The organism is Streptomyces sp. DT2A-34, assembly GCF_030499515.1.
In the GTDB taxonomy this organism is placed as follows: domain Bacteria; phylum Actinomycetota; class Actinomycetes; order Streptomycetales; family Streptomycetaceae; genus Streptomyces.
The window spans coordinates 1651566-1709236 of record NZ_JASTWJ010000001.1 but is presented as its reverse complement, the minus strand read 5'-3'; the positions used below and the strand labels follow the sequence as shown (position 1 = coordinate 1709236).

Below are 57671 nucleotides of genomic sequence, written 5' to 3'. Positions count from 1 at the left end.
TAGCGCCGCCGCAGCAGATCGCCGAGGCGCCGCCAGGCCCGGGGCAGGAAGACGTCGTCCGCGCGCGCCGTCGCCACGGCCTGCCGGGCGAGGGCCACGGGGCGGTCGAGCGCGTCCGGCTGCCTGCCGTGACCGGCGGCCAGGGTCACGGCCAGACTGCCGAGGAGCGAGCTGTACGAATGGTGTGCGGGGGACGTGACGGCCACCGCCCGCTCGGCGGTCGCGATCGCTTCCTCGACGTCCGCGCGGGTTCCCGTCTGCTCGAATCGGTGGAGGAGTACGCGGCTGAGCACGGACAGGAAGTCGCCGAAACGCTCGTGGCTACGGGGGACCGTCCTCGTGGCCTCTCGCTGCCATTTCACGGCCTCGTCGAGGACCGCCGGATCGAAGGTGTTGTTGTACCGCTCCCGCAACGCTTCGGCGAGGTCCGCCATGGCCACGGCGCGGTCGGTGTCGGGGGAGGCGGCCGGCGGCACGTCGATCGCCCGGGTCAGCAGGCGGACCGCACGGTCCAGGTCCGCCTGCTCGAAGGTGCGGTGGTACCTGAGCAGATAGCTCTGGCCGAGGCCCTGCAGGGCGACCACGTCCTCCGCTGTGGCGGACACGGCCTGTGTCCCCAGCCGGATCGCCTCCTGGAGGTCCTCGGCCGAATCCAGCCGTTCGTAGCGGATTCGGTAGGCGTTGGCGTGCTCGGCGAGCAGGCGCCCTCGGGTGGGGGCGGTCGGGGCTGTCGCGTCCAGGGCCTGACGCCGGAGGAGGATCGCGCTCTCCAGATCCGCGAGTTCGCCCGTGCGTTCGTGCCTCCAGAACAGCGCCCAGGCAAGCTTTGCCCGCGCCTTCGCGCGCTGTGCCTCGGGCGCGGTGGCCAGCAGGGAGCGCAGCAGCTGGATGGGAGAGTCGAGGTCCGCCGGGTCGCCCAGCCGGTCGTAGCGGGCGCCGAGCCGGTGGGTGAGACCCGCCGCGAAGTCGAGCCGGTCGGGGTCGTCGGGCCAGGCGGTCTCCACCGCCTCCCGAGCGTGGCCGACCGCCTCCTGGAGGTCGGCGAGATCGTAGGTGCGCTCGTACCGGCGATGCAGGGCGAACGCCAGATGATGGAGGCGACGCGCGCGGGCGTGGCTGTCGACCGGCGTCGCTCGCACCGCCTCGCGTCCCACCGACACGGCCCGCTCCAGATCGGCCGGCTGTCCGGTGCGCTCGTGGCGCGTGGTCAGCAAGGTCGACAACAGCATGAGGCGCCGGGACAGTTCGGGATTGTCCCCGGCCGTGGCCTTGACCGACGCCTCCCGCAGCCTGATCGCCTCGTCGAGGTCGGCGGTTCGGCCGCCGAGCCGGAACCGGTAGAACAGCGCCGTGGAGAGCTGGGACATGGGCAGCCCGGGTACGTCGGGCCCGCCCAGGGCCAGCCCGAGCGCCACCCGGTAGTGGCTCACGGCCTGGTCCAGGGCCGCGGCGTCCGGGTGCGCGGTGCCCATGGTCCGCTCGTACTCCTCGATCAGCGCGCGGGCCTTCCCATGGGCCTCGTATGCGCGTCGGCCGGCCTCGTCGACCGCCTCCCGGAACGTCTCGGGCACGCCGCCGGGCAGCAGCCGAGCCCGTAACAGCAGCAGCCGCAGCGCCTCGCCGTAGTCCGCGTATCCGTTGTCACCCGGCCGGGCCCGATGCCGCGTCATGTGGAACGTGACCAGGGCGTCCAGGGCCTCGATGGCGACGGCGCCGTCGTCCCGCACCATGAGCGCCCGCAGCCGGGCGGCTTCGGGCAGGGCCGTCTCTTCGAACAGCGCGGACGGGTCGCCCTCGTCCTGGTGTCGCGCCACCCGGTCCAACAGCGCGGTGATGAGGGGACGGAGCATCGTGTCACTCTAGTGGCGCAACTCACCGATACGGCAGGGCAGTACGGCAGAGGGGAACGACCGGACCATGGCGGCACCGGAACACCGAACCGGCGAACGCTGGGAACCCACCTCGGAGTTCGGCTGGACCAGCAAGGCCTACGACCTGCTGGAGCAGGATCTGCTGCGGGCCGAGGTCGCCCTCGTCGACGGCGTGGTGACCACCCGGGTGTGGGGATGCTGCCCGCGCTGCGCCGGGCGGATCGACGACCGGCAAGTTCCCACCGTCGTAGGCGACTTCACCAGCCCCAGGGGGATGGCGGACGCGGACGCGGCCGAGGTCCTGCCGCCCGTGGTGGTCGTCGACGTCACCTGCGGTTGCGGTGCGGCACACGTCGACTCCCCGGAAGGCACCACCGGTTGCGGGGTCAGCTTCCGTGTGGAGCTCGTGGCCGACAGCGCCTCGGGGCCGGGAACGCCGTGACCGGGTACCGGCCGCGGCGGCCGACCAGCGCCCCCTCGGCCTTCGACATCGCCGAGCGGGACGCCTTCGGCGAGATGTCGGCCGCCTCCCTGGACGCCGTCCGCGCCGGCGCCGAGACCTGGCGCAACGGCCTGACCGCCTTCATCACCCTGGTCACCACCGGCGTGGTGATCAAGGGACGGGACACCACCAGCGTCCTGACCACCGGATGGAAGACGGCGCTCACCCTGCTCATCGGCGGCGGTCTGCTCGCCGCGCTCACGGGGCTCTGGCAGGCCCTCGCGGCGCAGGCCGGCACCCGCCCCCGGGCGACCACTCTCAGCGCGGTGCACGACCGGTACGGATCGGTCGCGGCCTACAAGGTCGCCTTGGCCGTCGCCGCGGCACGACGGCTCAGGCGGGCCCAGTATCTCGTCGCGCTCGCGCTGACCCTGCTGCTCGCGGGCATCGTCGTCACCTGGTGGGCGCCGGCCGAGGCGGGCAAGGACAAGCCGGTCTACCTGAAGGTGACCCACCCCGGCGGACCCAGCTGCGGAACACTGCGCTCCGCCGACGGAGGCAAGCTCCGGCTGCAGAGCCCGGGGCGGCACGACCCCGTCGTGGTGCCGCTGAGCGACGTGGCCAACATGACCGTGGTCAGCAGCTGCCCATGAGCTCCGGATCCGGCCGAGGAGGGCCCTCGGAAAATCAGTGGCGGGGCCCGGCCGGCCGGTACTAAAGTCACGGGCGTTCCCGCGGCGGCCGATGGTCACCGCTGCCGAGTGTGTGAAGTGCCGAGTGTGTGAAGTGAGGAGGTGTCGACCGATGGCTGTCTTTGCGATGAGCGCTACCCGCATTCAGGAATCCATCAAGTCCACCTCCGTGGCCACCGGCTGACACACCCATTTCCTTCCGCGCCCGTGCGCGCGACGGCCGGGGCCGCCCTTGTGAAGGGTCACCCTTGACTTCCAGCTCCGCCGCTTCATCCGTTTCCTCCGCTCTCGCTCCCTACGGCTGGGACGAGGCATGGGCGGACGAGTTCGCCCCCTACGAGCCCGAGGGGCTCCTTCCCGGACGTGTGATCCGGGTCGACCGCGGGCAGTGCGACGTCGTCACCGCCGAGGGCGTCGTACGGGCCGACACGGCGTTCGTCACCCCGCACGATCCGATGCGGGTCGTGTGCACGGGCGACTGGGCCGTCGTCGAACCCGCCGGGAACCCGCGCTATGTACGGACGTATCTGCCACGCCGTACGGCCTTCGTGCGCTCCACCTCCTCCGAGCGGTCCGAGGGGCAGATCCTCGCCGCCAACATCGACCACGCGATCGTCGCCGTCTCGCTGGCCGTCGAGCTCGACCTCGGCCGTATCGAGCGCTTCCTCGCCCTGGCGTGGGAGTCGGGCGCCCAGCCGGTCGTGGTCCTCACCAAGGCCGACCTCGTGCCGGACCCGGTGACGCTCTCGCATCTCGTCCAGGACGTGGAGACGACGGCGCCGGGTGTGCCCGTGCTGACCGTCAGCGCGACGCTGGGGGAGGGGCTCGACGTCCTCGCCGCGGTCGTGGGCGGGGGCACCTCCGTGCTGCTCGGGCAGTCCGGGGCGGGCAAGTCGACGCTCGCGAACGCACTGCTCGGCGACGACGTGATGGAGGTCCAGGCCGCCCGCGACGTCGACGGCAAGGGCCGCCACACGACCACCACGCGCAACCTCCTCGCCCTGCCGGGCGGCGGCGTACTGATGGACACACCGGGGCTGCGGGGCGTCGGGCTCTGGGACGCCGAGGCCGGGGTCGGGCAGGTCTTCGCCGAGATCGAGGCGCTGGCCGAGCGGTGCCGCTTCCACGACTGCGCGCACGAGAGCGAGCCGGGGTGCGCGGTGCTCGACGCCATCGACGCCGGTGAACTGCCCGAGCGGCGGCTGGAGAGCTACCGGAAGCTGCTGCGGGAGAACCAGCGGATCGTGGCCAAGACCGACGCGCGGCTTCGGGCCGAGATCCGCAAGGACTGGAAGCGCAAGGGCGCCGAGGGGCGGGCGGCGATGGAGGCGAAGCGGGGCCGCATGCGGTAGCGCAGCGTCACGTCCGATTTCCGCCAGCCGCACCCGCACGGTCGGCGGAGACTGGAGGGCGTGATGGACGAGGACACCAGGTACGAGGCGGTCCGCAGCAGGGACGCCCGGTTCGACGGCGAGTTCTTCTTCGCCGTCGAGACCACCGGCATCTACTGCCGCCCCAGCTGCCCGGCCGTCACGCCGAAGCGGCGCAACGTGCGGTTCTTCGCGACGGCAGCCGCCGCGCAGGGCTCGGGCTTCCGGGCCTGCCGACGGTGCCGGCCGGACGCCGTGCCGGGGTCCGCCGAGTGGAACGTGCGGGCCGATGTCGTCGGCCGGGCCATGCGGCTCATCGGCGACGGCATCGTCGACCGTGAGGGCGTCGCCGGGCTCGCCGCGCGGCTGGGATACAGCGCGCGGCAGGTCCAGCGGCAGCTCACCGCCGAGCTCGGCGCCGGGCCGGTCGCGCTGGCCCGGGCCCAGCGGGCGCACACCGCACGGGTGCTCCTGCAGACCACCGAGCTGCCGATCACCGAGATCGCGTTCGCGTCCGGGTCCGCCAGCGTGCGGCAGTTCAACGACACGATCCGGGAGGTGTACGCCTCCACGCCGAGCGAGCTGCGGGCCGCCGCCGCACGGAGGGGCGGCCGTGGCGCCCGGCGTGCGGGCACGCCGTCGGCCGGGATACCGCTGCGGCTCGCGTACCGGGGGCCGTACCAGGCCGGCCTCGTCTTCGACCTGCTGGAGCGCGAGGCCGTGCCCGGCGTCGAGGACATCAGCGGACCGGTCGGGCGCCGGACGTACCGCCGCGCCCTCCGGCTGCCGTACGGCACCGCCATCGCGGCGGTGCAGGAGCGGCTGGGCGGCGGCGGGAGGCAGGCGTCCACGGCCCGCCGAGGAGTACCGGCGGTGGCGTCGGCATCGGCGCCGGAAGCCGTGCCGGGCCCACCGGCCCCCTCGGCCGCCTCCACCACCCACCCCGGCGGCCGGCTCGACGCCCGTCTCCACCTCACCGACCCGCGCGACCTGACCACGGCCGTGCAGCGGCTGCGGCGCCTGTTCGACCTCGACGCCGATCCGTACGCCGTCGACGAGCGGCTCGGCGCCGATCCCCGGCTCGCTCCGCTGGTCGCCGCCCGGCCGGGGCTACGGTCACCCGGTGCCGCCGACGCGGAGGAGCTGGCGGTGCGGGCACTCGTCGGGCCGGGGGAGGCCGAGCGGCTGGTGCGGCGGTACGGCAAGGCGCTCGACGCGCCCCGCGGCAGCCTCACCCACCTGTTCCCCGAGGCGGCCGTCCTCGCCGAGGCCGAGCCCGACGGCCCCCTCGGCGCGCTCACCGCCGCCCTCGCCGACGGTGCCGTACGGCTGGACCCGGGCGCCGACCGGGACGAGGCCCACGACGCGCTGCTCGGCCTGCCCGGCCTGGGCGCCCGTACCGTCGCCGTCATCCGCACCCGGGCCCTCGGCGACCCGGACGTCGCCCCGCCCGGCGTCGACGCCCCCGACAGCTGGCGCCCCTGGCGCTCCTATGCCTCACAACACCTGCGTGCAGCAGGGGAGTCGGAGTAATCATGACCAACCTGGCCCCGACCGCCACCCCGACCCACTGGACCGAGCTCGACAGTCCGCTCGGCCCGCTCCTCCTCACCGCCGACCCCGCGACCGGCGCCCTGACCTCCCTCTCCGTGCCCGGCCAGAAGGGCGGCCGTACCGTCCAGGAGGCCTGGCGGCGCGACCCCGCGCTCTTCCGTGCGGCCGAGGAACAGCTCGCCGCCTACTTCGCGGGTGAACTCAAGGAGTTCCAGCTGGAGCTGAGCACAGCCGGCAGCGAGTTCCGGGAGCGGGTCTGGGCCGCCCTCGACGATGTCCCCTACGGGTCCACGACGACGTACGGCGAGATCGCGGCGCGGATCGGCGCCTCCCGGGCCGCCGTACGGGCCGTCGGCGGCGCGATCGGCGCCAACCCGTTGCTGGTCGTACGCCCGTGCCACCGCGTGATCGGGGCCGACGGGTCGCTGACCGGGTACGCGGGCGGCCTCGAACGCAAGATGCGGCTGCTCACGCTGGAGGGCAGGCTCTAGGCCCTGTCGTCGAATTCCCGCCTGCCCGGCGACGCGACAGGGCCTAGCGGTCCTCCGGTTCCTGCCATGCGGGCGTCAGCCCCAGAGCACGGCCCCCACCCACGCCCCCGCGATCAGCTGGCACGTGAACAGCTCCGCCAGCACGCTCGACCCGCCCGACCGCATCGCGGTCCGCAGCGCCGCCATCGCCTCGCCGTGGCGGCCGAGGCGGAACCGTTCCTCGAGGTAGATGCCGGCCATGAAGCCGGGGATCGCGCCGATCACGGGGAGCAGGAGGAAGCCCAGGAACGACCCCGCCCCCGCGTACACCGCCATGTGACGGCCGGCCCAGCTCGGACGCAGCGGGCGCGGCGGCAGTGCCCAGCGCACCACCTGGGAGAGGAACAGCGCGACGGTGGCCCCGACGAGCACCCACCACGCGACCGGCTGGGGATCCTGCAGCGCCCACCACATGACCGCGGCCCACACCAGCCAGGACCCCGGCACCCCGGGCACCAGCACTCCGCAGAGGCCGAGCAGGAGGACCAGTCCGACCAGCACGAGGTCCGACACTCCCATCTGACCAGAGTGCCGGAGCTCACGAGAACGCGCAGATCAGCCTTGTCGCCGGGGGTGCGCCGCGGTCACCCCTGCCGCTCCCGCGCCACCCACCCCCGCTCGTACGCGTGCCACCCCAGCTGCAGCCGGGTCGTCACCCCGGTCAGCTCCATCAGCCGCTTCACCCGGCGCTGCACGGTCCTGAGGCCCAGGTCCAGCTGCTTGGCCACGCTCGCGTCGGTCAGGCCGGCCAGCAGCAGGGACAGCACCTCCAGGTCGGTGTCGTCGGGCCCGTCGGGCTGCTCCTCGGTGACGCCGGACGGGCCGAGGCGTACCGGCAGCGCCTCCCGCCACACCGACTCGAACAGGCCGGAGAGCAGCTCCAGGAGCCCGCTCGCGTGGACGACCAGGGCGGCCGGCTCCGACGTGTGCGAGGTGAGCGGTACGAGGGCCAGGGTCCGGTCGGCGATCACCAGCTTGGTCGGGACCTGGTCCACGACCCGCACCTGCTCCTCGCGGCCGAGGGCGGCGGACAGCTCGGTGACGCCGTGCGGCTGGTCGAGGACCGAGCGTTCCAGGACCACCCGGTAGCGGACGCCCCGGTCGGCGGCCTGCTCCTCCGCGTCGTTTTCCACGCCGGTGACGGCGACGGGACTGCCGGTGACCAGGGCGCACACCTCCTTGCTCGCCCCGAGCTGGAGCTGCAGGAAGCGCTGCGAGACCGCGGCGGCGCCGATCACCACCTCGACCAGGTCGTGCACGGCGGGCTCGGCGGCCCCCGCCCGGTACTCCTCGGCGAGCATCGCGGCCGCCAGCTCCGCCTTCTCCAGCTCGTGCCGCTGCTGGGTGAGCAGCGCGCCCAGCGCCACCCCGGGCGGCGCGGCGACCCAGCGACCGGGCCGCGCCGAGGACTGCGCCGCGAGTCCGTGCCGCTCCAGACGGCGCAGGGCGCGCTCCGTGTCGTACTCGCCGAGCGTCAGCCGTCGCGCGAGATCCGGTACGTCGGCGGCGCCCACCGACACCAGGGCCCGGTACGCCGACTCATGCGTCTCGTCGAGACCGATCACTCCCAGCATCGGGCCGCGCCCCTCCCCAAAAGAAACACCGGTGTCCGGCCCGTGGCGGAAAACGGCCACGGCGTAGAACCGCCTCGGCACATCATCGCCGCACCACCCGTCACTCTGCCAAGGTGTCGCCACCGCAGCATCAACCACCGCCCGCTTTGCCCCTGCTTGGGCTGCCGGAGATCGCCGCCCCGGGAGGGCATACCGCTGCCGTCCCGCGGTACACGTGGCCGGAGGACGGACTCGTACGAAGGCGGCCGCGAACCACAGCGGGACGACAGGGAAGCAGGCCACACTCGAGGCCGTCCTGGCCGACGCGAGCGGCGTTTCGGTCACCCAGATCGTGACCCGGGCCCACGACGTGCGTTGACGCGTGCGAAGGGGATCCGGGCCCGGGTCACCCGGCAGTCGCCGGGCGGTTCTCCCGTGGGGGGTGGGACCGCCCGGCGACGTGGCTCGCCTTTTGCGCGGCCTGATGTATCGCAAGACTGTTCAACACCTCACTCCCACAACGCCTTTCGTGTCGGTCCACCGGGTCGGATTTTCCGGATGCCCCGTTTTCATCCGGCCCGTGCGGTGGACAATCAGGGGCATGAGTCAGCAGGGGGGAAGGCCCACCGGTCACGAGGACGACTGGTGGGGGCAGCTGTACGGTGACGCCACACAGGACACGGGCCCGACAGCGGCGCCCGACTCACTGGACGACCGGTTCGCCTCGGCGGCGGGGGCCGTGAACCTGCGGCCGGGGGCGGGGGTGCCAGGGGCCGGAGTGCCCGGGACCGCGGGTCCGTCGACCTTCCCGGCGGGCCTGCCGAAGCCGCCGGGATTCACCGTGGAGGAGCCCGAGGAGCGCCCGACGCCTGCGAGTGACGACGAGCCCCGGACGGCGCCCCGCGCAGACCTCCCGACCTTCCCCCCGGAGCCCCTCGACTACGTCGGCAACGGCCCGCCGACCTACGCCGCCGAACCCACCGCCCTCCCCGCCGCGGACCCCGACGACCTCGACGACCTGGTCGCCGACACCGTCCTGGACGGTGCCCACTACGGCGCCTGCACCCTCCGGGCCGTCTCCCTGCGCGGAGACTCCGCCCGCTACCGGGGTGAACCGCGCCGCGACTCCCTCCTCACCGCCCGCTTCGGCACCGGCGACCACGCCCTGGTCCTGGTGGCGATGGCAACCGGCGCCCGGGCCACCCCGGGCGCCCACCGCGCCGCCGCCGAGGCCTGTCACTGGATCGGCCGGGCCGTCGGCCGCAGTCACCCGAGGCTCGCGGAGGACATCAGGGCCGCACGGCGCGGCGACCTGAAGTCCGGCCTGCACCGCCTCACCGACCGCAGCCTCGGCAAGCTCCGCGCCAGCGCCGCCGAACAGGGCATCGAACCGGAGGAGTACGCGGCGACCCTGCGCTGCCTCCTCCTCCCCGCCGACCCCGCGTGCCGTACCCGTGTCTTCTTCGGCGTCGGCGGGGGCGGACTCTTCCGGCTGCGGGACGGCGAGTGGCAGGACATAGAGCCCCGCGTCACCGACGCCACCGGCGAACCCGTCGTCGGCTTCGGCTCGTTGCCGGCGGAGACGCCCGAGGGCGACCGCCTCACCATGGACCTCGGCATCCCCACACCCCCGAGCCCCTACGACCCGGCCCCCGAGCCGCCCCGCGAACCCTTCCGCTTCCGCGCCTCGGTGGCCCGTCCGGGAGACACGCTCCTGATGTGCACCGGCGGCCTCGCCGACCCCCTGCGCGGCGAACCCGAACTCGCCGCCCACCTGACCGCCCGCTGGTCCGGCCCCGAGCCGCCCGGCCTCGCCGCCTTCCTCGCCGACACCCAGGTCCGGGTCAAGGGGTACGCCGACGACCGTACGGCCGCCGGAGTGTGGGAAACGTAGCCCTGCCCTCGGAGGTACGGCTCAGGTGTACGGCACCCACTCGCGGGCCGAGGTGTCGTAGCCGTAACTCGGCAGTCCCTTGACGCTCGTCGTACGGAACGGACGGCCGTGGTCGTCGATGCGGATGGTGCCGGTACGGCCCTGGGAGGACCAGTCCAGTTCGAGGTACCAGCCGCAGTCGCAGCTCTCCGTCCGCGCGTCGACCAGCAGCACCTCCGGGTCCTCGGCGGACACCCGGTACGGCAGCTTCATCGCCGGGATGGGGGTGCCGGTGTCGTTGCCGTCGACGGGGCGGGCGATGGGCCGGTCCTTGTCCAGGTCGACATCGAAGTAACGGGGCGTCAGCGCACCGCCACAGCCGTTGTCCATGGCGTACGAGGTCCCCTCGGCGGGTGCCGAGCGGCCGACGACGCGCACCCGGAGCGCGTCCAGGACGACGGCCGTCGACGTCCGCCCCTGCACGGCGATCTTCACCATGGTCTGCCCCCCGTGCACGGCGTTCTGGGTGGCCGCCCAGGTCCCGGCGTCCTGCGGGGCCGGAGGCGGGGGCACCTGCTCCGGGGGCTTGGCGATGACGTAGTCGTGGCCGCAGCCGCCCTGCCAGACATGGGAGTTGGCGCTCCAGGTGAGCGGGACGCCGACCGGGGGCCGCTGCCGGCCTGCTTCCTCGGAGGGCTCGGCGGCGGATTCTGTGGGCTTCGCGGAGGGTTTCTTCGACGCGTCGGCCGAGGGTGACGCGGTGGTGGGGGTGGGGCTCGTCGACTTGGTCGACTTGGGGCGCGGAGTGCCCGCGTCGGTCGTTCGGGTCGGATCGGTGCCCTGGACGGAGTCGCTCGCCCGGGGTCGGTTGTCGTCCGGCAGGGCGGAGAGGCTGCCGAGCGTGGCGAGGAGTGCCGTTGCCACGGCCGCGGAGACCAGGAGGCGTCGGCGGCGGTACCAGGGGTGGCGGGGAGGCTTGGCCGGTGCCGGCTCTTCGGGCACCGCCGGGGGAGTCGCCGTCCGTGCCCGCTGTCGTGCCGCCACCGCCAGGATCCACCGCCGGTGCAGCTCCAGCCGCTCCTCCGGCGTCGCCTCGCACAGCGCGGCGAAGCGTTCCACGGGGGCGAAGTCGAGGGGGACCGCGTCGCCGGCGCAGTAGCGATGCAGCGTGGAGGTGTTCATGTTCAGGCGGCGGGCCAGCTGACCGTAGCTGCGGTCGGTGCGTTCCTTCAGGCCTCTGAGTAACGCCGCGAACTCCTGGACGTCGTCGTCCTGTGCTTCCGACACTGTGCCCCCGCGTCCTCCCCGTCCCGGGACGGCATCCCAGGCACTCCATATACCTGCACGTCAGAAGGGCTGGGATGGTTCCACCGTCGCGGATCGGGCGTCGGCGGTTGCGCCCGTCGACTGTGACGGCTGATGCTTCTGGTGTCGCACCGACCAGGCCGACAGGGCCCGGGGGGCCGGACGGACCATCCGGCGTCGGTGACGGCCGACTTCCTGATCGTTCACGCATCTCATCTCACTCACGGGGGACACCCATGCCCAAGCGCACCCGAGCCGGCGTGCTCGCCGCACTCGCCGTGGCGGGCCTCGCCGCAGGCGCCGCACTCACCGCCGCACCGGCCGGAGCCGCGACGAAGACGCCCGCCCCCAAGTTCCTGTCGGCGTCCCAACTCCCGCCGCACCCCTCCTCCGCCTGGACCGCGGACAAGGTCGCGGACGGCGTCCCGGAGGAGATGCGGGGCTGCCTCGGCGACGCGCTGCTCGCCTACGACGCCCGCCACCGCACGTTCCGCACCGACCTGGAGACCAATGCCCAGCAGCTCAACGTCGTCGTCGGCGACAACGCCAAGGCCAAGGCCCTCGCCACGCGTCTGAACAAGGAGATCCGGTCCTGCGCCTTGCGCAGCGACGCCGACCCGGAGATCGAGGCCGAGTACAAGAGCTACGGCAGCCTGCCGGTCGAGGAGGGCGCCCGCGTCCACGGCGTGCACACCCGTGCCTCGTGGGGCGCCATGGACATCAACCTCCTCTCCGTCGGCCGGGACGGTGGCACCGTCACCGTCGTGCGGTGGGGGCAGATGGGCGACTTCACGGACGCGCCGGTGAAGGCCTTCAAGAAGACGACCACCACCGCGGTCAACAAGCTCTACTGACCACCCCACCAGCGGGGCCGCCCTCCCGGACGGGGGTCGGGCGGGCGGCCCCGCACTCACTACGGCTGAACAAGCGAATTCCGGCCAGATTCGTCGGCCGCGGGCTCCGCATGGGGCGTCGGCGTCGACGGCGCCTCGACGCCGAGCCCTCAACTGCCCCATGCCTGCGTCACATACGGCCGGATCGGCAGCGGGGAATCGGCCGCCGGGCCGCACCCCTTCGCGCCCGACGCCCGTGCGCACATCGGCTCGAAGCCGTGCAGGATTGCCCTGGTCGGCCGCCCCCGACCGGAGCGGATGAACCGCCTCGCCTCCCCTCGCCGGAAGCCCCGCCATCGGCCCGGAAGCTCGGCCGTGGCCGGTGGCCGACTCGGACCGGTCGTCGCGTACGGCGCCTCCCGGGCGTCCGGTGGGTGACGTTCCGGGTTTCATGCACCCGGCGTGCGCCGCCCCCACCGTGGCCGAACACCTGGTTGTCGACGATTCGACATGACTGGCGCCGGTCCCCATGGGAAATGGTTCCCGTGAACGTGTTCGAGCCAGGAGGGGAACCGACATCGGCACGCGGGCGGGGGTCATGAAGAGGCAGGCACGAGGGGGCGGTCCCATCACTGCAGGGGCCTCCTTGGCGGAGGCGGTGCAGGACAGGACCGCGAGCGCCGGGGAACACGCGCAGACGCCTCAGCTCAGGCGCAGACTCGGGAGGGCGGACCTGCGGGCCGTACCGGAGGCACGCAGGGCGCTGCGCGAGCTGTTACGGCACTGGGGCAGGCCCGGACGATCGGACATAGCCGAACTGCTCACCAGCGAGCTCGTCACCAACGCGCTCGTCCACACCGACCGTGAAGCGGTCCTGACGGCCACCGTAGGACCGGGCGGACTGAGAGTGGAGGTGCGGGACTTCGTGGCCCGCAGGCCCAGACCGCGCGTACCGAACGCCGACGACGGTACGAACGGCAGAGGCCTGATCCTGGTCCAGTCCCTCGCGGACGCCTGGGGTGTGCGGTCCCACGGGGTGGGGAAGGCGGTGTGGTTCGAACTCGACGCGGGCGCCGCATGACCAGGCGTGCCGCATGACGAAGCGTGCCGTACGGCAACAGGCAGGGGCGCGACCCGAACCTCGGGTCGCGCCCCTGCCCGGCGATGAGAGGCGTTCTCAGCCGAACTGCTGCTCAAGATCCTTGAGCTTGCGCTCCAGGGAGTCGAGTCGCGGCAGCGCCATTGTGTCGTCCTCCGCGGTGAGGTCGACGGTCACCGGGTCAGAACCGGTGCGGACGGGCTGCAGTGAGGGACGCGTGCGCACGGGAGGCAGCTGCTCCGGCGTGGATATGGCAGGCTCCGCGGAGACTTGGGCCGAGGCACGCTCCAGGGCCGCCGGCGGCTCCGCCTGCCGTCCGCCGCCGCGGCCGACGAAGCCGCGGTGGCCCCGGCTGATGGCCTTCAGCTGGGCACGCTCCATGCGCTGCTGCTCGCGCCGGCGCAGGCGGGCCTCTTCCTTCTGCCGCTTGTCCTCGCGGACCTCGTCGACCGCCTCGTCCAGGCTGCGCACGCCCTCCAGGAGCATCAGCGACCAGGCCTTGTAGGTCTCACGGGGAGCCCGCAGCCAGCGCACGATCCGGATCTGCGGCAGCGGCCTGGGCACCAGACCCTGCTCGCGCAGGGCGGCCCGGCGGGTCTGCTTCAGCGCCCGGTCGAACAGCACGGCCGCGGACAGGGACATGCCGGCGAAGAAGTGCGGGGCGCCGTCGTGGCCGATGCCCCTGGGTGCGTGCACCCAGTTGAACCAGGCCGCGGCGGCCGCGAACGTCCACACGAGTATCCGGGAGCCGAGCGCCGCGTCACCGTGGCTGGCCTCGCGCACCGCGAGGACGGAACAGAACATCGCGGCGCCGTCCAGACCGAACGGCACGAGGTACTGCCAGCCGTTGTGGAGGCCGAGGTTCTGTTCGCCGAAGCCGACCAGGCCGTGGAAGGAGAGAGCGGCGGCCACGGCCGCGCAGCAGAACAGCAGCACATAGGAGGCGGTGCCGTATATGGCCTCCTTGCGCCGACGGCGCTCCTCGCTGCGTTCCCACGAGTCGTCCGCGCTCGCGTCCTTCCCCGAGGTCTTCCCGCGCCGAAGCACCGCTATCGCCGCCAGCAGGCCCAGGAGCAGGACGGCGCCCGGAAGCAGCCAGTTCAGCGATATCTCGGTCAATCTCATCTGGGGTCCCTTGCATTGGGATAGGGCGTAACGCCCGCCATAGTGGCCCAATCCCAACGGCCCTCAGGGGGTTTCGGGGCAAGAGGCCGCCAAGGAAGTGCAAGGGGATGCCCCAGGGCGGCGTTCTGCTCGAACTGCCGCTTGAGGGGCGGGAGTTGAGTTCGAACAAGACTACCCGTACGGGTGGTTCCATGGAAAGTTCCTGCATCGAGTGAGGAATTTGTGAAACGCCTGTAACCGTAACGGGGGTCCTGCTCGCGGGTGATCTTACGGCACGGCGCTGTACGCGCCGGTCTGAGGGGGCCTCAACTGGCTGCGGACAGAAGCTTGGTGACGCGGTCCGCGTCGCAGGTGCGCGGGCAGGTGGGGCAGGTGTCCTCGGGGCGCAGTGTGTAGAACATGCAGCAGCTCGCCCGGTCTCGAGTGGGTAGTGACTCGCCGTCCGGTCCGGTGAGTTCGCGGAAGGCGGCCGAGCCGACGTACGGCTGTGTCGCGCCCGGCAGCAGCAGCTCCAGCTCGCGCCGTGCCCGGTCCTGCTCGCCGTCGCCGAGCAGGTGGGCGACGTACCACAGGCCCTCGACGACCTCGTCGGTCACCATGCCCCACAGCGCGCGTCCGCGTCGCCGCATGCGCGGTCCGAAGCCGGTGAGTACGGGTTCCAGGTGCTCGGCGACGGCGGTCCGCACCTCTGCGCGCAGTGCCTCCTCGTCGGGGACGACCCTGGCGCCGGGCAGGGTGGCCGCCGGGTCGCCGGGCAGGCAGGCGAAGGTCGTGGGGCGGGCGGCCAGGCGGCCTATGGCGAGGCCGGGGGTCGTGCGGTCGTACGAGACATGCGTCACGGGGAAGCGGGGGACGCGGCGGAGCAGGAACCACGGCACGGTGATCAGCAGGCAGACGGGCCAGGCGTACCGGTGCAGGCCGAAGCCGGCGACGACGTCCTGGCGTGCGGGCATTCCGTAGTCGCGTAGTACCTGTGCGTCGTCCCAGGCCAGGAACGTGTCGAGGCCGGTGCCGCCCGCTGCGAGCGAGGCGGCGGTGATCCAGCCGTCGTGGCTGGGGAGCTGCTCGTCGGGGGGTGGCTGGGTGATGTCGAGCCCCGGGAAGACCTCGGTGAGACGGGTGTAGGCGTCCGCGAGGGCTATGGGGGGCACGGACATGGGGGCCGCCGATCCGTGAGACTTTGAAGGTAAGGCTTACCTTACCCAAGATCGCTGCGGTTTGAACTGTCGCGTTCTGCGCCTATGGTGCTTGACGGGTGAGTAACAACCCGCCGTAATGACCCCAAGTACTGACACGTCCGGAGGAGGACCCGTGAAGCAGGGCGCGCAGGGCTCCGCGGCCACGGGGATTCCGCAGGTCTCGGAGGCTGGGGTGCCGCGGGTGCCGCCGCAGGGGCGGGCTGCGGGCGTGGGTGCTGGTGTGGGCGCGGGCGACGAGCGGGCGCGGGGTGCTGGAGCCTCGGCGCCGGCGGCTCGTGGTGAGCACACCCACAGTGAGCAGCCGATCCCGCGGCCGCGTCCGGTCGTTCAGCGGGCCTCGGTGCGGGGTCAGATCCTCGACGCCCTGCGCACCGCGCTCGTCGCCGGTGAGCTGATTCCCGGCGCGGTGTACTCGGCTCCCGCACTCGGCGAGCGCTTCGGTGTCTCCGCCACGCCGGTCCGCGAGGCCATGCAGCAGCTCGCGTTGGAGGGGGCCGTCGAGGTCGTTCCCAACCGGGGGTTCCGGGTGGTCGAACGGGGCGCCCGGGAGTTGGCCGAGCTGGCCGAGGTCCGTGCGCTGATCGAGGTTCCGGTGATGCTCCGGCTCGCGCGTACTGTCCCTGCCGAACGCTGGGCGGAACTACGGCCGTTGGCGGAGGCGACGGTTCGGGCGGCGTCGACCGGCTGCCGGGCCACGTACGCGGAAACCGACCGCACCTTCCATCGTGCCGTGCTCTCCCTGTGCGGCAACGAACAACTCGTCCAGATCGCCGACGACCTCCACCGGCGCGCCCAGTGGCCCCTGGTGAGCGCCGTCCTCCCGTCCGGCCGGGGTCCAGCCGACCTCATCGCGGATGCTGCGGAACACGTGGCGCTGCTGGACGCGTTGATCGCCGGGGAGCTGGATGTGGTGCGGGCGCTGGTGGGGGAGCACTTCGCGGGGTAGCGTCCGGCGGTTGGGCGTGGGTGCCTGCGGCGGCCTGTGCGGCCTTGGTGGGGGTGCGCGTGGCGCCTGCGGGTGGGGGGTGGGTCGGGGCCGTGCCGGGGGTGTCCGTCCTCGGTCCGGTGGTGGGCCTTGCGCTAGAGGTGCCGTTTCTTGACACCGGACTCTGCGGGCGGACACCCCCCGGCACGTCCCCTTGCCGCCGTACGCGGGTGCGGCGCCGCGGGGCTACGCGCGGACGGTGCGGGTACGCCTGCCTCTCGACGCCGGCCGGCATCATCCAGCCCGTCCGGCGTTTGAGGACGAGGCCCGTTCAGGGCCGAAGCGGGGGTCTGGGGCGGCAGCCCCAGCGGGGGCGAAGGGGCGGAGCCCCTGGAGATGGGACGGGTAGGGGCGGCGGGGGCGAGGTGATCGCCCCCGGCGTCATGCCGTGGCCGCTCCAGTCGCCGGTGGGGTGGGGGCCAGCTGGTGGGCAAGCCAGGTCGGGACGCCGCCCAGGAGGCGGAACAGGCGGCGGGCCTCGTCGCGCAGACGTGAGGCCTCCGGTTCGGTCTCCGCGTCGGCGAGGGACGCCAGCGCGGGCGCCGTGCCCACCAGGTAGCCCAACTCCTCGCGGATACGGAGGGATTCGGCGAAGCCGTGCCGGGCCTCCGCCAACTCGCCGTCCCGCAGGGCGAGTCCGGCCAGGTGACGCCAGGTGAAGGAGAGGAGGAGGGGGTCGGCGTGGGCCGTCGCGCCCGCGTGTGCGCGGCGGTATGCGGCGCGGGCCGCCTGGGGCGAGCGCGCCAGGTTCTCCGCGAGGAGCCCGCGGCGGAAGTCGAGCAGGGCCCTGCCCGCCACCCCCGGAGGGAGCAGCGCCGCCGCCCGCCCCAGCGCGGCCCGCGCCTCGTCGGCCCGGTCGCGCACTCCGTGCAGTGTCGACGCGTACGCAAGTTGACCGCGTTCACAAGCGGCCGCGCCCCGCTCGTCGTCACCGTGTGCGAGCGCCTCGGCCGTGCGCAGCGCGTCCTCGGCCTCCTCCCAGCCCTGCTCGGTGTAGAGACAGCGCTCCACCAGCAGCGACGCCCGCTGGAGCGCGGTCTGAGCGGTGACAGGCTGTAGCAGGGCCGCCGCGTCCGACCAGCAAGCGCGTGAGCGCAGCCGCCATACCGCGGTCTGGAGTGGATCGTCGCCGGCGGTCGTTCCGTTACCAGACATGGCGGTATACGCCACCTCGCCCTCCCCGAGCACGCCATCGAGCTGTTGAGTGGTGGCGGCATCTCAGCACGAATTCGCGCGCTCGGCCAAGAGGGTGGGTGAAGGATTTCACAAAGTCGTGGGACAGTGGCGGTACTTGGTGCCGTCCGTCGCCATTCGCGCGAGGGCTCGCGGAGGCTCAACTCATCCGCAATGCCAAGAAGAAATCCAGCTTGTCCTCCAGCCGGGACAGGTCCCGGCTCGTCAACTGCTCGATCCGCCCCACTCGGTAGCGCAGCGTGTTGACGTGCAGGTGGAGGCGGGTCGCGCAGCGGGTCCAGGAGCCGTCGCAGTCGAGGAACGCTTCCAGGGTGGGGATCAGTTCGGCGCGGTGGCGGCGGTCGTAGTCGCGCAGCGGGTCCAGGAGGCGGGCCGTGAAGGCTCGGCGGACGTCGTCCGGGACGAAGGGGAGCAGGAGGACGTGGGAGGCCAGCTCCTGGTGGCCCGCCGCGCAGACCCGGCCCGTGCGGGCCGCCGCCACCCGGCGGGCGTGCCGGGCCTCCTCCAGGGCGCCGCGCAGGCCCTCCGCCGAGTGCACCGCCGCGCTCACGCCGAGCGTGACCCGGCCGTCGCCGTCCAGGCCCGCCGACAGCGCGTCCCGGATCGAGTCGAGGAGCGAGTCCGCGTGGATGCCCGCTTCGGAGCCGTCGTGCTCCGAGGAGACCGCGGGGAGGGGGACGAGCGCGATGGCCTCGTCGCCGGTGTGGGCCACGGCGATACGGTCGGAGGGTTCGGGGCCGGTCGCGAGCGGGTCGACCAGGATCTCCTCCAGGAGGGACTGGGCGATCGGGCCGGGCTCGGTGTCGCCGCCCTCCCACTCGACCCGGGCCACCACCACCTGCCAGTGCGGGGCCGCGCCGAGACCGGGCAGCAGGACGGGGGCCGCGACGCGCAGGCGCGCGGCGATCTCGGCGGGTGCCGCGCCCGTCTGGACCAGTTCGAGGACCTCCTGGGCGAGGCGGCGGCGGACCGTGCGTGCCGCGTCGCGCCGGTCGCGTTCCACCGCGATCAGCTGGGTGACGCCCTGGAGGAGGTCCAGGCGCTCCTCGGGCCAGTCGCTCGCGTCCGCCTCCACGGCCAGCAGCCAGTCCGACAGCACCGTCTCGCGCACGTCCCGCGCCGCCCGCGGGGAGCGGCCGCTGCTGCGGATCGGGAAGAGCGAGTACGGCGTGCCGCCGATGGTCGTGCGGTGCGGGCCGCGCCGGGCTGTGCGGGCGGCCGACAGGTGCTCCGCCGCCAGCTTCGCGCACATGTCGGCGGGCAGCGCCGGGCCTCCCACCTTCGAGCCCGCGATGAGCCGCCCCGTCGGCGCCAGCACCCACGCCCGCAGGTCCAGGTCCGAGCCGAGCAGGTCGAGGACGACGTCCGGGCCGCCGCCCGCCGGGCCCGACGTCATCATCCGGCGGTGGCGGTCCACGACGGCCGCCAGGTCCCCGGCCCGCTCGCCGCTGACCTGCCGTACGACATGCTCGGTGATCGTCGCGAACGCCACCGACTCGTGCACCGCGAACAGCGGCAGGCGGTGCCGGGTGCAGGCCAGCACCAGGTCGTCGGGGATGTCGCCCAGCTCGGCCTCGCCGGCCGCCAGGGCGGCCACACCGGCCTGCACCAGGATCCGCACGAAAGGCTCGGAGTCCGCGGCGTTCCTGCGCCAGGCCAGCCCGGTGAGCACCAGCTCACCGCCCGAGAGGTAGCGGCTGGGGTCCCTGAGGTCGGTGGTCATCACACCGCGCACGGTGCGGTCCAGCTCTTCCTCGCCGCCGAGCAGCTTGAGGCCCAGCGCGTCGGTGTCCAGCAGTGCGCGCAGCCGCATTCTCGTCGCCGCCGTTCTTTGTCTCGAAATCTACGATGGATCCAGGAGGGTCGTGTGGTGAGCGGCCCGTCCGGCGGGCCGGTTCATGGTGACCGGCGTCCGCGGAGCTGTGTCCCGGCTGTGTCCCTGGTCACAAGGGCTGTGTCTCACGTTTCCACGGAAAAACCAGGAGGTTACTGATGACCTCTGTTCATACGAATCTACAAGATGCCCGCCCTGGCCAGCCAACTCCTTCATGGTTTCCGTGACTGACCCCGGTGGAGCACCGCGCTGTGTACTGACGTCAATGCGCGTTAACAGCACATGAACGAGCCGGGACTGCCGCACCTGATCTGGCTCAAACCGTACGACCCACGAGACGAAGAAGAGAGCCGGTCATGGACTTCCTTCGCCCCGCCAGCTGGGAGGAGGCGCTCGCCGCGAAGGCCGAGCACCCCACCGCTGTGCCGATTGCGGGTGGCACCGATGTGATGGTCGAGATCAACTTCGACCACCGCCGGCCCGAGTACCTCCTCGACCTGAACCGCATCGGCGACCTCTACGAGTGGGAGGTCGGCGAGGACAGCGTGCGGCTCGGTGCCTCCGTCCCGTACAGCAGGATCATGGAGAGCCTGCGCGCCGAGCTGCCGGGCCTGGCTCTCGCCTCGCACACGGTCGCCTCCCCGCAGATCCGCAACCGCGGCGGCGTCGGCGGCAACCTCGGCACCGCCTCCCCGGCCGGCGACGCCCACCCCGCCCTCCTCGCGGCAGGCGCCGAGGTCGAGGTCGAGTCGGTGCGCGGCAGCCGCCGTATCCCGATCGACGAGTTCTACACCGGCGTGAAGCGCAACGCGCTGGCCGCGGATGAGCTCATCCGGGCCGTGCACATCAAGAAGGCCGACGGGCCGCAGCAGTACTCCAAGGTGGGGACCAGGAACGCCATGGTCATCGCCGTGTGCGCCTTCGGGCTCGCGCTGCACCCCGAGACGCGGACCGTGCGTACCGGGATCGGCTCGGCCGCCCCGACACCCGTGCGGGCCAAGGCCGCCGAGGAGTTCCTGAACGCGGCGCTCGAAGAGGGCGGCTTCTGGGACAACGGCAAGATCATCACCCCGTCGGTCGCCAAGCAGTTCGCCGAGCTGTGCTCCGGCGCCTGCAACCCGATCGACGACGTCCGGGGCACCGCGAGCTACCGCCGCCACGCGGTCGGCATCATGGCCCGCCGCACGCTGACCTGGACCTGGGAGTCGTACCGCGGCACCGCCGCCCACACGGAGGGAGTCGCCTGATGCGCGTCAACTTCACTGTCAACGGACGTCCGCAGGAAGCCGACGACGTCTGGGAGGGCGAGAGCCTTCTGTACGTGCTGCGCGAGCGGCTCGGTCTGCCGGGGTCGAAGAACGCCTGTGAGCAGGGTGAGTGCGGGTCCTGCACCGTTCGGCTGGACGGTGTGCCGGTGTGTTCGTGTCTGGTCGCCGCCGGGCAGGTAGAGGGCCGTGAGGTCGTGACCGTCGAGGGGCTGGCCGATTTCGCCAAGCAGCGTGCCGAGCACGGTGGTTGTGCGACCGGGGCCTGCGGTACGGACGGGAAGGCGGGGACCTCGCTCCAGGACGCCCAGCACTGGGCCGCCAAGGGGCAGGACTCGCAGACCGGCGAGGGCACCGAACTCTCCCCGATCCAGCAGGCGTTCATCGACGCCGGCGCCGTCCAGTGCGGCTTCTGCACCCCGGGTCTGCTGGTCGCCGCCGACGAGATGCTGGAGCGCAACCCCAACCCGACCGACGCGGACATCCGCGAGGCGCTGTCGGGCAACCTGTGCCGCTGCACGGGCTACGAGAAGATCATGGACGCGGTCCGCCTCGCGGCCGCCCGGCAGGGAGAGGCGGTCTGAGCGACATGCCCACCAACGGCGCTCCCACCAAGATCACCCAGGGTTCCCAGACCAAGGGCGGCATCGGTGAGTCCACGCTCCGCCCGGACGGCACCCTCAAGGTCACCGGCGAGTTCGCGTACTCGTCCGACATGTGGCACGAGGACATGCTCTGGGGTCAGATCCTGCGCTCCACCGTCGCGCACGCCGAGATCGTGTCCATCGACACGAGCGAGGCCCTCGCCATGGCGGGCGTCTACGCCGTCATGACGTACGACGACCTGCCGACCGACGTGAAGAACTACGGCCTGGAGATCCAGGACACCCCGGTCCTCGCGCACGGCAAGGTCCGTCACCACGGTGAGCCGGTAGCGATCGTCGCCGCCGACCACCCGGAGACGGCCCGCCGTGCCGCCGCCAAGATCAAGGTCGAGTACCGCGAGCTGCCCGTCATCACCGACGAGGCCTCCGCGACCGCCCCGGACGCGATCCTCATCCACGAGAACCGCGACGACCACCACAGCGGCCACGTCCCGCACCCGAACATCGTCCACCGCCAGCCGATCATCCGCGGCGATGCGGCGGAGGCCGCCAAGAAGGCGGACGTGATCGTCAAGGGCGAGTACACCTTCGGCATGCAGGACCAGGCCTTCCTCGGCCCCGAGTCCGGCCTCGCCGTGCCGGACGAGGACGGTGGCGTCCACCTCTACATCGCCACCCAGTGGCTGCACTCCGACCTGCGCCAGATCGCGCCCGTGCTCGGCCTGCCCGAGAAGAAGGTGCGGATGACGCTGGCCGGCGTCGGCGGCGCCTTCGGCGGGCGCGAGGACCTGTCGATGCAGATCCACGCCTGCCTGCTGGCGCTGCGGACCGGAAAGCCCGTAAAGATCGTCTACAACCGGTTCGAGTCCTTCTTCGGGCACGTCCACCGTCACCCCGCCAAGCTCTACTACGAGCACGGCGCCACGAAGGACGGCAAGCTCACCCATGTGAAGTGCCGGATCGTGCTCGACGGTGGCGCGTACGCCTCCGCGTCGCCTGCGGTCGTCGGTAACGCCTCCTCGCTCAGCATCGGCCCGTACGTCGTCGACGACGTCGACATCGAGGCCCTCGCCCTCTACACCAACAACCCGCCCTGCGGCGCCATGCGCGGCTTCGGCGCGGTCCAGGCGTGCTTCGCGTACGAGGCGCAGATGGACAAGGTGGCGAAGAAGCTGGGCATGGACCCGGTGGAGTTCCGGCAGCTGAACGCGATGGAGCAGGGCACCATCATGCCGACCGGGCAGCCGGTCGACTCCCCGGCGCCGGTCGCCGAACTGCTGCGCCGCGTCAAGGCGATGCCGATGCCGCCCGAGCGCCAGTGGGAGAGCAGCGAGGGCGCGGACGTACGGCAGCTGCCCGGCGGGCTCTCCAACACCACGCACGGTGAAGGCGTCGTACGCGGTGTCGGCTACGCGGTCGGCATCAAGAACGTCGGCTTCTCCGAAGGCTTCGACGACTACTCCACCGCCAAGGTGCGCATGGAGGTCGTCGGCGGCGAGCCCGTCGCGACCGTGCACACCGCCATGGCGGAGGTCGGCCAGGGCGGCGTCACCGTCCACGCGCAGATCGCCCGCACCGAGCTGGGCGTCACCCAGGTGACGATCCACCCGGCGGACACGCAGGTGGGCAGCGCCGGTTCGACGTCGGCCTCGCGGCAGACGTACGTCACCGGCGGCGCCGTCAAGAACTCCTGCGAGCTCGTCCGCGAGAAGGTCCTGGAGATCGGGCGCCGCAAGTTCGGCTCCTACCACCCGGCTTGGGCGACGGCGGAGCTGCTGCTGGAGGGCGGCAAGGTCGTCACCGACGGCGGCGAGGTCCTCGCCGACCTGGTGGATGTGCTGGAGGGCGAGGCCGTCGAGGTCGAGGCCGAGTGGCGGCACCGCCCCACCGAGGCCTTCGACCTGCGCACCGGCCAGGGCAACGGCCACGTCCAGTACTCCTTCGCCGCGCACCGCGCCGTCGTCGAGGTCGACACCGAGCTCGGCCTGGTGAAGGTCATCGAGCTGGCCTGCGCCCAGGACGTCGGCAAGGCGCTCAACCCGCTGTCCGTCCTCGGCCAGATCCAGGGCGGCACCCTCCAGGGCATGGGCATCGCGGTGATGGAGGAGATCGTCGTCGACCCCAAGACCGCGAAGGTCAGGAACCCGTCCTTCACGGACTACCTGCTCCCGACCATCCTCGACACGCCGATCATCCCGGTCGACGTGCTCGAACTCGCCGACGAGCACGCCCCGTACGGGCTGCGTGGCATCGGCGAGGCCCCCACCCTGTCGTCGACCCCGGCCGTCCTCGCGGCGATCCGGAACGCGACCGGGCTGGAGCTCAACCGCACGCCGGTACGGCCCGAACACCTCACGGGCACGGCGTAAGTCACCAGTCTCTCCGGGCGGCACCGGGAACGTCACACTTCGCCGCGCCGCCCGGAGCAACCAGATCGTTCGTCTCGGGCCGTCCCCCGGGTCGTGCGGCCGAAGCACCTTCCCAAATCCCGCAGCCGCCACGGCGGTTGGAGATGCGGGTGTCCCTATGAACCTTGGGAGTAGGCCCACATGACCCAGCAGTCACTGGAGCCGGCGACGACAGCCGAAGACGCGGGAGAAGGCACCCGCGTCCCGGCCGGCAGGTCCTGGCTCGACCGGTACTTTCACATATCCAGGAGAGAGTCCACGATCGCGCGCGAGGTGCGCGGCGGCATCACCACCTTCATGGCGATGGCGTACATCCTCCTGCTCAACCCGCTGATCCTGTCGGGCAAGGACGCGGCGGGGGACACCCTCGCCCAGAAGGCCCTGATCACCGCGACCGCGTTCGCGGCGGCCTTCACCACGCTGCTGATGGGCTTCTTCGGCAAGGTGCCACTCGCCCTCGCCGCCGGCCTCTCCGTCTCCGGTGTTCTCGCCTCGCAGGTCGCCCCGCAGATGACCTGGCCGCAGGCCATGGGCATGTGTGTGATGTACGGCGTGGTCATCATGCTGCTGGTCGTCACCGGCCTGCGCGAGATGATCATGAACGCGATTCCGCTCGCGCTGAAGCACGCGATCACCATGGGCATCGGCCTGTTCGTCGCCCTGATCGGCTTCTACAAGGCCGGCTTCGTGCACCAGGGCGAGGCGACGCCGGTCACCCTCGGCCCGGCCGGCGAACTGGCCGGCTGGCCCGTCCTGCTCTTCGCCGTCACGCTGCTCGCGATCTTCATGCTCCAGGCACGCGGCGTCCCCGGCGCGATCCTGATCGGCATCATCGGCGGCACCGTCCTCGCCGTCGCCCTCAACGCACTGGACGTCATCGACCCCAAGCAGTGGGTGAGCGGCGCACCCGAACTGCACGGCAGCGCCGTCTCCATGCCCGACTTCTCGATCTTCGGCAACGTCGAGTTCGGCGGCTGGGGCGAGGTCGGCGCGATGACGGTCGGTATGATCGTGTTCACGCTCGTGCTCGCCGGGTTCTTCGACGCGATGGCGACGATCATCGGCGTCGGCACCGAGGCCAAGCTCGCCGACGACAAGGGCCGGATGCCGGGCCTGTCCAAGGCGCTGTTCATCGACGGCGCGGGCGGTGCGATCGGCGGCGTGTCCGGCGCGTCCGGCCAGACGGTGTTCGTCGAGTCGGCGACCGGCGTGGGCGAGGGTGCCCGTACGGGCCTGTCCTCGGTCGTCACCGGCCTGTTCTTCGCGGCCTGTCTCTTCTTCACCCCGCTGACGGCGATCGTGCCGGGCGAGGTCGCGGCGGCGGCCCTGGTGGTCATCGGCGCCATGATGATGATGAACGCGCGGCACGTGGACTGGTCCGACCGGGCCACCGCGATCCCGGTGTTCCTCACCGTCGTGATCATGCCGTTCACGTACTCGATCACGGCCGGTGTCGCCGCCGGTGTCATCTCGTACGTCGCCATCAAGGCCGCGCAGGGCAAGACTCGGGAGATCGGGGCGTTCATGTGGGCCCTGACAGGCATCTTCCTGGTCTATTTCGCCCTCAATCCCATTGAGAGCTGGATGGGCGTGCACTAGCCAGTCACTGAACCGCCCTCCGCACAACCTCTGTTAAGGAGACCGACAGATGCTGGACATCGCCGAAGAGCTGCACCGGTGGGTCGAGCAGGGACGTGACTTCGCCGTCGCCACCGTGGTGGCGGTCGGCGGCAGCGCACCCCGCCAACCCGGTGCCGCCCTCGCGGTGGACGCCGACGGCACGGCCATCGGCTCGGTCTCCGGCGGCTGTGTGGAGGGCGCGGTGTACGAGCTGTGCCAACAGGCGCTGCAGGACGGCGAGACGGTCCTGGAACGCTTCGGCTACAGCGACGAGGACGCCTTCGCCGTCGGCCTGACCTGCGGAGGCGTCATCGACATCCTCGTCACGCCGGTACGGGCCGCCGACCCGTCCCGCCCGGTGCTCGCGGCCGCGCTGCGGGCGGCCGCGAGCGGCGAGGCGGCGGCCGTGGCACGGATCGTGTCGGGGCCGGGCGAGCTGACCGGCCGGGCGCTGCTGGTCCGCCCCGACGGCTCCTGCGAGGGCGGCTTCGGCGCCCACCCCGAACTGGACCGCACGGTCGCGGCGGAGGCGGGCGCGTTCCTCGACGCGGGCCGCACCGGCACCCTGGAGATCGGTGAGCAGGGTTCACGCTGCGGCGCCCCGCTCACGGTGCTGGTCGAGTCCTCCGTCCCGCCGCCCCGGATGATCGTCTTCGGCGCGATCGACTTCGCGTCGGCGCTGGTGCGGATCGGCAAGTTCCTGAACTACCACGTGACGGTGTGCGACGCCCGCCCCGTCTTCGCGACGAAGGCCCGCTTCCCGGAGGCCGACGAGATCGTCGTGGAGTGGCCGCACCAGTACCTGGAACGGACCTCCGTGGACGCCCGTACCGTCCTGTGCGTCCTCACCCACGACGCCAAGTTCGACGTACCGCTGCTGCGGCTGGCGCTGCGCCTGCCGGTGGCGTACGTCGGCGCGATGGGCTCCCGCCGCACCCACCTGGACCGCAACGAGAGGCTGCGCGAAGTCGGCGTCAGCGACCTGGAGTTGGCGCGGCTGCGGTCGCCCATCGGGCTGGACCTCGGCGCCCGTACGCCCGAGGAGACGGCCCTGTCGATCGCCGCGGAGATCATCGCCAACCGGCGTGGCGGGAGCGGGGTCTCACTGACGGGCGCCCACACGCCGATCCATCACGACGCGACGCCGTCGCCGGCGGGGCGGATCGGGTCGGTGGCCTGAGTCCGGGGTACCGGCTGGTCGGGCCAGGCGAAGGCGTAGGCCGGGTCGCCGCCCCGGCCGATCCTGACGTAACGAAGGAGCTCGCGGACGATGCCCGCGTTGCCCATGGCCCACCCGGTCTCCGCTTCGAGGTCGCTCGGGGTGGCCCGGTGCTCGACGTTGGACCAGCGGACGCCGTCGGCGTCCCGGGTGGCGTGGGCGGCGAGGTCGGCGACGAGGAGCCGGGCGAAGCCGTGGCCGTCTCCCTGCTCGGCGATCCGGTCGCAGGCCAGCGCCAGCACGCCCGCCGTGCCGCAGCAGCGGCCGTTGTTGTCCCAGAAACCGGGGCGCAGCCGGCGGGGCACACCGGAGTGCGTGACGGTGTGCCAGCAGCGGTCGGCGAGGGACGACCAGGGGGTGGGGTCGCCGAGCAGGTCCCTCAGCAACCGGAAGACCTGGGCGTCACCGGTCGGGCCATGGCACCAGCCGTAGTTGTACCGCTCGACCACGTCGGGGCGGTGGTGCGGGTCGGAGTGGGGGACGAGGAAGCCGTCGGGCCCGTCCTCGTTGCGCGACACGACGTCCGCGGCACCGGCCAGGGCGAGTTCGACCAAATCCTTTCGGCCGGTCGCGTGACCCACCGCGGCCAGGCCGTACACGATGCCGAGCGTGCCGTGTGAGATGTGATGCATGCGTGCGGGCGCGCCGGGCCGATGCTGCCACTGGGCCCCGGCCGGGGTCTGCTCGGCTGTGCGGGCATAGGGCTCCATCGCCTGCACGGCCAGGTCCTCCTGCCCGGTGAGGAGCGCACCGAGGCCGATGCCCGCGTTGCCGCCCATCAGCTCGAACAGCTCGCCCCAGCGGGTCCCGTCGAAGCGTGAGCGCACCAGCTCCAGGGCCCGGTTCGCGGCGGCGCCGGCGGCGGTGTCACCCAGGTCGTCGTGGACGGCCCGCAGCGCGAGGGCCATTCCGGTGCGGCCGAAGTAGAGGGAGTCGTCCTCGTGGCTCTCGACGGAGCCCGCCAGGCCGCGGGCCGCGCGCAGGGCGGCGTCCGCGTAGGAGTCGTCGCCGAAGTGCCGCCATGCTTCCAGGAGGACCGGAACGACGCCGGCCGTACCGTGGTAGAGCATGGGATCGGCCTCGTCGTCGGAGGGTCTGACGGGCCAACCGAGGCCGCCGTCGTCCCCGGTGTCCCGCGCGGCGGCCAGCAGCCACCGCAGCCCGTCCACCGCCAAGGCCTCGACTTCGTCCGACGTCATGCCAGTTGCGTGTGTCGTCTCCGTCATGACGCCCACTCTGGCACGCTCGCCGCGCGGGACTCAGACCCGCAGCACGAAGCACCGCACCCCGCCCGCATCCAGGTCGTACCACTCCCCACGCCCCCACCCCTGCGTCACGGCCGCCACGTCCTCGGCCGTCATCCCGATGTATCGGCGCTCCTGCGGCAGCCTCTCCGCCAGCGGCGTCGTCACCACCCACGCCCCGCCCGGCGTCAGCAGCCCCCGCACCCGTTCCGCGACCGCCGTCTTGTCCGCCATGAAGGCCAGGACGAGTCGCATGGTCACGAGGTCGAACCCCGCCCGTGGCAGGGCCGCCGAGACCTCCCCCGCGTCCTCGAAGTCCAGGCGGCGCACGCGCAGGCGCGGCTCCAGATCCGCGTACCGGTCGCGGGTCGCCGAGACCGCCGCGTCCGCCCAGTCGACGGCGAGCGTGTCGTAGCCGAGGCCCGCGAGCGCGGCGGCGTAGGTGCCGAGCCCGCAGCCGATGTCCAGGGCCCGGGCGCCGGCGCGGGGCCGTACCGCCTCGCCGAGCAGCCGCAGTTCCTGTTCCCTGACGCCCCGAAAGCCCCGCCCCCGCGCGAAGTGGTCCTCCCAGCGGGCCTGCGCGACCGGCGTCATGGCTGCCTCAGCAGCCGGTTCACCGCGCGCCCGAACACATACCGCGCCGCCCGCTCCAGTACGCCGTCGAACAGCCCCGGCAGCGGGCGCACCCGCAGTTCCTCGCGCCACACCACGCGCGCCCGTCCGCCCGGCCCGGGCCGTACCTCGATCTCGGCCCAGCCCGTCACCACCCTGCCCCGCTTCTCCAGCCGGCACAGACCAGGAGCGTCCTCACCCGGCGGCTCCCACGTCGTGACCTCCATGGGGTCGTCGAACGCGAGCGGGCCGATCCCCGAGCGGGCCACGAAACGGGAGCCCACGTGGGTCGGCGGGGGCGTGGTGACCGTGACACGGGTCAGCGGGACCACCTCGCCGTGCCGGGGCCACTCCGTCAGGCGGCGCCACGCCTCGTCGAGGGGGAGGGGAACCGTGCGTTCGAGGAGGAAGGTGACCACGGAGCGATCCTAGGCAATCGGAACTGGTCATCGGCATGGTCATATACGTGTCATGCGGCCGTACAGGCTGTGCCTCACCTGGTGAGGCACAGCCTGAGACGCCTCACTGGGCGTAGAACGTGGCGTCCGCCCTGTCCGTCGCCGTGCTCAGGGCCTGCACCTGCAACAGGTACTCGTAGTGCCGGATGTAACGCCCGGCGTAGTTGTACGACTCGTAGGAGACGCCTGCCGAGTCGGACAGCCCGGCTCGCTTGTAGAAGGTCGCGTCGGACGCGAACCGCGTCGTGCCGTCGTTCTTCTCCAGCCATACCTCGAAGTTCTTGTGCCGCAGGTAGTAGCCGGGGAAGTTGGCCGACTCCAGGGAGACGGTGCCGCTGCCGGTCAGGCCGGTGACCACGCGGAACTGCGAGTCGGCGAGCGGGGAGACGTTGGCCTCGATGCGGGCGCGGTACTCCCAGTGCCGGATGAAGCGGTCCGCGAAGTTGTACGACGACAGGCGCTGCGGCGTGGCCCCGTCGGCCACCGGGATGCCGAAGTCGGGGGTGCCGTCGGCCTTCCAGTACAGCTTCTGGACGCGGGTGCGGCGGTTGGGGTCGTTGAGCGGGTCGCCGCTGATGTCCTTGTAGCTGCGGTCGTGGTAGACGAGGATGTCGCTCTTGCCGTCCTCGGAGACGGTGAAGGAGTTGTGGCCCGGACCGTACTGGCTGGTGGCGGCGTTGCTGGTGAACACCGGCGTGGAACTCTTGGTCCAGTTCGCCGTGTTGAGCAGGTCGGCGCTCGCGGAGGCGGACAGCAGCCCCAGGCAGTAGTTGCTGTCGGTGGCGCTGGCGGAGTACGACATGAACACCTTGCCGCCGCGCTGGATCACCGCCGGACCCTCGTTGACCTTGTAGCCGACCGTCTCCCAGGAGTAGGTGGGCCGCGACAGCATCACCGGAGTGCCGGTGATGGTCCAGGGGTTGGCCATCTTCGCGAGGTAGATGTCGGTGTTGTTGTTCACGGAAGGGTCGCGCTGGGCCCAGGACAGATAGCGCACCCCGTTCACGACGAAGGTCGTGGCGTCCAGCGAGAAGCTCTCCCACTGGGTCTTGATCTGCCCCTTCTCCGCCCAGGCGGCGGTCAGCGGGTTGGAGCCGGTGCCCTCCAGGACGTACATCCGGATCGCCCAGATGTCGTTGGTGGCGCCGGCGGCGAAGTAGACGTACCACTTGCCGTCGATGAAGTGGATCTCCGGCGCCCAGATGTGCGCGCCCATCACGCCGCTGGAGTGCTTGGTCCAGATGGTGACCTCCTGGGCCGTGGACAGGCCCTGGATGGTCGTCGCCCGGCGCAGCACGATGCGGTCGTACTCGGGGACGGTCGCGGTGAAGTAGTAGTAGCCGTCGGTGTGTTTGAAGATGTGCGGGTCGGCCCGCTTCTCCGCGATCGGGTTGGTGTAGGTCACGGCGGGGGAGTCGGGCACGGCGGCCTGGGCGGCGGGGGCCGGCCCGACGAGGCAGGCCGCCAGGGCGACCAGGACGGCCATGAGCAGCCGTACGGCTATGCGTCTCAAGGGAGTTCTCCGGATCGGAAAGGGTGCTCAGAGGGGGTGATCGGAGCGGATGATCAGGGGCGGGATCAGGTGGTGGGGACGAGCTTCCACTGCTGGCAGTTGTTGTTCAGCCACGTCCACTGCCGTACGTCGGCGCCGTTCGCGGTGGAGCAGTCGGCGACGTCGGCGACCTTGCCGGTGGACTCGTTGACGATCCGGACGTAGTCGCCGCTCGCGGTGAAGACGAGGCGGTAGCGCTGGCACTTGTTGTTCAGCCAGGACCACTGCCGGATGTCGGCGCCGTCGGTCGCGGAGCACTCGGCGGTGTCCATCACCTTGCCGGTGGCGACGTTGACCAGCCGGTTGGTGTCGTCGCCCAGGTCCTCCAGCTTCCACTTCTGGTTGGCGCCGCCGGTGCAGCTCCACTGGAAGATGTTGGTGCCGTCGGCGGTGTTCCCGCCGTTCACGTCGAGGCACTTGCCGCTGTTGCGGTTGACCAGGGTGTACGACGTCGGCGTCGCCGCCGTCTCGCCGGACGGGCCGGGGAGCGTGGTGCCGAGGGCGACGGGGGTGCCGAAGTTCGGGGTGCCGTCGGCGTTCCAGGTGAACTCCTGGGCGCGGGTGGTGCGTCCGTTGCCGCAGCCGCCGTTCGACGCGGAGTTGGCGTGGTAGACGATCCAGTTCTCGGTGCCGTCGGGCGAGGTGAAGAAGCCGTTGTGGCCGGGGCCGTAGACGCTGTTCGCGTCACTGCGCTGGAAGACGGGGGTCTGCTTCTTGGTCCAGGACGCCGGGCTCAGCGGGTCGGAGCCGGTCAGCTCCAGCTGGCCGAGTTTGTAGTCGGCGGTCTGGCAGGAGCTCGCGGAGTATGTCAGGAAGGTGCGGCCGTTGCGGTAGAGCGGCTCGGGGCCCTCGTTGACGGGGCTGCCGGAGCGCTCCCAGTCCAGGGTGGGGCTGGAGATGATCGTGAAGGTGTTGCTGGCGAGGGTGTACGGGTTGCTGAGCGGTGCGATGACCAGGCTCTGCGTACTGCCGTTGATGAACCCGCTGCCCATCAGGTACAGCTTGTTGTTGGCCTGCAGCACACTCGCGTCGATCAGCCAGCCGCCCGGCGTGAGGTTGGACCCGGTGAGCGAGCCCTTGTAGGTGTACGGCCCCATCGGGTCGGTGCCGGCGCTCTCCAGGACATGGGTCCGCTGCGAGTCACAGCAGGCGACGCCGCTCTGCCCGGCCGAGTAGTACACGTACCAGTGGCCGTTGAAGAGGTGCATCTCCGGCGCCCAGAAGTTGGTGTTCCGGGTCGACGTGGTCTCCGCGTACACCTGCACGTTGGGCGCGGTGGCGAGGCCCGCAAGAGTCGGCGACTTGCGGATGCCGAGGATGCCGGTGAACGTCGTCGTGATCAGGTAGTAGTTGCCGTCGTGGTACTGGAGCCAGGGGTCTGCGCCCTTGAACGACTTCAGCGGGTTCGTGTACGGGCGGCCGTCCGCCGCGGACGCCGGTTGCGTGGTCGCCACCAGGGCCAAGAGCGCCGCGAGTACGCAGAGGATCAGTGATCTGCGGCGCTTCCTGAACGGCGGGTGAGACATCCGGGGCATACGACACCGTCCCTGTCTGGTATATCGAACGGAGTTCGTGATTCCGATCGTGATTGAGATCAGAAGATAAGAGTGGGTGGTGCTCCCGTCAACGGTTTCGTCATGTGCGCTTTACAAACCCGCGTGCGGACGCATGCCCGGCGCGGGTGCGCGATCATGCGCTTGCCCGTTCAGGTGATGAACGGACGGATGGGCTGTCCGCCCCCCGCCCGCCCCGTATCCAGGGCCCATGGACAATCACCGCGCACCTGTCGGCCCCACTCCCTTCTCCCGGAGGCAGTTCACGACCGCGTCCGCCACGACGGCCGCCCTGGCCGCGTTGACCCCGACCACGGCCGCGGCTGCCGCCGCCGCACCCGCCGCACCCGCCGTCCCCCACCAGGCACCCCACCGACCGCGCTCCACCGCCGACTGGGACACCTGCCTGGCGGTCGCCCGCGCCCTGCTGGTGGTCGACGAGCACGACGAGCCGCTCGTGCCGACGTACCGGAAGATCCTCGACTCCGGGCTCCCGCGCGCGAAGACGACGACCGCGAAGAGAATCCTCGTCGTCGGCGCCGGACCCGCCGGCCTGGTCGCCGCCTGGCTGCTGAAGCGGGCCGGGCACCACGTCACCCTCGTCGAGGCCAACGGCAACCGGGTCGGCGGCCGCATCAAGACCTTCCGCACCGGCGGCCACGAGCAGGCGGCGCAGGCCTTCGCCGACCCGGCCCAGTACGCGGAGGCCGGCGCCATGCGCATCCCCGGCAGCCATCCGCTGGTGATGAGCCTCATCGACCAACTCGGCGTCAAGCGACGCCGGTTTCACCTCGTCGACGTCGACGGCGAGGGCAAACCCGTCAACAACGCCTGGCTGCACGTCAACGGCGTCCGCGTGCGCCGCTCCGCCTACGCGAAGGCGCCCCGCGCCATCAACCGCTCCTTCGGTGTCCCCCGCGAGCACTGGGACACCCCCTCCTCGACCATCCTGCGCCGCGCCCTGGACCCGGTACGCGACGAGTTCAGCACCGTCGGCCCGGACGGCAAGCGCGTCGACAAGCCGATGCCGGAGCGGGTCAAGGGCTGGGCGCGGGTCGTGCAGAAGTACGGCGACTGGTCGATGTACCGGTTCCTCACCGAGGAGGCGGGCTTCGACGAGCGGACCATCGACCTGATCGGCACTCTGGAGAACCTCACCTCACGGCTGCCGCTCTCCTTCATCCACAGCTTCATCAGCCAGTCGCTGATCAGCCCCGACACCGCGTTCTGGGAGCTGGTCGGCGGTACGGCGACGCTTCCGGACGCGCTGCTCAAGGAGGTCGCCGACGTCCTGCGTCTCGACCGGCGCGCGACCCACATCGAGTACTGGGCTCCCGGCCGGCCCGGCGCCGACGACACCTCCCACGTCAGTGCCAAGGGCCCGCACGTCTGGATCGACACCGTCTCCGAGGGACGCGACGGCAGGATCGTGCGCGAGCAGTTCACCGGTGACCTCGCGATCGTCACCGTGCCCTTCTCGGGGCTGCGGCAGGTGCAGATCAGCCCGCTGATGTCGTACAAGAAGCGGCGTGCGGTGGCCGAGCTGCACTACGACAGCGCGACCAAGGTGCTGCTCGAATTCGGCCTGCGCTGGTGGGAGTTCACCGAGGCCGACTGGAAGCGGGAGCTCGACGCCGTACGGCCCGGGCTCTACGACGACTACCGCAAGGGCAAGGCACCGGCCGACGGCAGCCTGCTCGGCGCCCACCCCTCCGTCCCGGACGGCCACATCAGCGACGCGCAGCGTGCCCACTACGCCGCCAACCGCTGGGCCACCCGCGACCAGCCCGAGGCGGCGCACATCATCGGCGGCGGGTCGGTCTCCGACAACTCCAACCGCTTCATGATCAACCCGTCCCATCCGATCGACGGCAGCGAGGGCGGCGTCGTCCTCGCCTCCTACAGCTGGGCCGACGACGCCTCCCGCTGGGACTCCCTCGACGAGGACGCCCGCTACCCGCACGCGCTCCGGGGGCTGCAACAGGTCTACGGCCAGCGCGTCGAGGTCTTCTACACGGGGGCCGGGCGGACGCAGAGCTGGCTGCGCGACCCGTACGCGTACGGGGAGGCGTCCGTCCTCCTCCCCGGTCAGCACACGGAGTTGCTGGAAGCCATCCGCAGCCCCGAGGGCCCGCTGTACTTCGCCGGGGACCACACCTCGGTCAAGCCGTCGTGGATCGAGGGGGCCCTCGAATCAGGGGTGCGGGCGGCACTGGAGGCGCACGGGGGCTGAGACGCCGTACGACTCAGTTGCTCTGCGTCAGGGGCTGTTGCGTCCAGATCACCTTGCCGTGCGCGGTGTACCGCGTGCCCCACCGCTCGGCGAACTGCGCCACCAGGAACAGGCCCCGGCCGCCCTCGTCGGTCGTGGCCGCGCTGCGCAGATGCGGGGCGGTGCTGCTGGCGTCGGAGACCTCGCAGATCAGGGCGCGGTCGCGGATCAGGCGGACGTGGATGGGGCCGGTGGCGTGACGGAGGGCGTTCGTGACCAGTTCGCTGAGGATCAGCTCGGTCGTGAACGCCTCCTCCACGAGCCCCCAGTCCTCCAGCGTCCTGGTGGCCGCCGCCCGGACCCGGGCCACGGCCGAGGGGTCGCCCGGGACGTCCCAGGCCGCCGTGCGGTCGGCGGGGAGCATCCGCGTCCGCGCGACGACGAGGGCGACGTCGTCGCGCGGACGCTCGGGCAGCAGGGTCTCCAGTACCACCTTGCACGTCTCCTCCGGCGTCCGGCCGCGCGTCGGCGGCGCCCCGGCGAGTGCCCCGCGCAGCAGCTCCAGCCCCTCGTCGATGTCCCGCCCCTGCTGCTCCACCAGCCCGTCCGTGTACAGCACGAGACCGCTGCCCTCGGGCAGCCGCAGCTCGGTCGCCTCGAAGGGCAGGCTGCCGCCCAGGCCCAGCGGGGGGCCGCCGGGGACGGTGGGGAACTCGACGTGGCCGTCGGGGTGGACGAGGGCCGGTTCGAGGTGGCCGGCGCGGGAGAGGGTGCACAGCCCGGAGGACGGGTCGTACACGGCGTACAGGCAGGTGGCCCCGGTGACCGGCGCGGCCTCGCCGTCGCCCTCGTCCTGGTCGATGCGGACCACCAACTCGTCCAGATGGCCGAGGAGTTCGTCGGGCGGCAGGTCCAGGGTGGAGAAGTTGTGGACCGCGGTGCGCAGCCGTCCCATCGTGGCCGCCGCGTGCAGCCCGTGCCCCACGACGTCCCCGACGACCAGCGCCACCCGGGCGCCCGGCAGCGGGATGACGTCGAACCAGTCCCCGCCGACGCCGCCCTGCGCCGCGTGCGCGGGCAGATAGCGGTAGGCGACGTCGAGGCCGCTCTGGGCGGGCAGGGCCCGCGGCAGCAGGCTGCGCTGGAGCGTGACCGACAGGGTGTGCTCGCGGGTGTAGCGGCGGGCGTTGTCGATGCTGACGGCGGCGCGGGCCACCAGCTCCTCGGCCAGGGAGACGTCGTCCGGCTCGAACGGCTCGGGCCGGTCGGCGCGCCAGAAGGTGGCCATGCCCATGATGACGCCGCGGGCGCGCAGCGGGACCGTGAGCATCGAATGGATCCCGAAATCGACGAGTCTGCGGGCGTTCTCGGGGTCCTGCTCCTGCCAGCCGGAGAAGGCCGGCATGTCCGCCTCCAGCACGGTCTGGCCCGTGCCGAAGCCGAAGGCCTGCGGGGTGGTCGGAGCGAAGTGGATCAGCTTGCCGATCGGGTACAGCGGGGCGCCCTCCCGCACGCCCCGGAACGCGACCCGGCGCATGTCGGTGCGGCCCAGCTTCGGCTCCCCGCCGCGCAGCACCGGATCCGCCAGGTCGATGCTGACGAAGTCGGCGAACCGCGGCACCGCGAAGTCGGCCAGCTCCTGCGAGGTGCGGGTGACGTCGAGGGTGGTGCCGATCTCCAGTCCCGCGTCGTACAGCAGCTTCAGCCGCTCCTGCGCCACGTCCGCCCTGCCGGTCATCGTCCGCAGCTCGGTGGTGTCCCGCAGCGTGGCCACGCTGCCGGGCGGCCCGCCGGCCCGGTCGGTCGAGCGCTGACTGACGGCCAGCAGCCGGCCCCGCGCCAGGTGCACCTCGTCGGTGGCGTCCCGCCCGGAGGCGAACAGCCCGGCCAGGTCGCGTCCGAGGCCGAGGTCGCGGCAGGGCCGCCCCTCCGCGTCCGCGGGCAGCCCGAGCAGCCGGCGCGCCTCGTCGTTCGCCAGCGCCAGCCGCCGCCGGCCGTCCAGGATCAGCACACCTTCCCGTACGGCGTGCAGGACGGCGTCGTGATGCTCGTACATCCGCGTCATCTCGGCCGGCCCCAGCCCGTGCGTCTGGCGCAGCAGCCGCCGGCTGACCAGCGCGGTCCCGCCGGTGGCGAGGGCGAACGCGGCCGCCGCCGAGACGAGCAGCACCGGCAGCTGGTGGTCCACGACGCCGCCGACGCTGGCCAGCGTCACCCCGGCGGCCACCAGACCGACGACCTTGCCGTCGTCGTCGGTCACCGGGACCACGGCCCGCACGGACGGGCCCAGGGTTCCGGTGTACGTCTCCCGTACGACCCCGCCCGCCGCGGCCGGTGCGATGGTGCCGACGAAGTGCTTGCCGATCCGGTCGGGGTCGGGGTGCGTGTAGCGGATGCCGTCCCTGGTCATCACGACGACGAAGTCCACGTCGGTCGCCTCGCGCGCCGCCTCGGCACGCGGCTGCAGCAGCGCGCTCGGGTTCGGATCGGCCAGGGCCTCGACGACGCCCGGCGCGTTCGCGAAGGCCTCGGCCACGGCGAGGGACCGGTTGCGGGCCTCCCGCTCGCTGTCGTTGCGGGCCTGCAGCACCAGGGCCGCCACCGCGGCGGCGACGAGGAGCAGCACGATCGCCGCCTGCAGCACGAAGACCTGCCGGGCGACGGTGCGCGCGCTCAACAGGGAGCGCAGGCGGCCGAGGAATCCGGCCATGCCTCATTTCTAACACCGTTCGGTGGGGTGGGCATGGTGCGCCTAAGAGCTCGGGGGTACGCGCTCGGTGGCGGGTGCGGTCCGCATGTGGTTGATCGCGCAGTTCCCCGCGCCCCTGAGGGCGTTGTCGGCACCCGGCATCCGGCGGAGCAGCAGCAGGGCCGCGTCGTCGTGGAGGTGGCCGCCCACGTGGGCCAGCAGTTCGTCGTGGAGTGCGGTGACCGTGTCGGCCGGCTCCTCGGACGGGTGCCGCGCCAGGCCTTCGGCGAGCGGGTAGAACTCGCGGGCGTGGTTGCGGGCCTCGGTGACGCCGTCGGTGTAGAGCAGCAGTTGGTCGCCGTCGGCGAAGGGCAGCACCTGCAGTGCGGGGGTCTCGCCGGAGAGGGTGCGCAGCCCGAGGGGCGGTGCCGGCAGGTCCGGCTCGATCGGCACGACGACGCCGTCGCGGACCAGGAGCGGCGGCGCGTGACCGCAGTTGACCACTTCCAGCTGCCCCGCCCGCGGGTACCCGGCGACCACGGCGGTGACGAAGTCGTCGCTGCCCAGGTTGCGGGCCAGGCTCCGCTCGATCCGCGCGACGACGGCGAGGAGATCGGGCTCGTCGTAGGCGGCCTCGCGGAAGACACCGAGCACCAGAGCGGCCGTTCCCACGGCCGGCAGCCCCTTGCCGCGCACATCGCCGACGATCAGCCTGACCCCGTACGGCGTGGACACCAGCGCGTAGAGGTCGCCGCCGATCCGGGCCTCCGCCGCGGCCGCGCTGTAGCGGACGGCCACCTGGAACGGCCCCACCTTCGCCGGTACGGGCTGCAGCAGCGCGTGCTGGGCGGCCTCGGCGACGGAGCGGACGGCGGCCAGCACCCGCTCGCGCCGCCCGCGCAGCGCGCTGGCCAGGGCGCTCGCCAGGGTGACGGCCATCAGGGCGGTCACCACGACCGCCAGCTCGTGGCCCTGTCCGCCGTCCCGGATCCCGAGGGTCGCGCCCAGGGCCGCGGCGAGCAGCCCCACACAGAGGACTCCGTGCGGCCCGTTCGTGGTCGCGGCGAGCGCCGGGCCCACGGCGAGCAGCGGCACCGAAGTCATCCCCGACCCGCAGACGAGGTCGACGACCACGATGACGAAGACGATCAGGATGGGCAGTACGGGCATAGCGGCGACCAAGCGACTCGGCCAGTGGTCACGACCGTGGTGTGGGGCCTGGCTCATGTCTTGTCGGCTGTCCTCACCTGTGTGCGCGGGCATGCCCCCGGTGTGGAGGCCTACGCCCATGAAATGTCCGTTTCGTCTAGGAAATAGGTTCGACGCGGTCGGGACAAGGACAGCGTTTTCAGATAGTGAGCGAGAGCCCTCTCGTCACCCGGCTCGCGGCCGGGAGCAGCCGTGCCGTGATCTCCTCCAGACGGGAGCGCCGGTCGGCCCGCAGCGAGACGCCGAGCGAGCCGAGGGTGTTCCCGCTGTACACGGGCACCGCGACACAGGCCGTGCCGAGGGCGTACTCCTCCAGGTCCGTGACCGCCGGCGCCATGGGCGAGGAGTCGAGCCGCCGCAGCAGCTCCGGTGTGTCGGTGATCGTCCTGGGGGTGAGGTCGGCGAGCGCGTGCCGGGACAGGTAGTCCTTGCGCGACTCGTCGTCCAGCTCGCGCAGTACCGACTTGCCCAGCGCCGTGGCATGCCCGGCGTCCTCGAACCCCACCCACAGGTCGACGCGGGGAGTGCGCGGACCGTCGACGATCTCGGCGACCCGGATCTCGCCGTCCTCGTAGAAGGTGAGGTAGGCGGCGGTCGACAGCTCGTCCCGCAGCGCGGCGAGCGTGGGGCGGATCCGGCTGAGCAGCGCCTGCGCCCGGCCCGTCGTGTGCAGCGTCTGGAGCCGGTCGCCCAGGATGAACCCGCCGTCGTCGAGCTTGCGTACGTATCCGTCGTGGACCAGGGTCCGCAACAGGTGGTACGCGGTGGCCAGGGGCAGGCCCGTCTCGCGTGCCAACTGCTTCGCCGGCGCGCCGTTCTCGTGCGCGCTGACCGCCTCCAGCAGGCGGAAGGCTCGCTGGACGGAGTTGATCAGCGTCGGGCCTTCACGAGCACCCATACGAACAGCGTGCGCCGGGCGCACGGGGCGGGCAAGGTGGGCGTGTCCGGAGGGCCGGGGTGCCGGGGTGCCGGGGTCTACAGCACCCGCGCGACGAGCAGGGCGACGTCGTCGTGGTCGTCGGGGTGGCGCAGGCCGTACAGCAGGAGGTCGCAGGTCTCCTCCAGGGGGCGGTGAGGTTCGTCGAGGAAGCCGAGCAGGACATCCAGCCGCTCGTCGATGGGGTGGAGCCGGGTCTCGACGAGGCCGTCGGTGTACAGGACCAGCACATCGCCGGGGCCGAGGTCGACCGTGGTGGTCCCGAAGGGGATGCCGCCGACGCCGAGCGGGGCTCCCGCGGGCAGTTCGAGCAGTTCGGGGGTGTGGCCGGGGCGGGTCAGCGCGGGCGGCATGTGCCCGGCGTTGGCGATGTGGCACTGCCTCGTGCGGGGGTCGTACACCGCGTACAGGCAGGTGACGATGTAGTGCTCCAGATCGCAGGTGATCTTGTCCAGGTGCTGGAGCACGGCGCCGGGATCGAGGTCGAGGTCCGCGTAGGCGACGGTGGCGGTGCGCAGCCGGCCCATGGTGGCGGCGGCGTCGATGCCGTTGCCCATGACGTCGCCGACGACCAGGGCGGTCCTGTCGTCGGCCAGCGGCAGCACGTCGTACCAGTCGCCGCCGACCTCGCTGGTGGCCTGGGCGGGCTGGTAGCGGGAGGCGAGCTCCAGGCCGGGGTGGTGCGGCGGGTGGTCGGGCAGCAAGCTGCGCTGGAGGGTGAGGGCGGTGTTGCGCACGCTCTGGAACCAGCGGGCGTTGTCGATGGCCACGGCGGCACGGCTGGCCAGCTCACCGGCCAGGACGACGTCGTCCTGGTCGAACGGCACCGGGTTGCGGGTGCGCTTGAGGTCGAGGGCGCCCAGCACCTCGCCGTGGGCGATCAACGGCACGGCGAGATAGGAGTGCACGCCGGCGCGGGCCAGCAGGGAGGTGGCCTCGTCGTCCCGGGCGATGCGCCGCAGATCGTGCTCGCCGACATGGCGCACCAGCACCGGCCGGGCGGTGTGGACGCACAGGGTGACCAGGCGGTCGCCGTCGTAGGCGGCGAGGTCACCGGGCGGGTCGGCGGCCCGCAGGGCCACGCTGGGGTAGGCCGCCTTCAGGGCGAGGGCGCGGAACAGCTCGGGACCGTTGTCCGGCTTGCGCATACGCCGGCAGGCCAGGGCGGCGTCCAGGATGTCCACGGCGACCACGTCGGCCAGCTCGGGGGTGGCGATCTCGGCCAGTTCGCGGGCGGTCCGCTCGACCTCCAGCGTGGTGCCGACCCGGGTGGAGGCGTCGGCGACCAGCGCCAGGCGCCGCCGGGCCCGGTCGGCCTCGGCGGCCGCGCGGTGCCGCTCGGTGACGTCGACGAACGAGATGGCCGCGCCCAGCACCCGCCCGCCGGAGTCGTCCAGCCGGTAGAAGGACAGGGACCAGGCGTGCTCGTGGTCGGGGTCGGCCGGCGGTCGGCCCACGTGGTACTGGTCGAGCAGCGGGGTGCCCGTGGTGAGCACCTGACGCAGGGCGGACTCGATGGTGTCGATGTCGGGCAGGGGCAGGGTCTCCCGCAGCCGACGGCCGACGTGGTCCTCGGCCGGGGTGGCGTCGATGCGCTCCAGTGCCGGGTTGACCAGCAGGTAGTGCAGGTCGGGGTCGAGGAGGGCGATCCCGATCGGGGACTGGTTGATCAGCCGCTCGCACAGCGCCAGGTCGGTCTCGACGCGCTGGAGCAGCGAGTGGTCGGCCGCTATGCCCAGCGCGTACACGTCCCCGAGATCGTCCAGCAGCCGCATGTTGCGGAACTCCGTGAGGACGGTGCTGCCGTCCTTGTGCCGCACGGGGAAGGCGCCGGCCCAGCTCCGGCCGGTCTCCAGCACCTCGGCGAACAGCTTCGCGACGGCCGGCAGGTGCTCGGGATGGATGAACAGCCGCGCCGCGTGCGTGCCGAGAGCCTCCTCGGAGGTGTAGCCGAAGAGGTCCTCGGCCTGCGGGGTCCAGAACACGATGCGCCCCTCGGCGTCGACCACTACCGCGGCCACGCTCAGGACGTCCAGCAGGCCGGTCGGCCGGGGTGGCTCGGAGCCGTACCCGCCACCGTCGGACTCGAAGGATTCGGCTGTCATCCCAGCTCCCGCGCCACGGCCGGCAGAGACTGCCGGCCTTTCGTCCCCGCCGGGTACCACGGCTGAGACGACCGGCACCTCCATGCTCCCTCCACCCCGCGGGCCTTGCCCAGTCCGGGCGCGCCGAGCGGCCCTCGGGGCGGGGTCAGGTGTCGTCGGCCCGTGCACATCCGGCGGACAAGCAGGAACATGGTCGTGTGAGGACGGGACCCATGGACGCTGCGTGAGGACCCATGGATGCTCCGCGCGAAGACCCGGACGCGCGCACGCCCACGGGGGCGCGCGCCCTCCTCGACGCGTCCTCCGACGCGGCGGCGGTGGTGTCCGGACGCGGTGTGGTGCTCGGCTGGACCCGGGCCGCGGAGGAACTCCTCGGCCACCGGGCGGCGGAGATCGTCGGCGGCTCGGCCGAGCGGCTGCTGGCGATGCCCGGCGATCCGGTGCGGGTGGCCGGTGTCCTGGAGCGCTGCCGGGCCGGCATGGGATGGAGCGGCCTCATCCCGGTACGGCATCGCGACGGCCGCCGTATCGACGTGGACCTGCGGGTCTCCGCGTCCTTCCGGATCGGCGCGGACGAGTGCTTTCTGCTCTCGGCGCGGGAGCGGCGGCAGCAGTGGGAGGTGGGCCAGTCCGTCCTCGACGGCTTCCTGATCCGCTCGCCGGTCGGCATGGCCGTGATGGACACGCAGCTGCGCTACGTCTGGCTGAACGACACCCTGGAACGCTTCGGCGGTGTGCCCCGTGCGCAACGGCTCGGCCGTCGGCTGAGCGAACTGCTGCCCGGGCTGCAGGCGGAGACCATCGAGGGCCTGATGCGCAAGGTCCTCGACACCGGCGTCCCGGTCACCGACTACGAGTACGTGGGCTGGAGTTGGGCCGATCCGCACCGCCGGCGCGCCTACTCGACCTCCTTCTTCCCCCTCGTGGACGCCGACGACTCGATCACCGGGGTCTGCTACATGGTCTCGGACGTCACCGAGCGGTGGACCGCCCGCCAGCTGTTGTCGCTGGTCAACGAGGCCGGGACGCGTATCGGTACCACGTTGGACGTGCTGCGGACGGCTCAGGAGCTCGCCGACTTCGCCGTTCCCCGCTTCGCGGACTTCGTCGTCGTGGACCTGCTGGAGCCCGTGTTCAGCTCCGAGGGGCACGGGGCCTGGCTCACCGACGCGGGGCCGGCACCCGCCAAGCCGGTCATGCGCCGGGCCGGAATGAACTCGGTGCGCGAGGGCTGCCCCGAGGCGGTGGCGCAGGTCGGGGACCGGGTGGACTTCCTGCCCCCGCCGCACGACGCGCATCTGCTCATCGACGGCGATCCGATCCTCATCCCGGTCCTCGACCCGTCCGACGAGCTGTGGGCCACCGAACAGCCCGAGCGGGCGGCCAGCATGCGCGAGTTCGGCCTGCACTCCCTCATCTCCGTGCCGATGCGGGCGCGCAACACCACCCTGGGCCTCACCACGTTCATCCGCTCGCTCAACCCCGTCTCCTTCCAGCCCGACGACGTCCTGGTCGCCCGGGAGCTGGTGGCCCGAGCGGCGCTGTGCGTCGACAACGCCCGCCGCTACACCCGGGAACACACGGCGGCGGTCACCCTGCAGCGCAGTCTGCTGCCGCAGGCCCTGACGGGCGGTACGGCGCTGGAGGTGGCCTCCTCCTATCTGCCGGCGGACCCGTCGGGCGGAGTCGGCGGCGACTGGTTCGATGTGATCCCGCTGTCCGGCGCCCGGGTCGGCCTCGTCGTCGGCGACGTCGTCGGCCACGGCATCACCGCGGCGGCGACCATGGGCCGGCTGCGCACCGCCGTACAGACCCTCGCCGACATGGAGATGCCGCCCGACGAACTGCTGGCCCACCTCGACGACCTCGTGCTGCGCCTGAGCGAGGAGCACCCCGACGGGAGTGCGGCCGAGGCGACCCACCGGAGCACGACCGCCTTCCTCGGCGCGACCTGCCTGTACGCCGTCTACGACCCGGTCACCAGGCGCTGCACGATGGCCCGTGCCGGGCATCCGCCCCCGGTCGTCGTCGCACCCGACGGGCAGGTCACCTTCCCCGAACCCCCTGCCGGGCCGCCGCTCGGGCTGGGCGGCATCGCCTTCGAGTCCTGCGAGATCGAGCTCGCCGAGAACAGCCTGCTCGGCCTCTACACCGACGGCCTCGTCCAGGCGGCCGACCGCGACATGGAGCGGGGCATGTCCCGGCTCGGCGACCTGCTGTCCCGGCGCGACCTCGACCTCGGCACCCTGTGCTCGTCCGCGGTGCGCCGGCTCGTGCCCGGGCCGCAACCCGACGACATCGCCCTTCTCCTGGCACGCACCCACGCCCTGGGTGCCGACCACGTCGTCTCCTGGGACGTGCCCGTGGACCCGGCCGCCGTCGCCGACATCCGGGCCCGGGCGACCCGCCAGGTGGAGGCGTGGGGCCTCGAGGAACTGGCCATGACGACGGAGCTGATCGTGAGCGAGCTGGTCACCAACGCGATTCGCTACGCCGAACCGCCCATTCGCCTACGGCTGCTCCGCGACTGCCGCCTGACCTGCGAGGTCTCCGACGCGAGCCATACCGCTCCGCGGTTGCGGCATGCTCGGAGCATGGATGAGGGTGGGCGTGGGCTGTTTCTGGTGGCTCAGCTTGCTCATCGCTGGGGGGCTCGCTATACGGGTGACGGGAAGATCATCTGGGCTGAGCAGGAGATCGCCTAAGAGCCCCGCGCCCCTTTGGGTTGGCTGCCAGGGTTGGCTCGTACGCCGACCACCGCCACTGCCGCGCCGACGACGCACAGCACGCCGGCCACCAGCACCGACGTGTGCACGCCGTTCATGAAGGCCTCGTGGCTGCGCCGTCTGTGCGGGCACGCCGGCGGAGGTCAGTTCGCCGGTCAGGGTGGAGCCGACCCGGCGTGCTGATGAGGGACACCGGCACGGAGGCGCCGAGCGCGCCGCCGATCTGCAACGCGGTCGCCTGCAGGCCGCCCGCCACACCGCCGTCCTGCACCGGAGCGTTGCCGACGATCGCGTCGGACGAGGACGACATCACCATGCCGACATCCAGGCCGGCCGGGGACGCCACCGCCACCGAGCCGTCGGGCGCGTACCGCCACGGCAGGCCGCCGTTCGCGACCTGCGTGCCGACGCCGGCCGGCGTGAAGAACGCGGGGATGCCCGCGCCGCCCGCCCGCGCGCAGCCGCTCGGCTGGCGTGCCCTGCGGCACGAGTTCCACCTCCAGTTCCCCGGACAGGTACTGGCGGGCGAACTCCTTGTTCTCGCCCACGTAGGAGCCGGTGACCCGGGCGATCCGGCCCGCCGCGAGCAGTACGCCCAGACCCCGCCCGTCCACGCCGCAGTTGTTCGACACGACCTTCAGACCGGTCGCGCCCTGTGCGTGCAACGCCTCGACGAGGACCGCCGGGATGCCGCTGAGACCGAAGCCGCCGACGGCCAGCGACGCGCCGTCGGGGATGTCGGCGACCGCGTCGGCGGCGCTCTCACAGACCTTGTTCACACAGGTGCCTTTCTGGGCTTGACGGGGGCGACGGGGGACGGGGGACGGCTCAGGAACGCAGCGCGTCCGAGAGGGACTTGACGCCGCCGTGCGCGGTGAGACCTCCGTCCACGGGGATCTCGGCGCCGGTGATGAAGGACGCCTCGGCCGAGAGCAGGAACACCACGAGCGGGGTGATCTCGTCCACGGTGCCCGTGCGGCCGAGCGGCGTCTCGCGGATGTTCGCCGCGCGGAAGGCGGGAGCCGCGGAGGCGGTCATGTCGGTCTCGATGTAGCCGGGGTGGATGGTGTTGACGCGGATGCCGCGGGGCCCGAGTTCGGTCGCCGCCGCCTTCGACAGGCCCCGCAGCGCCCACTTGCTGGCCGTGTAGGCGACCGGGTAGTGGCCGGTGAGCGCGGCCGTCGAGCCGACGTTGACGATGGATGAGCCCGGCGGCATCAGCGGGGCGAGGTGCTGGATGCCGAGCAGCGGGCCGGTGACGTTGACGGCGTGGACGCGGTCGAAGTCCTCCGGGCGTACGTCGCCGAGGCGGGCGCGCCAGGTGATGCCCGCGTTGTTCACCAGCCCGTGGACACCGCCGTACGACTCCCGTAGCTCGGCGGTGAGTTCGGCCCACTCCTGGTCGCTGGTGACGTCGAGGCGGCGGCAGCCGGGGGCGTCCGTCACATCGGTGGCGATCACCCGGGCGCCCTCGCGGGTCAGTGCCTCGGCCTCGGCGGCGCCCTGGCCGCGGGCGGCTCCCGTCACCACGACGACCTTGCCGAGGAGCCTCTTGGTGTGCAGGTCGGTCACGGCCGCTCCCGGGGCCGACGTCGAGCGACCGGCACCGGCACCGGATCAGGGCCGGTCACCACGGTGTTGGACACGGAACCGATGCCCTCCACGGTGAGCGTCACCGTGTGGCCGGGCTTCAGCGGCGGCGGGTCCGGCCGGCCGCGCACACCCCACAGCTCGGCCAGGCAGCCGCCGTTGCCGCAGGTGCCGGAGCCGAGCACGTCCCCGGGACGTACCCAGGTCCCGCGCGAGGCGTAGGCGACCATCTCCTCGAACGTCCAGCTCATGTTGGACAGCAGGTCCTCGCCGACCACCTCGCCGTTCACCGCTGCGGTGAGCGCCAGACGCAGGAAACCGTCGGCGTCCCGGTACGGCTCCAGCTCGTCGGCGGTGACGAGGTACGGGCCGAGGGTGGTGGCGGTGTCCTTGCCCTTGCAGGGGCCCAGGCCCACCTTCATCTCCGCCGACTGCAGGTCACGGGCGGACCAGTCGTTGAAGACCGTGTAGCCGATGATGTGGTCGCGGGCCCGCTCGGGCGTGAGGTCGCGGCCTTCTCGGCCGATCACGGCGGCGACCTCCAGCTCGAAGTCGAGCACGGCCGACCCCGGAGGCACGGGGATGTCGTCGTGCGGGCCGTACACCGCGTAGGGGTTGGTGAAGTAGAACGTCGGGGCCGCATACCACCGCTCCGGCACTCCGGCGGCCCCGTCCACCGAGCGTCGTACGCCCTCCACATGCTCCTCGAAGGTGACGAAGTCCCGCACGGTGGGCGGCTGGAGCGGCGGCAGCAGCCGTACCTCGGAGGTGTGCGGACCGGCCGGCACGTCGAGTGTCGCGGCGCCCGCTTCGAGCAGGGCGGGCAGACCGCCGCCCTCGGCGAGCAGGCCGGTCAGGGAGCGGACCGCGGGCAGCGGGTGGAGCGTGCCGTCCTCGTCGACGACGGCCACCTGGGTTCGGTCGCGGTACTCGTACGTGGCGAAGCGCATGGGAGGGGTCCGTTCCTGTCGGCGGGGCGGCGGGTGGGCGGGTACGGCGGGCCCGGGGGCGCGGCGGGCAGTCAGGGCAGTGACAGGGAGTCGCCGCGCCCCCGGAGCTGTGGCGGTCCGGGGTGGTGGGGGATCAGACCGGCGGGGCGACGAAGACGCCGCGGTCGACGTCGTTGAACGACTCCTTGGCGATCAGTTCGTTCATCGGGTTCGCCGTGCCCCACTGGTCGGTGACCTCGGGCTGGGAGAAGTCGTAGACGTGGGGGTGCCAGGTGTCCTCGTCCAGCTCCTCCAGCTCGGTGGTGTACTCGACGGTGTTGCCGTGCGGGTCGAGGAAGTAAGTGAAGGTGTTGTCGCCCGCCATGTGCCGGCCGGGACCCCAGATCTTGCGGATGCCGGCCCGCATCACCCGGCCGGAGCCGCGCATGTACTCGTCCAGGCCGCGCATCTCGAAGGAGACGTGGTGCAGCGAGGTGTGCGGGCCCTTCGCGAGCGCCATCGAGTGGTGCTGGTTGCTGATCCGCATGAAGTGCATGACCTCGCCCATGTGGGGCGAGCTGAGCGTGTCGCTCAGCCGGAAGCCGAGGTGGCGCTCGTACCACTGGCGCGTCTTGTCCAGGTCCGGGGAGTTGAGGACCACGTGGGAGAGGCGGACCGGGATCGCCTCCTTCTCCTCGATCCTGCGGTGCCGCCGTGCCCGGACGTCGGCGGAGACCTCGATGGTGCGGCCGTCGACGTCGAAGAAGCGGAAGCCGTACCCGCCTCCGAGGGTGTCGAGCTTGCCCGGCTGCGAGACCAACTGCACGCTGTCCGCGAGCAGTTGCTCGGCGAGGGTGTCGACGTCGGCCGGGCTGCCCGCCCCGTAGGAGACGAGGTCGAGGCGCTTCTCGTCGGCCTTGCGCAGCCGTACGACGTACTGCTCGGGGCTGCCCTCGGCGGCCAGGAACGAGATGCCGGAGTCCTCGGCGACGTTGGTCAGGCCCCAGACGCCGGCGTAGAAGTCGAGCTGCTTGTCGTAGTCGGGTACGGCGAGGTCGACGTGGCGCAGGTGGGTGAGCAGACGGTTGCTCATGGGGGGGTGCCCCTATGGGTTTCGTCAAGCTGATGGGGCGGGTTGGGGGTCGTAGAAGGTGCCGTCGCGGAGCATCGCGAAGAGTACGTCGGCTCGTCGTCTCGCGAGGCAGAGGAGGGCTTGGGTGTGGTGTTTTCCCTGGCTGATCTTCTTGTCGTAGTAGGTCCGGGAGGCCGGGTCGGCCAGAGCCGCGAACGCGGACAGGAAGAAGGCCCGTTTGAGCTGCTTGTTTCCGCGGCGGGATGGTTGTTCGCCGCGGATCGAGGAGCCAGAACTGCGGGTTGTGGGGGCGAGGCCGGCGTAGGCGGCGAGGTGGGCGGCGGTCGGGAACGAACGGCCGTCGCCGACGTCGATGAGGATGCGGGCTCCGGTCCTGACGCCGATCCCCGGCATGGACGTCAGGACCTTGGAAAGAGGGTGGTTCTCCAGCAGTTCCTTCGATCCGGGTGGCCAAGAGTTTCCGCTGGTCAAGCACCGCTCGGAGCGAGTTGGCGAGGCTGGGGACGATCAGAGCGGCCGCGTCGGTGCCCGGGACGACGACGGTCTGTTCGTCCAGTGCGGTGAAGATGTCCTCGACGAGCCGCTCGGCCATCCGCGGTGCCTTCGGGCGTATCAACGCAATGAGCCGTCGGCGTCCGGCTTTGCGGATCTGGGCCGGGGAGCCGAACTGGTCGAGGAGCTTGAGCACGGCCGGGTGTTGGACGCGTGGGCCCAGGATCCGTTCCAGCGACGGGTGGATCTGGGTGAGCAGGCCCCGCAGGCGGTTGCTGATGCGGGTTGCTTCGCCGGCCAGGTCGTCGTCGAAGCCGACGATCATCTCCAGCTCGGCGATGGTCTCGTCCTGGAGGTCGACCGAGCGGAGCGTGTGAGGCATGACGCGGGCCGCGTCTGCGATGACGAACGCGTCGCGGGCATCTGTCTTGGCCTCGCCGGGATAGAGGTCGGCGATCCGCCGCATCGTCAGGCCGGGCAGATAGGCGACCGGGCAGCCCATGTCCCGGGCCACCGCCAGCGGCAGAGCCCCGATCGAGGCCGGCTGGTCGACCACCACGAGCACGGTCCCGTGCTTGGCCTGCAGTTTGCCGAACACTTCGCGGAGCTTCGGCTCGCTGTTGGGCAGCCGCTTGTCGAAGGCCTTCTTCCCGGCCGGGGTGACGGCGGTGGCGTGGTGTTCGCCCTTGCCGACGTCCAGGCCGAGGAAAGCGCCGATGTCACTGACGTCGATCACGTGCGTCCTTCGGTCGTCCTCGCCCGGCCGTCCCACGGCACCGATCGCCACATCCACATTACGAAGAGCCTCCCGACCTGCGAAGAAGCCGGTGGTCATGCCCCTAATCAGCGGTCTGTCGATGCCTCCGGAGCCGGTGACACCACCCCCCAAGACATGCGATCGACAGGGGGAGAAAGTCATGCCAACTCCGAAGGCCGGGCGCCCCATTGCGGGGCTACCAAAAAGGTAATGGGGGGGCCTCCTCAGGCGAGGTTCAGCAGGGCGGTGGCGTTGCCGCCCCGCACCGCGTGGAAGTCGTGGTCGGGCAGGTCCGCTGCGCGCAGGGCGGCCAGCGGGTCGTCGGTGCCCATGTCGAAGGGGAAGTCGGAGCCGAGCAGGACACGGTCGGCGCCGGCGACGCGGATCAACTCCCGCAGGACGTGCGGGTCGTGGACGAGCGAGTCGAAGTACAGCTGCTTCAGATAGCTGCTCGGCTCCCGGGAGCAGGCCCGGGCGTCGGGGCGGGCCCGCCAGGCGTGGTCCGAGCGGCCGATGTGGGTGGGGAGGTACCCGCCCCCGTGCGCGGCCACCAGCTTCAGTCCGGGGTGCCGGTCCAGGGCTCCGGAGAAGATCAGATGGGAGAGCGCGACGGCGTTCTCGGTGGGCTGCCCGACCGTGTTGGACAGGTACCACTGGTCCAGGCGCTCGTCGAGCGTGCAGCCGAAGGGGTGCAGGAAGACGACGGCGCCGGTCTCCTCCGCGCGTGCCCAGAAGGGCGCGAGCCGCGGATCGGACAGCTCCACTTCCCGTGCCCCGCCCGGCCCCTGGGCGTGCGAGGAGATCTCCACGCCCCTCAGCCCCTGGTCCAGCGCGTGGTCGAGCAGCGTGACGGCGAGGCCGGGGTGCTGGAGGGGGACCATGCCGAGGCCGTGCAGTCGGTCGGGGGCCTTGGCGCAGTGCGCGGCGGTGCCCTCGTTGGCCAACCGGCAGATGCTCTCGGCAAGTTGGGGGTCGGCCCAGTAGTGGTAGTGGCCCGGCGAGGGGCTCACCAGCTGGACGTCGACGCCGGCCGCGTCCATCGCCGCCAGGCGCACGTCGACGTCCGTCAGCTTCGGCACCCGGGCGCCCACCATGGGGCCGTTCACGGCGAGGGCCGCCGAGCCGTTGCGGCGGGCGTCGAGGGCGCGGGCCTCGGCGAGTCCGGCGTGACCGGCGACGGCCTCCTCGATCTCCGGGAGCAGGAGGTGGGCGTGGACGTCGATGGTCGGCGCAAAGGACGCGGTGGCGGTCACGGGCGCTCCTTGAGGATGTTCATGGTGCGGCCCACCAGCCCGGCCATGTCGGCGTCGCGCACGCGGGCCAGCTGCCACTGGCCGATCTGCACGGACGCCTCCACGACAGTGCGCACCCGGGGGAGGCGGCGGTCGTGGTAGGCCTGGAACAGCTCGTCGTCCCAGTCCCGTCCGCTGGTGAGCAGCTCGGCGAGCACGGAGGCGTCCTCCAGGGACATCGCCGCGCCCTGGGCCATGGTGGGCGGGCAGCAGTGGGCGGCGTCGCCGATGAGCACGACCCGGCCCCGGTGCCAGGAGCCCTCGACCAACAGGCGGTCGAACCAGGCATAGTTGACCTTCTTCGGGTCGTTGATGTGCTCGGTGATCTCCGGCCAGACCCCGCCGTAGCCCTGCGCCAGGCGGCGCATCTCGTCGGCGTAGGTGTCCGGGTCGATGGAGGCGCGGTCGCGGCACGCCTCGACGACGTAGGCGTAGATGGTGTTCTCGCCGGTGGGGGTGTAGCCGGCGATGTAGGCCGGGCCGCCGTAGGCGAGGTCGGTGCGGGTGACGCTCTCGGGCCGTGGGGTGGCGATGCGCCAGATGGCCATGCCGGTGGGCTCGGGTTTGTCGGTGATGCCGATCGCGGCGCGGGTGGCGGAGTTGAGGCCGTCGGCGCCGATCACCAGGTCGTAGCGGCCCTCGCCGCCGTCGCTGAAGCGCACCGAGACGCCGTCGGCGTCCTGCTCCAGCGACTCGGCGGTGGTGCCGAGCCGGACCGTGGCGCCGGAGGCGCGGACCGCGTCGATGAGGATCCGCTGGAGCTGGGGGCGCTGCATGCCGAGGGTGGCGGGCAGGTCGGGGCCGCCGGTCTGGATGTCCTCGGCGACGAACAGGACGGTGCCGTCCGGGGCGGTCACGCCGAGCGAGCCGAAGGGGTATCCGGAGGCTTCCACCTGGTCCCACACGCCCAGTTCGCGCAGCACCCGCAGGGCGTTGCCCTGGAGGGTGATGCCGGAGCCGGTGGTGGCGTTCCAGTCGGGCTTGGCCTCGATCAGGTCGACGGTGATGCCGGCGCGGCGCAGCAGGATGGTGACGGCGTTGCCGGAGGCGCCCCCGCCGATGACGAGGACGGTAGGAGTGGGGCGGTCAGCCATGGCGGGGATACCTCCCGAGGTTGGGCCGCGCGGCTTCGAGCGGCGGGGGTGCGGCTCGCCCGCTGGGAAGGCGGGCCAGAGGTGGGGACGGGGGCCAGGGGTGGGATGAGGGGGCGGATGCGCCGCTGCTGTCCGGGGAGGTCGGCGCATCCGGCGGCCGAGCGGCTACTTGACGGCGACAGGGTTGACGGGGGAGCCGACGGCCCCGGTGATGGGCAGCGGCGCGGCGGTCAGCCAGAACTCGTACACGCCGTCCGCCGCGCAGTCCGCGGCGAGCGCCTCCGGGTCCCACATCTCGCCGATCAGCAGCCCCATGTTGGGGATGACGACCTGGTGCAGCGGCTGGAAGGCGTTCTCGAATTCGTTGGGCCGCACCTCGAAACCCCAGGTGTCGGTGGCGACGGCGGCGATCTCGGTGCGGTGCAGCCAGCCGGCCGCGGTGAACGACAGCCCCGGCGCGGGCCCACCCGCGTACTCGCCCCACCCGTCACGGCGCACCCGGGCCAGCTGCCCGGTCCGTACGACGACGATGTCACCGCGGCCCACGGACACCCCGTGGGCTTCGGCGGTCGCGGTCAGATGCTCCTCGGTGACGGCGAACCCGTCGGGCAGCTCACCGCCCTCGCCGATGACCCGGCCCACGTCCAGCAGCACACCGCGCCCGGCGACGTACGGCGCCATGTGCTCGATGCCGGTGACGAGGTCGCCGTCGGAGGTGACGACCTTCTCGGCCTTGCGCCCGTTCCAGGCGTTGCCGTGGTCGAAGATGTGCCCGAGCCCGTCCCACTGCGTGGAGCACTGCAACGGCATCGCGATCACGTCGTCGGCGCCGCCGATGCCGTGCGGGAAGCCCTGGTTGCCGAGGGCCGCGTCGGTGCCGGTGTCGAGCATCGTGTGCACGGGGTTGGTGCGCCGGCGCCAGCCCTTCTGCGGCCCGTTCATGTCGAACCGCTGCGACAGCGAGAAGCTCACGCCCCGCCGTACGAGCGCGGCGCCCTCCCGGCGCTTGGCCTCGTCGAGGAAGTTGAGGGTGCCGAGCACGTCGTCCTCGCCCCAGCGCCCCCAGTTGGAGTACGCCTTGGCGGCCTCGGCGATCGCGCCCTCGGGGTCGTGCCGGTCCAGGCTCACGACGTCCCCTCCACGCACCGCGTGCGCTGCACGCCCAGACCGGTGATCGAGCCCTGCATGACGTCGCCGTCGCGCAGCAGCCGTCCCCAGTGGATGCCGTTGCCGGCCGGGCTGCCGGTCAACACGAGGTCTCCCGGCAGGAGTCGGGCGGTCTGCGAGATGTACGACACCAGCCGCGCGATGCCGAAGAGCATGTCCTTGGTGGACTCGTCCTGCATGGTGTCGCCGTTGAGCCTGAGGGTGACCCGCAGATCACCGGGATCGGCGATCGACTCGGCCGGCACCAGCCACGGGCCGAGCGGGGTGAAGCCCGGCGCGTTCTTGCAGCGCAGCCAGTCGGTGCCGATGGCCTTCATGTCCCGGCGGAAGACGGTGGCGCGATCGGTGAGGTCGTTGGCGATCGTGTACCCGGCGACGTACTCCATGGCCTCCTCGACGGAGACCCGGTACGCGGGCTTGGCGATGACGGCCGCCAACTCCAGCTCCCAGTCCGGCTGTTCGGCCCAGGAGGGGAGTACGACGTCGTCGTACGGTCCCGCGATGGTGGTGGGCAGGCCGATGAACACGTACGGCAGGTCCTCGGCGGCCCGCCGGTCCATGACGGCGGCGATCTCGGCCCGCGCCTCCTCGACCGTGCGCGGGTCGTCGGGGGAGCGGTGGGCGACCTCCAGGTCGATCACGTGCTGCCGGTAGTTGGCGCCGGACTGGAAGATCTGCCGGGGCTCGACGGGGGCGTGCACCCGCAGCCCCTCCAGCGCCTGCCACTCGTGCGCGTCGTCGTCCGCCAGGGCGTGCAGCAGGGGGAGCGTCTTTTCCCACCGTTCCAGTACGGCACGCACGTCGGCGGGTGCCGAGTCCAGGGCGCCGCTCAGGTCGAGCACCCGGCCCCTGGCGAGGAGACCGGGGAAAGGCTCCCCGTCCGGGGTGGAGAACGTGCCGAGCGCGAACGGGCCGGCAGGTTGCGCGAGCGTTGCCATGATTTCCTCCTGCTGGGTTGCGGTCTACTCTGACCTCGATCGGACAATCACGGAAATCAATCTTGTGGATGCGCCGAATCCACGACATGGATGGCTTTCGCTTGCTAGGTGGTGCCCGGTGAACCTGTCCCGACTCGACCTCAACCTGGTCGTCGCCCTGCGCGCGCTACTGGAGGAGCGCAATGTCACCAGAGCCGGCGAGCGCATCGGACTGAGCCAGCCAGCGATGAGCGCGGCGCTGTCCCGGCTGCGCCGCCATTTCGACGACGAATTGCTCGCCCGGACCGGGAACTCCTACGAACTGACGCCGCTCGGCGTGGCGTTGCGGGACCGCAGCGCCACCGCGTGCGACCTGCTGGAGCGCGTCTTCGCCAGCCAGGCCGAGTTCGACCCGACCGCCGAGGCCCGCGAGTTCACGCTGCTCGCCTCGGACTACGGCGCGGCCGTGTTCGGCGCCGCGCTCGCCCGCGCCGTGCACCACGAGGCGCCCGGCATCCGGCTCACCTTCCAGCACCCGGCGCCCTCCGTCCAGGAGAACACCGGGGCACTGCTGAGCACCGTCGACGGACTGCTGATGCCGCACGGCGTCATCGACGGCTTCCCCGCCGTCGACCTCTACCAGGACCGCTGGCTGTGCATGGTCGCCGACGACCACCCCGAGGTGGGTGACGCACTCACCCTCGACCACCTGGCCCGCCTGCCCTGGGCCGTCTACCAGCGGCCCTACGACGCCCCGGCCGCCCGCCAGTTGAGCATGCTCGGCATCAGCCCCCATGTGGAGGTCTCCGTCCAGACCTTCCAGCTGCTGCCGCACATGATCGAGGGCACCCGCCGGGTCGCGATGATCCAGGAGCGGCTGGCCCGCAGGGCGGTGCGCTCGGCGGGGGTGCGGGTTCTGCCGTGTCCCTTCGAGGCCGTACCGGTGCAGGTGGCGCTGTGGTGGCATCCGCTGCACGCTCAGGACGCGGCGCATATCTGGCTGCGGCGGAAGGCGGCGGAGGTGGGGGCGACGCTTACGGAGGGGGGCTGAGGTGCCCCGCTGCGAGTGCCGCGACGGGTTGCCGTTCGGCTGCGGCTTACGTCGTGGCCGGTCGCGGCCACGCGGCGGAGCCGCATATCGATACCGCCGCGCCCCTGGGGGCGTTGCCGGGCCGTCAGACCAGTTGTTCCGGCGACGGCCGCGGAGCAACGGCCGTCGGCCGACGCCTCGATGCCGCCCACAACCCCGCCGCCACCAACGCCGCGGCCACCCCCAGCAACCCCACCGCCCCCGCGAGGCTCCTCACCGCCGACTCCCCGGCGAGCAGCACCAGCGGGCAGACGAACTCGCCGCCGAAGAAGGCCGCCATCCACAGTCCCGTGCCCCGGCCGCGGTCCTCGAAGGCCAGCCGGGACATGGCACTGGTGAGGAGGGCCGGCAGCAGCATCCCCGTACCCAGGCAGTTGATCACCGCTCCGACGACCAGCAGCGGCGCGCCGCCCGCCAGGAACATCACCCCGAAACCGGCGGCGCAGACCGCGAAGACGGCGGGCAGCATGGGGTCGGGGGCCCGCTTCAGCCGGGCGAACGTGATCGCGCCGCCCACGGTCGCGGCACTCGCGATCGCGGTGGCCAGGCCGATCACACCGGAGCTTTCCACGCCGAGGTCGTCGAGCAGGTACGCCATCTCCACCGGGACGGTGTAGAAGACCATCGCCCCGAAGAAGGTGAGGGCGCAGATGCCCGCCAACTGCCGCCGGGGAAAGGACCGGCGGACCCCGTGGCCCGCGGCCTCGGCCGGGGTCTCATCGGTGGTCGCCCGGCCCGCCGGGCTGGGCAGGGCGGACGCCATCAGCGGGGCGAGGACCAAGCTCACGGCGTAGACCCAGAAGGGCACCTTCCAGCCCGCCGCGCCCATGGCACCGCCGAGCACGAAGAAGACGGTGGCCGACGCCGAGGCGCACATGGTCTGCAGCGCGAGGTACTTCACCCGCCGGTGACCGCTGTAGTAGTCGCCGATCAGGGTGGTGCAGCAGGTCATGATCGCGGCCTCGGCGACGCCGACCAGGGCGCGGCTCGCGATGACGGCGCCCAGCGAGTCCAGCCAGAGCGGTGCCGTGCCGAACACGGCGTACAGCACGGTCGCGACGATCAGCAGGCGCTTGCGGCCCAGCCGGTCCACGATCACCCCGGCGAACGGCGCCAGCAGCGCCAGCGACAGCGCCGGAACGGTCAGCGCGAGCGGCACGAGTGCCTTGGCGCCCGGGGTCGAGGCGAAGTGGTCCTGCATCTTCGGCAGCACGGGGGCGATCAGCACCGCCCCCAGGATCGGCAGACAGCTGCCCGCCATCAGCAGGGTCACGCGCAACAGATGGGCCGGGCCGGAGACGGGCACGGGCGAGGCGGCGTCCTCGACATCGGCCGCGGCGGGAGGCGGGACGGAACCGGGCATGGAGACTCCAGGGAGGGGCGGGAATACGGGAGCGGGCATGCCTGTCACGGGCGCCTACGGCGCACGGCATGCTGTGGAGAGCCGCACGTGGCGGCTGGTCCGGACAGCGGCGTGCGGGTAGGACGACTATGAGCCGTCGGGTTCCCCGCCGCCATCCTCCGGGCGATCCGAATCCCGTATCCGCCTCATCCACGCCATGGATGGGGTGCTCGCCCGCCTCCGGCTGCTCACGGATCAGCCGGAGGCGGTCGCCACGGCGATGCCGAAGCCGATCAGTACGACGCCCGTGATCCGCCCGAGCGCACGGTGGACCCGTGGCCTGTGGAGGAAGGGACCGGCCTTGGACAGCAGGAGGACGTAGCTGCCCAGCCAGGTGAGGGTCAGGGCGGTGTGGAGGAGGACGAGGAGCGTCATGGCCAAGGCGGGGGGTAGGTGGGGCGGGGCCAGTGTGGGGAGCCGTCCGGTGTAGAAGACGGCGATCTTCGGATTGAGGACGTTGCTGACGAGGCCGGTCCGCCAGGGGTTCTCGACGCGGGATGGACCCTCGTCGGTATCGGCATCGGTATGGGCATCGGTATGGGCATCGCTATTGGTGGCGGTATTGGTGGCGGTATTGGTATCGCTCCGGGCCGTGGGTGCGGTGGGGCGGTTCTGCCACAGTGACTGCGCGCCGAGAAGTACGAGGTAGCCGGCGCCCAGGAGCTAGACGGCCAGGTATGCCCTGGGTGAGGCGGCCAGGACGGCCGCGAGTCCGGCCACGGTCGCCGCACCCCAGACGATCAGCCCGGTCGCGATCCCGCCCACGGTACGCAGCGCGTCCCTGGGCCCGGCCATGAGGGCACGGCGGGTCACCACCGCCATGTCCGGCCCCGGCACGACGGTCAGCAGGCCGAGCACACCGATCGCGGCCCCGAGATGGGTCAGCATGCGGTGGAGTGCGGGTCGGCGGTCGGGCCGCTCAGCACCGCGCGCAGACCGGCGAGCGCTGCGGCCCCGGAGGGACCCGAGGAAACCCCGAGCTCCGCGAGGCGGGCGGTGGCGTGGGCGCTGTCGCCGTCCGTGACGGCTACGGCAGCGTCCAGTCCGCCGTGCACAGGGCCAGGCGACGCTGGAGGCGCCGCGGGTGAGGCTTTCGAGGACGCAGGCCGCGGACTGCGGTTCCACCGACAGCGCCGGGGCCCGCTCGCAGGGGCGGCTGCGGTAGTGGGTGACGACGGCCGGGGCCGGCGAGCCCAGGCGGCGTCCTGGACCAGCACCGCGTCGGGCGCCGCAGCCGCGCGAGCCGCGGGGTGGACCGCCCAGGACGCACCCAGCGCTTCGAAGGCGGGCAGCCCCGGACGCCACGACTCCTCCCGTGCGTCGGCGGGTGCGGGAGCACAGCGCCGGCTGCGGGCTGCGGGCCCCGCGAGCCACGGCGGGGTGGGCGGGGAGGAAGCGTTGTCGGACACACGGCCAGGGTCTGCTGCCCTGCTGTGATCGGTCCAGCGAATGTTTTCGACCCATAGTCATCGGACAAGCCGATGAATGCGGGGGTCGGGGCCGGGATCCGGGAGCCGGGGCCGGGGGCCGGGGCTGGGGCCGGGAGGCTGCCCACGATTCGTCGATTCAGCTTCGGGACGGACAGGAGGCCGGGTCCGGCGATGTTCGACCTGCACCGACTGCGCCTGCTGCGCGAACTCAAGCACCGCGGCACGCTCGCGGCGGTCGCCGCCGCTCTGTCGTACGCCCCCTCCTCCGTCTCCCAGCAGCTTTCCCAGCTGGAGGCCGAGGTCGGCGTCCGGCTGCTGGAGCCGGTCGGGCGACGGGTGCGGCTGACCGAGCAGGCGGAGATCCTCGTCGCCCACACCGAAGCGGTTCTGGAGCGATTGGAGCGCGCGGAGGCGGACATCGCCGCGTCCCTGGCCGACCTGACCGGCACCCTGCGTATCGCCTCGTTCCAGACGGCCGCCCTGTCTCTGGTCCCGACCGCGCTGGGTTTGCTGCGCGACCGGCATCCGCACCTGCGCGTCCACGT

43 protein-coding genes and 5 pseudogenes (2 of these 48 cut by a window edge) are annotated in these 57671 nt (G+C 72.1%); 18 read left to right on the top strand and 30 right to left on the bottom strand.

Going from position 1 to position 57671, the window contains the following annotated elements; translation table 11 throughout:
* On the bottom strand, positions 1-1850 hold the 5' portion of the coding sequence (locus tag QQM39_RS07420; RefSeq protein ID WP_301995824.1) for a CHAT domain-containing protein. The gene continues 1729 nt to the left of window position 1, outside the view; 1850 of the gene's 3579 nt are visible here — the first part of the coding sequence; its start codon is at positions 1848-1850; its stop codon lies off the left edge, out of view.
* A gap of 67 nt (positions 1851-1917) precedes the next feature.
* Between QQM39_RS07420 and QQM39_RS07415 the strand changes: the two genes are divergently transcribed.
* The 5 genes from QQM39_RS07415 (at position 1918) to QQM39_RS07395 (ending at position 6420) form a co-directional block, all read left to right on the top strand.
* Positions 1918-2313, top strand: coding sequence for a hypothetical protein (locus QQM39_RS07415; protein ID WP_301995823.1), 396 nt, complete (start codon positions 1918-1920; stop codon positions 2311-2313).
* Positions 2310-2966 (top strand): hypothetical protein, encoded by a 657-nt coding sequence (locus QQM39_RS07410; protein WP_301995822.1) that lies wholly within the window; start codon positions 2310-2312, stop codon positions 2964-2966. Before QQM39_RS07415 ends, QQM39_RS07410 begins: the two co-directional genes overlap by 4 nt.
* A gap of 287 nt (positions 2967-3253) precedes the next feature.
* Positions 3254-4357 (top strand): ribosome small subunit-dependent GTPase A, encoded by a 1104-nt coding sequence (gene rsgA / locus QQM39_RS07405; protein ID WP_301995821.1) that lies wholly within the window; start codon positions 3254-3256, stop codon positions 4355-4357.
* Positions 4358-4420: 63 nt separating this feature from the next.
* Positions 4421-5908: a DNA-3-methyladenine glycosylase 2 family protein gene (locus QQM39_RS07400; protein WP_301995820.1), complete on the top strand. Its 1488-nt coding sequence runs from the start codon at positions 4421-4423 to the stop codon at positions 5906-5908.
* A gap of 2 nt (positions 5909-5910) precedes the next feature.
* On the top strand, positions 5911-6420 hold the full coding sequence (locus QQM39_RS07395; protein WP_301995819.1) for a methylated-DNA--[protein]-cysteine S-methyltransferase: 510 nt from the start codon (positions 5911-5913) through the stop codon (positions 6418-6420).
* 75 nt (positions 6421-6495) lie between these two features.
* Here the strand turns inward: QQM39_RS07395 and QQM39_RS07390 are convergent, their stop codons facing one another.
* Both QQM39_RS07390 and QQM39_RS07385 read right to left on the bottom strand, forming a co-directional pair.
* Entirely contained in the window at positions 6496-6978 is a 483-nt protein-coding gene (locus tag QQM39_RS07390; protein ID WP_301995818.1) for a DUF456 domain-containing protein, read from the bottom strand.
* A 65-nt stretch (positions 6979-7043) separates the two neighbouring features.
* A complete protein-coding gene (locus QQM39_RS07385; RefSeq protein WP_301995817.1) occupies positions 7044-8033 on the bottom strand; it encodes a LuxR family transcriptional regulator in 990 nt (329 codons plus the stop codon).
* A 580-nt stretch (positions 8034-8613) separates the two neighbouring features.
* Between QQM39_RS07385 and QQM39_RS07380 the strand changes: the two genes are divergently transcribed.
* Positions 8614-9906 (top strand): protein phosphatase 2C domain-containing protein, encoded by a 1293-nt coding sequence (locus QQM39_RS07380; RefSeq protein WP_301995816.1) that lies wholly within the window; start codon positions 8614-8616, stop codon positions 9904-9906.
* Between the two features lie 21 nt (positions 9907-9927).
* On the opposite strand, the gene QQM39_RS07375 is transcribed toward QQM39_RS07380, so the two are convergent.
* Positions 9928-11172 carry a helix-turn-helix transcriptional regulator gene (locus tag QQM39_RS07375; RefSeq protein WP_301995815.1) on the bottom strand — a complete coding sequence of 415 codons (1245 nt, stop codon included), beginning with the start codon at positions 11170-11172 and terminating at the stop codon, positions 9928-9930.
* A gap of 254 nt (positions 11173-11426) precedes the next feature.
* On the opposite strand from QQM39_RS07375, the gene QQM39_RS07370 reads away from it, so the two are divergent.
* Entirely contained in the window at positions 11427-12044 is a 618-nt protein-coding gene (locus QQM39_RS07370; RefSeq protein WP_301995814.1) for a hypothetical protein, read from the top strand.
* A gap of 577 nt (positions 12045-12621) precedes the next feature.
* Positions 12622-13104 carry an ATP-binding protein gene (locus tag QQM39_RS07365; protein ID WP_301995813.1) on the top strand — a complete coding sequence of 161 codons (483 nt, stop codon included), beginning with the start codon at positions 12622-12624 and terminating at the stop codon, positions 13102-13104.
* Between the two features lie 96 nt (positions 13105-13200).
* Here the strand turns inward: QQM39_RS07365 and QQM39_RS07360 are convergent, their stop codons facing one another.
* Complete coding sequence (locus tag QQM39_RS07360; protein ID WP_301995812.1) at positions 13201-14247, bottom strand: DUF2637 domain-containing protein; 1047 nt, start codon at positions 14245-14247, stop codon at positions 13201-13203.
* Between the two features lie 305 nt (positions 14248-14552).
* The gene (locus QQM39_RS07355) at positions 14553-15404 is read right to left on the bottom strand and encodes a (2Fe-2S)-binding protein (RefSeq protein WP_301995811.1); all 852 of its coding nucleotides are present in this window, start codon (positions 15402-15404) and stop codon (positions 14553-14555) included.
* Positions 15405-15558: 154 nt separating this feature from the next.
* On the opposite strand from QQM39_RS07355, the gene QQM39_RS07350 reads away from it, so the two are divergent.
* Positions 15559-16392, top strand: a complete 834-nt coding sequence (locus tag QQM39_RS07350; protein WP_301995810.1) for a GntR family transcriptional regulator — start codon at positions 15559-15561, stop codon at positions 16390-16392.
* A gap of 420 nt (positions 16393-16812) precedes the next feature.
* On the opposite strand, the gene QQM39_RS07345 is transcribed toward QQM39_RS07350, so the two are convergent.
* Positions 16813-17601, bottom strand: a complete 789-nt coding sequence (locus QQM39_RS07345; protein WP_301995809.1) for a hypothetical protein — start codon at positions 17599-17601, stop codon at positions 16813-16815.
* A 163-nt stretch (positions 17602-17764) separates the two neighbouring features.
* Complete coding sequence (locus tag QQM39_RS07340) at positions 17765-19438, bottom strand: PucR family transcriptional regulator (protein ID WP_301995808.1); 1674 nt, start codon at positions 19436-19438, stop codon at positions 17765-17767.
* A 377-nt stretch (positions 19439-19815) separates the two neighbouring features.
* Here QQM39_RS07340 and QQM39_RS07335 point away from each other — a divergent pair, with 377 nt between their 5' ends.
* The 5 genes from QQM39_RS07335 to QQM39_RS07315 all read left to right on the top strand — a co-directional run bounded on the left by QQM39_RS07335 (position 19816) and on the right by QQM39_RS07315 (position 26537).
* Entirely contained in the window at positions 19816-20706 is an 891-nt protein-coding gene (locus QQM39_RS07335) for a xanthine dehydrogenase family protein subunit M (RefSeq protein WP_301995807.1), read from the top strand.
* Positions 20706-21308 (top strand): (2Fe-2S)-binding protein, encoded by a 603-nt coding sequence (locus QQM39_RS07330; RefSeq protein WP_301995806.1) that lies wholly within the window; start codon positions 20706-20708, stop codon positions 21306-21308. The genes QQM39_RS07335 and QQM39_RS07330 overlap by 1 nt, the downstream gene beginning before the upstream one ends.
* A 5-nt stretch (positions 21309-21313) precedes the next feature.
* A complete protein-coding gene (locus QQM39_RS07325) occupies positions 21314-23698 on the top strand; it encodes a xanthine dehydrogenase family protein molybdopterin-binding subunit (RefSeq protein WP_301995805.1) in 2385 nt (794 codons plus the stop codon).
* A 180-nt stretch (positions 23699-23878) separates the two neighbouring features.
* A complete protein-coding gene (locus tag QQM39_RS07320) occupies positions 23879-25336 on the top strand; it encodes an NCS2 family permease (RefSeq protein ID WP_301995804.1) in 1458 nt (485 codons plus the stop codon).
* 49 nt (positions 25337-25385) lie between these two features.
* A complete protein-coding gene (locus QQM39_RS07315) occupies positions 25386-26537 on the top strand; it encodes an XdhC/CoxI family protein (RefSeq protein WP_301995803.1) in 1152 nt (383 codons plus the stop codon).
* On the opposite strand, the gene QQM39_RS07310 is transcribed toward QQM39_RS07315, so the two are convergent.
* The 5 genes from QQM39_RS07310 to QQM39_RS07290 form a co-directional block, all read right to left on the bottom strand.
* Complete coding sequence (locus QQM39_RS07310; RefSeq protein ID WP_301995802.1) at positions 26489-27775, bottom strand: lanthionine synthetase LanC family protein; 1287 nt, start codon at positions 27773-27775, stop codon at positions 26489-26491. The two genes, QQM39_RS07315 and QQM39_RS07310, sit on opposite strands and share 49 nt — an antisense overlap.
* A 60-nt stretch (positions 27776-27835) precedes the next feature.
* Positions 27836-28414, bottom strand: coding sequence for a bifunctional 2-polyprenyl-6-hydroxyphenol methylase/3-demethylubiquinol 3-O-methyltransferase UbiG (locus QQM39_RS07305; protein ID WP_301995801.1), 579 nt, complete (start codon positions 28412-28414; stop codon positions 27836-27838).
* Positions 28411-28851 (bottom strand): SRPBCC family protein, encoded by a 441-nt coding sequence (locus QQM39_RS07300; RefSeq protein WP_301995800.1) that lies wholly within the window; start codon positions 28849-28851, stop codon positions 28411-28413. Before QQM39_RS07300 ends, QQM39_RS07305 begins: the two co-directional genes overlap by 4 nt.
* Positions 28852-28954: 103 nt before the next feature.
* Positions 28955-30376 carry a family 43 glycosylhydrolase gene (locus QQM39_RS07295; protein WP_302003507.1) on the bottom strand — a complete coding sequence of 474 codons (1422 nt, stop codon included), beginning with the start codon at positions 30374-30376 and terminating at the stop codon, positions 28955-28957.
* A 92-nt stretch (positions 30377-30468) separates the two neighbouring features.
* Positions 30469-31977 carry a family 43 glycosylhydrolase gene (locus QQM39_RS07290; RefSeq protein WP_301995799.1) on the bottom strand — a complete coding sequence of 503 codons (1509 nt, stop codon included), beginning with the start codon at positions 31975-31977 and terminating at the stop codon, positions 30469-30471.
* 229 nt (positions 31978-32206) lie between these two features.
* On the opposite strand from QQM39_RS07290, the gene QQM39_RS07285 reads away from it, so the two are divergent.
* On the top strand, positions 32207-34228 hold the full coding sequence (locus QQM39_RS07285) for an FAD-dependent oxidoreductase (RefSeq protein ID WP_301995798.1): 2022 nt from the start codon (positions 32207-32209) through the stop codon (positions 34226-34228).
* 13 nt (positions 34229-34241) lie between these two features.
* Here the strand turns inward: QQM39_RS07285 and QQM39_RS07280 are convergent, their stop codons facing one another.
* The 4 genes from QQM39_RS07280 to QQM39_RS07265 form a co-directional block, all read right to left on the bottom strand.
* Positions 34242-36917: a SpoIIE family protein phosphatase/ATP-binding protein gene (locus QQM39_RS07280; protein ID WP_301995797.1), complete on the bottom strand. Its 2676-nt coding sequence runs from the start codon at positions 36915-36917 to the stop codon at positions 34242-34244.
* Positions 36918-36959: 42 nt separating this feature from the next.
* Positions 36960-38066 carry a PP2C family protein-serine/threonine phosphatase gene (locus QQM39_RS07275; protein ID WP_301995796.1) on the bottom strand — a complete coding sequence of 369 codons (1107 nt, stop codon included), beginning with the start codon at positions 38064-38066 and terminating at the stop codon, positions 36960-36962.
* Between the two features lie 178 nt (positions 38067-38244).
* On the bottom strand, positions 38245-39003 hold the full coding sequence (locus tag QQM39_RS07270) for an IclR family transcriptional regulator (protein WP_301995795.1): 759 nt from the start codon (positions 39001-39003) through the stop codon (positions 38245-38247).
* A gap of 77 nt (positions 39004-39080) precedes the next feature.
* Complete coding sequence (locus QQM39_RS07265; protein ID WP_301995794.1) at positions 39081-41147, bottom strand: SpoIIE family protein phosphatase; 2067 nt, start codon at positions 41145-41147, stop codon at positions 39081-39083.
* Between the two features lie 233 nt (positions 41148-41380).
* Here QQM39_RS07265 and QQM39_RS07260 point away from each other — a divergent pair, with 233 nt between their 5' ends.
* On the top strand, positions 41381-43852 hold the full coding sequence (locus QQM39_RS07260) for a SpoIIE family protein phosphatase (protein ID WP_301995793.1): 2472 nt from the start codon (positions 41381-41383) through the stop codon (positions 43850-43852).
* Here the strand turns inward: QQM39_RS07260 and QQM39_RS07255 are convergent.
* The 10 genes and pseudogenes from QQM39_RS07255 to QQM39_RS07210 form a co-directional block, all read right to left on the bottom strand.
* Positions 43849-44204: pseudogene (locus QQM39_RS07255) on the bottom strand (MFS transporter); the annotation flags it as partial. The gene QQM39_RS07260 and the pseudogene QQM39_RS07255 sit on opposite strands and share 4 nt — an antisense overlap.
* Positions 44205-44207: 3 nt before the next feature.
* Positions 44208-44652 (bottom strand): annotated as a pseudogene (locus tag QQM39_RS07250) (CoA transferase subunit A); the annotation flags it as partial.
* A 49-nt stretch (positions 44653-44701) separates the two neighbouring features.
* Positions 44702-45445, bottom strand: coding sequence for an SDR family NAD(P)-dependent oxidoreductase (locus QQM39_RS07245; RefSeq protein ID WP_301995792.1), 744 nt, complete (start codon positions 45443-45445; stop codon positions 44702-44704).
* On the bottom strand, positions 45442-46413 hold the full coding sequence (locus QQM39_RS07240; RefSeq protein WP_301995791.1) for a fumarylacetoacetate hydrolase family protein: 972 nt from the start codon (positions 46411-46413) through the stop codon (positions 45442-45444). The genes QQM39_RS07245 and QQM39_RS07240 overlap by 4 nt, the downstream gene beginning before the upstream one ends.
* A 133-nt stretch (positions 46414-46546) precedes the next feature.
* Positions 46547-47485: a VOC family protein gene (locus tag QQM39_RS07235; protein ID WP_301995790.1), complete on the bottom strand. Its 939-nt coding sequence runs from the start codon at positions 47483-47485 to the stop codon at positions 46547-46549.
* A 24-nt stretch (positions 47486-47509) separates the two neighbouring features.
* Positions 47510-48713: pseudogene (locus QQM39_RS07230) on the bottom strand (IS110 family transposase).
* Positions 48714-48958: 245 nt separating this feature from the next.
* Complete coding sequence (locus QQM39_RS07225) at positions 48959-49987, bottom strand: amidohydrolase family protein (RefSeq protein ID WP_301995789.1); 1029 nt, start codon at positions 49985-49987, stop codon at positions 48959-48961.
* Positions 49984-51120: an FAD-dependent oxidoreductase gene (locus tag QQM39_RS07220; protein WP_301995788.1), complete on the bottom strand. Its 1137-nt coding sequence runs from the start codon at positions 51118-51120 to the stop codon at positions 49984-49986. The genes QQM39_RS07225 and QQM39_RS07220 overlap by 4 nt, the downstream gene beginning before the upstream one ends.
* A gap of 165 nt (positions 51121-51285) precedes the next feature.
* Positions 51286-52248, bottom strand: coding sequence for a cyclase family protein (locus QQM39_RS07215; RefSeq protein ID WP_301995787.1), 963 nt, complete (start codon positions 52246-52248; stop codon positions 51286-51288).
* Positions 52245-53225, bottom strand: a complete 981-nt coding sequence (locus QQM39_RS07210) for a fumarylacetoacetate hydrolase family protein (protein WP_301995786.1) — start codon at positions 53223-53225, stop codon at positions 52245-52247. The genes QQM39_RS07215 and QQM39_RS07210 overlap by 4 nt, the downstream gene beginning before the upstream one ends.
* Positions 53226-53343: 118 nt before the next feature.
* Here QQM39_RS07210 and QQM39_RS07205 point away from each other — a divergent pair, with 118 nt between their 5' ends.
* The gene (locus tag QQM39_RS07205) at positions 53344-54255 is read left to right on the top strand and encodes a LysR family transcriptional regulator (RefSeq protein ID WP_301995785.1); all 912 of its coding nucleotides are present in this window, start codon (positions 53344-53346) and stop codon (positions 54253-54255) included.
* A gap of 124 nt (positions 54256-54379) precedes the next feature.
* On the opposite strand, the gene QQM39_RS07200 is transcribed toward QQM39_RS07205, so the two are convergent.
* From QQM39_RS07200 to QQM39_RS07190, 3 genes and pseudogenes are all read right to left on the bottom strand, one after another.
* Positions 54380-55657 carry an MFS transporter gene (locus QQM39_RS07200; protein ID WP_301995784.1) on the bottom strand — a complete coding sequence of 426 codons (1278 nt, stop codon included), beginning with the start codon at positions 55655-55657 and terminating at the stop codon, positions 54380-54382.
* Between the two features lie 234 nt (positions 55658-55891).
* Positions 55892-56584, bottom strand: a pseudogene (locus QQM39_RS07195) (LysE family translocator).
* Positions 56578-56751 carry a hypothetical protein gene (locus tag QQM39_RS07190; protein ID WP_301995783.1) on the bottom strand — a complete coding sequence of 58 codons (174 nt, stop codon included), beginning with the start codon at positions 56749-56751 and terminating at the stop codon, positions 56578-56580. The pseudogene QQM39_RS07195 and the gene QQM39_RS07190 overlap by 7 nt, the downstream one beginning before the upstream one ends.
* A gap of 546 nt (positions 56752-57297) precedes the next feature.
* On the opposite strand from QQM39_RS07190, the pseudogene QQM39_RS07185 reads away from it, so the two are divergent.
* Positions 57298-57671, top strand: a pseudogene (locus QQM39_RS07185) (LysR substrate-binding domain-containing protein); it runs 532 nt beyond the window's last position.

Bases quoted from the DNA above. Each gene is read 5' to 3' on its own strand.
- QQM39_RS07415 (WP_301995823.1), top strand. From the start codon at position 1,918: ATGGCGGCACCGGAACACCGAACCGGCGAACGCTGGGAACCCACCTCG.
- QQM39_RS07400 (WP_301995820.1), top strand. From the start codon at position 4,421: ATGGACGAGGACACCAGGTACGAGGCGGTCCGCAGCAGGGACGCCCGG.
- QQM39_RS07395 (WP_301995819.1), top strand. From the start codon at position 5,911: ATGACCAACCTGGCCCCGACCGCCACCCCGACCCACTGGACCGAGCTC.
- QQM39_RS07390 (WP_301995818.1), bottom strand. From the start codon at position 6,978: ATGGGAGTGTCGGACCTCGTGCTGGTCGGACTGGTCCTCCTGCTCGGC.
- QQM39_RS07385 (WP_301995817.1), bottom strand. From the start codon at position 8,033: ATGCTGGGAGTGATCGGTCTCGACGAGACGCATGAGTCGGCGTACCGG.
- QQM39_RS07380 (WP_301995816.1), top strand. From the start codon at position 8,614: ATGAGTCAGCAGGGGGGAAGGCCCACCGGTCACGAGGACGACTGGTGG.
- QQM39_RS07370 (WP_301995814.1), top strand. From the start codon at position 11,427: ATGCCCAAGCGCACCCGAGCCGGCGTGCTCGCCGCACTCGCCGTGGCG.
- QQM39_RS07365 (WP_301995813.1), top strand. From the start codon at position 12,622: ATGAAGAGGCAGGCACGAGGGGGCGGTCCCATCACTGCAGGGGCCTCC.
- QQM39_RS07360 (WP_301995812.1), bottom strand. From the start codon at position 14,247: ATGAGATTGACCGAGATATCGCTGAACTGGCTGCTTCCGGGCGCCGTC.
- QQM39_RS07355 (WP_301995811.1), bottom strand. From the start codon at position 15,404: ATGTCCGTGCCCCCCATAGCCCTCGCGGACGCCTACACCCGTCTCACC.
- QQM39_RS07340 (WP_301995808.1), bottom strand. From the start codon at position 19,438: ATGCGGCTGCGCGCACTGCTGGACACCGACGCGCTGGGCCTCAAGCTG.
- QQM39_RS07335 (WP_301995807.1), top strand. From the start codon at position 19,816: ATGGACTTCCTTCGCCCCGCCAGCTGGGAGGAGGCGCTCGCCGCGAAG.
- QQM39_RS07330 (WP_301995806.1), top strand. From the start codon at position 20,706: ATGCGCGTCAACTTCACTGTCAACGGACGTCCGCAGGAAGCCGACGAC.
- QQM39_RS07325 (WP_301995805.1), top strand. From the start codon at position 21,314: ATGCCCACCAACGGCGCTCCCACCAAGATCACCCAGGGTTCCCAGACC.
- QQM39_RS07320 (WP_301995804.1), top strand. From the start codon at position 23,879: ATGACCCAGCAGTCACTGGAGCCGGCGACGACAGCCGAAGACGCGGGA.
- QQM39_RS07315 (WP_301995803.1), top strand. From the start codon at position 25,386: ATGCTGGACATCGCCGAAGAGCTGCACCGGTGGGTCGAGCAGGGACGT.
- QQM39_RS07310 (WP_301995802.1), bottom strand. From the start codon at position 27,775: ATGACGTCGGACGAAGTCGAGGCCTTGGCGGTGGACGGGCTGCGGTGG.
- QQM39_RS07305 (WP_301995801.1), bottom strand. From the start codon at position 28,414: ATGACGCCGGTCGCGCAGGCCCGCTGGGAGGACCACTTCGCGCGGGGG.
- QQM39_RS07295 (WP_302003507.1), bottom strand. From the start codon at position 30,376: ATGGCCGTCCTGGTCGCCCTGGCGGCCTGCCTCGTCGGGCCGGCCCCC.
- QQM39_RS07290 (WP_301995799.1), bottom strand. From the start codon at position 31,977: ATGCCCCGGATGTCTCACCCGCCGTTCAGGAAGCGCCGCAGATCACTG.
- QQM39_RS07285 (WP_301995798.1), top strand. From the start codon at position 32,207: ATGGACAATCACCGCGCACCTGTCGGCCCCACTCCCTTCTCCCGGAGG.
- QQM39_RS07280 (WP_301995797.1), bottom strand. From the start codon at position 36,917: ATGGCCGGATTCCTCGGCCGCCTGCGCTCCCTGTTGAGCGCGCGCACC.
- QQM39_RS07275 (WP_301995796.1), bottom strand. From the start codon at position 38,066: ATGCCCGTACTGCCCATCCTGATCGTCTTCGTCATCGTGGTCGTCGAC.
- QQM39_RS07270 (WP_301995795.1), bottom strand. From the start codon at position 39,003: ATGGGTGCTCGTGAAGGCCCGACGCTGATCAACTCCGTCCAGCGAGCC.
- QQM39_RS07265 (WP_301995794.1), bottom strand. From the start codon at position 41,147: ATGACAGCCGAATCCTTCGAGTCCGACGGTGGCGGGTACGGCTCCGAG.
- QQM39_RS07260 (WP_301995793.1), top strand. From the start codon at position 41,381: ATGGATGCTCCGCGCGAAGACCCGGACGCGCGCACGCCCACGGGGGCG.
- QQM39_RS07240 (WP_301995791.1), bottom strand. From the start codon at position 46,413: ATGCGCTTCGCCACGTACGAGTACCGCGACCGAACCCAGGTGGCCGTC.
- QQM39_RS07235 (WP_301995790.1), bottom strand. From the start codon at position 47,485: ATGAGCAACCGTCTGCTCACCCACCTGCGCCACGTCGACCTCGCCGTA.
- QQM39_RS07220 (WP_301995788.1), bottom strand. From the start codon at position 51,120: ATGGCTGACCGCCCCACTCCTACCGTCCTCGTCATCGGCGGGGGCGCC.
- QQM39_RS07210 (WP_301995786.1), bottom strand. From the start codon at position 53,225: ATGGCAACGCTCGCGCAACCTGCCGGCCCGTTCGCGCTCGGCACGTTC.
- QQM39_RS07200 (WP_301995784.1), bottom strand. From the start codon at position 55,657: ATGCCCGGTTCCGTCCCGCCTCCCGCCGCGGCCGATGTCGAGGACGCC.